This is a genomic window from Micromonospora sp. FIMYZ51 (assembly GCF_038246755.1).
Taxonomy (GTDB): Bacteria; Actinomycetota; Actinomycetes; order Mycobacteriales; family Micromonosporaceae; genus Micromonospora.
Genome location: NZ_CP134706.1, coordinates 1,199,045 through 1,256,715 on the forward strand (window position 1 = coordinate 1,199,045; position 57,671 = coordinate 1,256,715).

Annotated in this window: 47 protein-coding genes and 2 pseudogenes (1 of these 49 cut by a window edge); 21 read left to right on the forward strand and 28 right to left on the reverse strand. The window is 70.2% G+C overall.

The features are described from left to right. Window positions 1-55 precede the first annotated feature (55 nt). Window positions 56-418, reverse strand: coding sequence for a VOC family protein (locus QQG74_RS05695; RefSeq protein ID WP_341719239.1), 363 nt, complete (start codon window positions 416-418; stop codon window positions 56-58). A 138-nt stretch (window positions 419-556) separates the two neighbouring features. On the opposite strand from QQG74_RS05695, the gene QQG74_RS05700 reads away from it, so the two are divergent. Both QQG74_RS05700 and QQG74_RS05705 read left to right on the forward strand, forming a co-directional pair. Next, complete coding sequence (locus QQG74_RS05700) at window positions 557-1,831, forward strand: RNA polymerase sigma factor (protein WP_341719240.1); 1,275 nt, start codon at window positions 557-559, stop codon at window positions 1,829-1,831. A 144-nt stretch (window positions 1,832-1,975) separates the two neighbouring features. Continuing rightward, window positions 1,976-2,350 (forward strand): YciI family protein, encoded by a 375-nt coding sequence (locus QQG74_RS05705; protein WP_341719241.1) that lies wholly within the window; start codon window positions 1,976-1,978, stop codon window positions 2,348-2,350. A gap of 170 nt (window positions 2,351-2,520) precedes the next feature. Here QQG74_RS05705 and QQG74_RS05710 read toward each other — a convergent pair whose 3' ends face one another. Then, a complete protein-coding gene (locus QQG74_RS05710) occupies window positions 2,521-2,964 on the reverse strand; it encodes a MarR family transcriptional regulator (RefSeq protein ID WP_341719242.1) in 444 nt (147 codons plus the stop codon). 52 nt (window positions 2,965-3,016) lie between these two features. Here QQG74_RS05710 and QQG74_RS05715 point away from each other — a divergent pair, with 52 nt between their 5' ends. After that, entirely contained in the window at window positions 3,017-4,243 is a 1,227-nt protein-coding gene (locus QQG74_RS05715; protein ID WP_341719243.1) for a multidrug effflux MFS transporter, read from the forward strand. Between the two features lie 83 nt (window positions 4,244-4,326). Here QQG74_RS05715 and QQG74_RS05720 read toward each other — a convergent pair whose 3' ends face one another. From QQG74_RS05720 to QQG74_RS05730, 3 genes are all read right to left on the reverse strand, one after another. Further along, complete coding sequence (locus QQG74_RS05720) at window positions 4,327-5,280, reverse strand: DivIVA domain-containing protein (RefSeq protein ID WP_341719244.1); 954 nt, start codon at window positions 5,278-5,280, stop codon at window positions 4,327-4,329. Between the two features lie 313 nt (window positions 5,281-5,593). After that, on the reverse strand, window positions 5,594-7,765 hold the full coding sequence (locus QQG74_RS05725) for a choice-of-anchor J domain-containing protein (protein WP_341719245.1): 2,172 nt from the start codon (window positions 7,763-7,765) through the stop codon (window positions 5,594-5,596). Window positions 7,766-8,074: 309 nt separating this feature from the next. Then, window positions 8,075-10,192, reverse strand: a complete 2,118-nt coding sequence (locus QQG74_RS05730; protein ID WP_341719246.1) for an MMPL family transporter — start codon at window positions 10,190-10,192, stop codon at window positions 8,075-8,077. Between the two features lie 90 nt (window positions 10,193-10,282). Between QQG74_RS05730 and QQG74_RS05735 the strand changes: the two genes are divergently transcribed. Together QQG74_RS05735 and QQG74_RS05740 are read left to right on the forward strand one after the other, a co-directional pair. Beyond that, window positions 10,283-11,605 carry a histidine kinase gene (locus QQG74_RS05735; protein WP_341719247.1) on the forward strand — a complete coding sequence of 441 codons (1,323 nt, stop codon included), beginning with the start codon at window positions 10,283-10,285 and terminating at the stop codon, window positions 11,603-11,605. Then, window positions 11,557-12,201 (forward strand): response regulator transcription factor, encoded by a 645-nt coding sequence (locus tag QQG74_RS05740; RefSeq protein WP_341719248.1) that lies wholly within the window; start codon window positions 11,557-11,559, stop codon window positions 12,199-12,201. The genes QQG74_RS05735 and QQG74_RS05740 overlap by 49 nt, the downstream gene beginning before the upstream one ends. Window positions 12,202-12,253: 52 nt before the next feature. Here QQG74_RS05740 and QQG74_RS05745 read toward each other — a convergent pair whose 3' ends face one another. Then, complete coding sequence (locus tag QQG74_RS05745) at window positions 12,254-13,219, reverse strand: MBL fold metallo-hydrolase (RefSeq protein ID WP_341719249.1); 966 nt, start codon at window positions 13,217-13,219, stop codon at window positions 12,254-12,256. Between the two features lie 184 nt (window positions 13,220-13,403). Between QQG74_RS05745 and QQG74_RS05750 the strand changes: the two genes are divergently transcribed. Then, window positions 13,404-14,447, forward strand: a complete 1,044-nt coding sequence (locus QQG74_RS05750) for a DUF5937 family protein (RefSeq protein WP_341719250.1) — start codon at window positions 13,404-13,406, stop codon at window positions 14,445-14,447. 16 nt (window positions 14,448-14,463) lie between these two features. On the opposite strand, the gene QQG74_RS05755 is transcribed toward QQG74_RS05750, so the two are convergent. After that, window positions 14,464-15,042, reverse strand: a complete 579-nt coding sequence (locus QQG74_RS05755; protein WP_341719251.1) for a helix-turn-helix domain-containing protein — start codon at window positions 15,040-15,042, stop codon at window positions 14,464-14,466. Between the two features lie 52 nt (window positions 15,043-15,094). On the opposite strand from QQG74_RS05755, the gene QQG74_RS05760 reads away from it, so the two are divergent. Continuing rightward, window positions 15,095-16,093 carry an alpha/beta hydrolase gene (locus QQG74_RS05760; protein WP_341719252.1) on the forward strand — a complete coding sequence of 333 codons (999 nt, stop codon included), beginning with the start codon at window positions 15,095-15,097 and terminating at the stop codon, window positions 16,091-16,093. Window positions 16,094-16,149: 56 nt separating this feature from the next. Here QQG74_RS05760 and QQG74_RS05765 read toward each other — a convergent pair whose 3' ends face one another. The 3 genes from QQG74_RS05765 to QQG74_RS05775 all read right to left on the reverse strand — a co-directional run bounded on the left by QQG74_RS05765 (window position 16,150) and on the right by QQG74_RS05775 (window position 21,557). Further along, window positions 16,150-19,215 carry a DUF3427 domain-containing protein gene (locus QQG74_RS05765; RefSeq protein ID WP_341719253.1) on the reverse strand — a complete coding sequence of 1,022 codons (3,066 nt, stop codon included), beginning with the start codon at window positions 19,213-19,215 and terminating at the stop codon, window positions 16,150-16,152. Window positions 19,216-19,290: 75 nt separating this feature from the next. Continuing rightward, entirely contained in the window at window positions 19,291-19,908 is a 618-nt protein-coding gene (locus tag QQG74_RS05770) for a hypothetical protein (protein ID WP_341719254.1), read from the reverse strand. A gap of 251 nt (window positions 19,909-20,159) precedes the next feature. Beyond that, a complete protein-coding gene (locus QQG74_RS05775; protein WP_341719255.1) occupies window positions 20,160-21,557 on the reverse strand; it encodes an IS1380 family transposase in 1,398 nt (465 codons plus the stop codon). 505 nt (window positions 21,558-22,062) lie between these two features. On the opposite strand from QQG74_RS05775, the pseudogene QQG74_RS05780 reads away from it, so the two are divergent. Both QQG74_RS05780 and QQG74_RS05785 read left to right on the forward strand, forming a co-directional pair. After that, window positions 22,063-23,102 (forward strand): annotated as a pseudogene (locus QQG74_RS05780) (virulence RhuM family protein). 189 nt (window positions 23,103-23,291) lie between these two features. After that, window positions 23,292-23,549: a helix-turn-helix transcriptional regulator gene (locus QQG74_RS05785; RefSeq protein ID WP_341721146.1), complete on the forward strand. Its 258-nt coding sequence runs from the start codon at window positions 23,292-23,294 to the stop codon at window positions 23,547-23,549. A gap of 11 nt (window positions 23,550-23,560) precedes the next feature. On the opposite strand, the gene QQG74_RS05790 is transcribed toward QQG74_RS05785, so the two are convergent. Together QQG74_RS05790 and QQG74_RS05795 are read right to left on the reverse strand one after the other, a co-directional pair. Then, entirely contained in the window at window positions 23,561-24,055 is a 495-nt protein-coding gene (locus QQG74_RS05790) for a flavoprotein (protein ID WP_341719256.1), read from the reverse strand. After that, window positions 24,052-25,299 (reverse strand): helix-turn-helix transcriptional regulator, encoded by a 1,248-nt coding sequence (locus QQG74_RS05795; RefSeq protein ID WP_341719257.1) that lies wholly within the window; start codon window positions 25,297-25,299, stop codon window positions 24,052-24,054. Before QQG74_RS05795 ends, QQG74_RS05790 begins: the two co-directional genes overlap by 4 nt. A 313-nt stretch (window positions 25,300-25,612) precedes the next feature. Between QQG74_RS05795 and QQG74_RS05800 the strand changes: the two genes are divergently transcribed. The 3 genes from QQG74_RS05800 (at window position 25,613) to QQG74_RS05810 (ending at window position 26,733) form a co-directional block, all read left to right on the forward strand. Continuing rightward, window positions 25,613-25,876 (forward strand): DivIVA domain-containing protein, encoded by a 264-nt coding sequence (locus tag QQG74_RS05800; RefSeq protein ID WP_341719258.1) that lies wholly within the window; start codon window positions 25,613-25,615, stop codon window positions 25,874-25,876. Further along, entirely contained in the window at window positions 25,873-26,139 is a 267-nt protein-coding gene (locus QQG74_RS05805) for a hypothetical protein (RefSeq protein ID WP_341719259.1), read from the forward strand. Before QQG74_RS05800 ends, QQG74_RS05805 begins: the two co-directional genes overlap by 4 nt. Window positions 26,140-26,289: 150 nt before the next feature. Then, a complete protein-coding gene (locus QQG74_RS05810) occupies window positions 26,290-26,733 on the forward strand; it encodes a nitroreductase family deazaflavin-dependent oxidoreductase (RefSeq protein ID WP_341719260.1) in 444 nt (147 codons plus the stop codon). A gap of 189 nt (window positions 26,734-26,922) precedes the next feature. Here the strand turns inward: QQG74_RS05810 and QQG74_RS05815 are convergent, their stop codons facing one another. From QQG74_RS05815 to QQG74_RS05830, 4 genes are all read right to left on the reverse strand, one after another. Continuing rightward, window positions 26,923-27,462: a hypothetical protein gene (locus QQG74_RS05815; protein ID WP_341719261.1), complete on the reverse strand. Its 540-nt coding sequence runs from the start codon at window positions 27,460-27,462 to the stop codon at window positions 26,923-26,925. After that, entirely contained in the window at window positions 27,459-29,543 is a 2,085-nt protein-coding gene (locus tag QQG74_RS05820; RefSeq protein ID WP_341719262.1) for a galactose oxidase early set domain-containing protein, read from the reverse strand. The genes QQG74_RS05815 and QQG74_RS05820 overlap by 4 nt, the downstream gene beginning before the upstream one ends. A 65-nt stretch (window positions 29,544-29,608) precedes the next feature. After that, on the reverse strand, window positions 29,609-31,402 hold the full coding sequence (locus tag QQG74_RS05825) for a phospholipid carrier-dependent glycosyltransferase (protein ID WP_341719263.1): 1,794 nt from the start codon (window positions 31,400-31,402) through the stop codon (window positions 29,609-29,611). After that, entirely contained in the window at window positions 31,399-32,676 is a 1,278-nt protein-coding gene (locus QQG74_RS05830) for a glycosyltransferase (protein ID WP_341719264.1), read from the reverse strand. The genes QQG74_RS05825 and QQG74_RS05830 overlap by 4 nt, the downstream gene beginning before the upstream one ends. 671 nt (window positions 32,677-33,347) lie before the next feature. Here QQG74_RS05830 and QQG74_RS05835 point away from each other — a divergent pair. Continuing rightward, a complete protein-coding gene (locus tag QQG74_RS05835) occupies window positions 33,348-33,818 on the forward strand; it encodes a hypothetical protein (RefSeq protein ID WP_341719265.1) in 471 nt (156 codons plus the stop codon). 15 nt (window positions 33,819-33,833) lie between these two features. Here the strand turns inward: QQG74_RS05835 and QQG74_RS05840 are convergent, their stop codons facing one another. After that, a complete protein-coding gene (locus QQG74_RS05840; RefSeq protein ID WP_341719266.1) occupies window positions 33,834-36,077 on the reverse strand; it encodes a hypothetical protein in 2,244 nt (747 codons plus the stop codon). Window positions 36,078-36,322: 245 nt separating this feature from the next. On the opposite strand from QQG74_RS05840, the gene QQG74_RS05845 reads away from it, so the two are divergent. Beyond that, the gene (locus QQG74_RS05845; RefSeq protein ID WP_341719267.1) at window positions 36,323-37,261 is read left to right on the forward strand and encodes an S-4TM family putative pore-forming effector; all 939 of its coding nucleotides are present in this window, start codon (window positions 36,323-36,325) and stop codon (window positions 37,259-37,261) included. 41 nt (window positions 37,262-37,302) lie between these two features. Here QQG74_RS05845 and QQG74_RS05850 read toward each other — a convergent pair whose 3' ends face one another. Next, complete coding sequence (locus QQG74_RS05850; protein ID WP_341719268.1) at window positions 37,303-38,193, reverse strand: cellulose binding domain-containing protein; 891 nt, start codon at window positions 38,191-38,193, stop codon at window positions 37,303-37,305. Window positions 38,194-38,304: 111 nt separating this feature from the next. Here QQG74_RS05850 and QQG74_RS05855 point away from each other — a divergent pair, with 111 nt between their 5' ends. The 3 genes and pseudogenes from QQG74_RS05855 to QQG74_RS05865 all read left to right on the forward strand — a co-directional run bounded on the left by QQG74_RS05855 (window position 38,305) and on the right by QQG74_RS05865 (window position 43,697). Beyond that, window positions 38,305-39,633, forward strand: a complete 1,329-nt coding sequence (locus tag QQG74_RS05855) for an AAA domain-containing protein (protein ID WP_341719269.1) — start codon at window positions 38,305-38,307, stop codon at window positions 39,631-39,633. A 70-nt stretch (window positions 39,634-39,703) separates the two neighbouring features. Beyond that, complete coding sequence (locus QQG74_RS05860; protein WP_341719270.1) at window positions 39,704-40,408, forward strand: hypothetical protein; 705 nt, start codon at window positions 39,704-39,706, stop codon at window positions 40,406-40,408. Between the two features lie 104 nt (window positions 40,409-40,512). Then, window positions 40,513-43,697: pseudogene (locus tag QQG74_RS05865) on the forward strand (AAA family ATPase). Window positions 43,698-43,755: 58 nt separating this feature from the next. Here QQG74_RS05865 and QQG74_RS05870 read toward each other — a convergent pair. The 6 genes from QQG74_RS05870 to QQG74_RS05895 all read right to left on the reverse strand — a co-directional run bounded on the left by QQG74_RS05870 (window position 43,756) and on the right by QQG74_RS05895 (window position 49,064). Beyond that, on the reverse strand, window positions 43,756-44,613 hold the full coding sequence (locus QQG74_RS05870; protein WP_341719271.1) for an ABC transporter permease: 858 nt from the start codon (window positions 44,611-44,613) through the stop codon (window positions 43,756-43,758). Then, window positions 44,610-45,626: an ATP-binding cassette domain-containing protein gene (locus tag QQG74_RS05875; RefSeq protein WP_341719272.1), complete on the reverse strand. Its 1,017-nt coding sequence runs from the start codon at window positions 45,624-45,626 to the stop codon at window positions 44,610-44,612. Before QQG74_RS05875 ends, QQG74_RS05870 begins: the two co-directional genes overlap by 4 nt. Window positions 45,627-45,902: 276 nt before the next feature. After that, window positions 45,903-46,889, reverse strand: coding sequence for an aldo/keto reductase (locus QQG74_RS05880; protein ID WP_341719273.1), 987 nt, complete (start codon window positions 46,887-46,889; stop codon window positions 45,903-45,905). 90 nt (window positions 46,890-46,979) lie between these two features. Beyond that, window positions 46,980-47,819 carry an aldo/keto reductase gene (locus QQG74_RS05885; RefSeq protein ID WP_341719274.1) on the reverse strand — a complete coding sequence of 280 codons (840 nt, stop codon included), beginning with the start codon at window positions 47,817-47,819 and terminating at the stop codon, window positions 46,980-46,982. Between the two features lie 46 nt (window positions 47,820-47,865). Next, window positions 47,866-48,135 carry an SAP domain-containing protein gene (locus QQG74_RS05890; RefSeq protein WP_341719275.1) on the reverse strand — a complete coding sequence of 90 codons (270 nt, stop codon included), beginning with the start codon at window positions 48,133-48,135 and terminating at the stop codon, window positions 47,866-47,868. After that, complete coding sequence (locus QQG74_RS05895; RefSeq protein WP_341719276.1) at window positions 48,132-49,064, reverse strand: AAA family ATPase; 933 nt, start codon at window positions 49,062-49,064, stop codon at window positions 48,132-48,134. Before QQG74_RS05895 ends, QQG74_RS05890 begins: the two co-directional genes overlap by 4 nt. A 262-nt stretch (window positions 49,065-49,326) precedes the next feature. Here QQG74_RS05895 and QQG74_RS05900 point away from each other — a divergent pair, with 262 nt between their 5' ends. Continuing rightward, a complete protein-coding gene (locus QQG74_RS05900) occupies window positions 49,327-50,952 on the forward strand; it encodes a M28 family peptidase (RefSeq protein ID WP_341719277.1) in 1,626 nt (541 codons plus the stop codon). A gap of 188 nt (window positions 50,953-51,140) precedes the next feature. Here QQG74_RS05900 and QQG74_RS05905 read toward each other — a convergent pair whose 3' ends face one another. The 3 genes from QQG74_RS05905 to QQG74_RS05915 are packed head-to-tail and all read right to left on the reverse strand — an operon-like array spanning window position 51,141 to window position 53,517. Continuing rightward, window positions 51,141-51,842 carry a hypothetical protein gene (locus tag QQG74_RS05905; protein WP_341719278.1) on the reverse strand — a complete coding sequence of 234 codons (702 nt, stop codon included), beginning with the start codon at window positions 51,840-51,842 and terminating at the stop codon, window positions 51,141-51,143. Beyond that, entirely contained in the window at window positions 51,839-52,627 is a 789-nt protein-coding gene (locus tag QQG74_RS05910) for an ABC transporter permease (RefSeq protein WP_341719279.1), read from the reverse strand. Before QQG74_RS05910 ends, QQG74_RS05905 begins: the two co-directional genes overlap by 4 nt. Then, a complete protein-coding gene (locus tag QQG74_RS05915) occupies window positions 52,624-53,517 on the reverse strand; it encodes an ATP-binding cassette domain-containing protein (protein ID WP_341719280.1) in 894 nt (297 codons plus the stop codon). Before QQG74_RS05915 ends, QQG74_RS05910 begins: the two co-directional genes overlap by 4 nt. Window positions 53,518-53,648: 131 nt before the next feature. On the opposite strand from QQG74_RS05915, the gene QQG74_RS05920 reads away from it, so the two are divergent. Both QQG74_RS05920 and QQG74_RS05925 read left to right on the forward strand, forming a co-directional pair. Further along, on the forward strand, window positions 53,649-54,878 hold the full coding sequence (locus QQG74_RS05920) for a histidine kinase (protein WP_341719281.1): 1,230 nt from the start codon (window positions 53,649-53,651) through the stop codon (window positions 54,876-54,878). Continuing rightward, a complete protein-coding gene (locus tag QQG74_RS05925; protein WP_341719282.1) occupies window positions 54,875-55,585 on the forward strand; it encodes a response regulator transcription factor in 711 nt (236 codons plus the stop codon). The genes QQG74_RS05920 and QQG74_RS05925 overlap by 4 nt, the downstream gene beginning before the upstream one ends. A gap of 811 nt (window positions 55,586-56,396) precedes the next feature. On the opposite strand, the gene QQG74_RS05930 is transcribed toward QQG74_RS05925, so the two are convergent. Then, window positions 56,397-57,170, reverse strand: a complete 774-nt coding sequence (locus tag QQG74_RS05930) for a D-Ala-D-Ala carboxypeptidase family metallohydrolase (RefSeq protein ID WP_341719283.1) — start codon at window positions 57,168-57,170, stop codon at window positions 56,397-56,399. 313 nt (window positions 57,171-57,483) lie between these two features. Between QQG74_RS05930 and QQG74_RS05935 the strand changes: the two genes are divergently transcribed. After that, window positions 57,484-57,671 carry the start of a hypothetical protein gene (locus tag QQG74_RS05935; RefSeq protein WP_341719284.1) on the forward strand. Its footprint extends 442 nt past the window's final position, so the window shows 188 of its 630 coding nt (coding positions 1-188); the start codon lies at window positions 57,484-57,486; its stop codon lies beyond the right edge, outside the window.

Sequence of the window (57,671 nt, forward strand, 5' to 3'; positions counted from 1 at the left end):
CCGTTGGTGCGGTCGCCGGACTCACACGGCTGCGGGGCTCACGCGGTGGGCGCGCTCACTCGGGTGCGTGGCAGACCGCCTCGACGTTGTTGCCGTCCGGATCCCGAACGAACGCGCCGAAGTAGCTGGCGTGGTATTCCGGCCAGACCCGTGGTGCGTGCAGCACCTGGGCGCCCGCTGCCACCGCCGCGTCATGGAAGGCCCGCACCGCTGCCCGGTCGGCAGCGGTGAACGCGATGTGGCTCTCCCGCTCGGCCGCGCCGCCCGGGCTGAGCCAGAAGTCGGGTCTGCTGTCGCCGTAACCGACGGCCTCGGGGTATTGCCGCAGCCGTCGGGCGCCAAGCGTGGCGAGGACGGCGTCGTAGAAGGCGAGGCTGGCGTCGAGGTCGCGGACCTGAATGCCGAGATGATCGAGCATCTGGTGGCTCCGTCAAGGGCGGGTGAACGAACCGGTACGGGCCCCGACGCTAGCGCCGGGGTCTGACAGAACCGGCGGTACGCACGTCACCCGGCAGGTCGTTGCCGGGGCCGGTCGGGCCTGGTCTGATGGGCGGTCATGGGAGTCGTCGAGGTCAACCGCACCATCGACGCGGTGTGGCGAATCGAGTCCGGGCGGGTGATCGCCGCCCTGGCCGGGCTGGTACGCGATGTCGGCTGGGCCGAGGAACTGGCGCAGGACGCGCTGGTCGCCGCGCTGGAGCAGTGGCCCCGGGTCGGCGTACCGGCAAACCCGGGTGCCTGGTTGACCACGGTGGGTAAGCGCCGGGCGATCGACGCGCTCCGCCGTCGGCAGGTGCAGCAGCGCAAGGTCGCCGAACTCGGCCGCAACCTGGGTGCGGAGACCTTCACGCCGGACTTCGACGCGGCCTTCGAGGAACGGATCGAGGACGACCTGCTCCGATTGATCTTCACCGCCTGCCATCCGGTGCTGACCCCGCAGGCCCGGGCGGCCCTGACGCTGCGGATGGTCGGTGGGCTGAAGACCGAGGAGATCGCCCGCGCGTTCCTGGTACCGGAAGCCACAATGGCGCAACGGATCACCCGAGCCAAGCGGACGCTCACCGAGGCGAGGGTGCCGTTCGAGGTACCCGACGCGGCCGAGCGAGAGAATCGGCTGGCCAGCGTGCTGGAAGTCAGCTACCTCATCTTCAACGAGGGGTACGCGGCGACCGCCGGGGACGATTGGCTGCGCCCGGCGCTCTGCGAGGACGCGCTGCGGCTGGTCCGGATCCTTCAGGGCCTGATGCCGGACGAAGCCGAGGTGCACGGGTTGGCCGCGCTGCTGGAGATCCAGGCATCCCGGACCGGGGCGCGTGTCGACGCCGACGGTGAGCCGGTGCTGCTGATGGAACAGGACCGGCGGCGCTGGGACCAACTGCTCATCCGCCGGGGCCTGGCCGCGCTGGACCGGGCCCGCGCGGCGGCTGGGCAGGCCGGCCCGTACACCCTCCAGGCGGAGATCGCGGCCTGCCACGCGCGGGCGCACACCCCCGAGGAGACGGACTGGGCGCGGATCGCGGCCAACTACGCGCAGCTGGCCCGGGTCGCGCCGTCGCCGGTGGTGGAGCTGAACCGGGCGGTGGCCGTCTCCTTCGCCGAGGGCCCGGCCGCCGGCCTGACCCTGGCCCGCCCGCTGGCCGACGAGCCGGCGCTGGCCCGTTACCACCTGCTGCCTGCCGTGCTCGGCGACCTGCTGGCCAGGTTGGGCCGCTACGCCGAGGCCGCCGCCGAGTTCACCCGCGCCGCCGAGTTGACCGGCAACCTGCGGGAACGGACGCTGCTGCGGGACCGGGCCGCCGACTGCGCGGCGGGGATGCCGCCGAGCCGCTGAGCAAGCTCGCGGAGAAAAATCCGGCCGCTATGTCGTATCCCGGTCGGGTCGCTCGACGCGTCAGCGAGAGCCGGTGCGACGGGCCGGCCCGACAGACCAGACACCGGCCGGCAGGACGCGGCACGGATTGGGAGAGGACGATCGATGCGCTTCATGATCATGCACAAGCTGGACGAGCACCGCCCCGAGCTGTGGCAGCCCGACCCGGCCTTCATCGCCCGGATGGGCGCCTTCATGGCGGAGGCGAACCAGGCGGGGGTGCTGCTCGCCGGTGAGGGGCTGCGGCCGAGCAGCGTGGACGCCGGCCGGATCACCGTCGCCGGTGGCAGGACCACGGTGACCGACGGACCGTACGCCGAGACCAAGGAACTGATCGCCGGGTTCGCGCTGGTGCAGGTCCGGGACAAGGCGGAGGCGATGCACTGGGCGCAGCGCTTCGTGGACGTCTTCGTCGAGGCCGGCATCGACGTGGAGGTGGACGTCCGTCGGGTCACCGAATGGGAGGACGTGGCCGGTTAGGGCCTGCCGCGACGCCCCGGATGAGCGTCGCCGTGCAGCTGCACGGCGACGCTCATCAGCGTCGGCGGATGGCGGTGCTCATCCGCGTTGGGTGGCGGTGCCTCAGCGTTGGGTGGCGGTGCCTCAGCGTTGGCGGGTGGCGGTGCTCATCCGCGTTGGGTGGCCGCGCCTCAGCGTTGGGTGGCGGCGTGCGCGGCCAGGCGGGAGAGCGCCGGTACGGCGGCGAGCAGCCGCTCCCGGTCCGCGGCGTCCAACTCGGCCAACGCCGTGGCGAGCAGGTCCCGCCGATGCCGCCCGTACGCGGCGATCCGCTCCCGCGCCGCCTCGGTCAGCCCCAGTCGGACGGTACGCCGGTCGGCCGGATCCCGCTCCCGGCTCAGCAGACCGGCCGTGGTCAGCTCGCCGACCAGGGTGCTCACCGTGTTCGCCGCCGTGCCCAGGCGTTCGGCGGCCTCCCGGACGCTGATCCCGGGCTGCCGCTGCACCAGCCGCAGCACCTCCGCTTGGGCGTCCGGCAGAGCGACCCGTCCCGCTCGCTGGCTGGCCGTACGGCGCAGCACCCGGTGCAGGTCGCCCAGGGCGGTGCTGAGTTCGCCGAGCGTCTCATCCGTCACAGTGTGACCCTCTCCGGCTGAATGCCTCTGTAGGCAGAGCTATCGTAACCGGATGCCGCAGACCGCCATGCCCGCCGCCGCCACGCCGGAGCGGGTCACCGCACCCACCGGCCGGGCCGCCCTCGGGTTGCTGGTGCTGCTCGGCAGCCTCACCGCGATCGGGCCGCTGTCGCTGGACACGTACCTGCCGGCGCTGCCCGAGATGACCCGCGACCTGGCCACCAGCCAGGCACAGATCCAGCTTTCCCTGACCACCTGCCTGATCGGCATGGCCCTCGGGCAACTCGTCACCGGCCCGCTCAGCGACCGCTGGGGACGGCGGCGACCGGTCCTGGTCGGCGTCGCCGCGTACACCCTGTTGTCGCTGGTCTGCACGCTTGCGCCGTCCGCCGAGACGTTCGCCGCGGCGCGCTTCTTCCAGGGCTTCGCCGGTGGCATGGGCACCGTCGTGGCCCGCGCCGTCGTCCGTGACCTCTACGCCGGCCGGGCCGCCGCGAAATACTTCTCCCGGCTCGTACTTGTCTTCGGCCTCGCCCCGATGGCCGCCCCCGCCTTCGGCAGCCTGCTGCTCGGATTCGGCAACTGGCGCGGCATCTTCGTCGCCCTCACCGTCATCGGTGCCCTGCTCGCCACCGCCGTCGCCTGGCGGCTGCCGGAGACCCTGCCCGCCGCGCGACGCAACACAGGTGGCCTGGCCGCCACCGCCCGCGCCGGCCGCGCCCTGCTCACCGACCGCGTCTATCTCGGGTACGCGCTGACCCAGGGCCTCGCCTTCGCGGGACTGTTCGGCTACCTCTCCGGCTCCTCGTTCGTCCTCCAGGACGTCTTCGGTCTGTCCGTCGGGGCGTTCAGCCTCGTTTTCGGGGTCAACGCCCTCGCCTTCGTCGCCGTCGGCCAGCTCAACGCCCGGCTGCTCGACCGGCACGACCCCCGCCCGCTGCTCATCGCCGGTCTCGGCATCGGCCTGCTCGCCGCATTCGGCCTGCTCGCCGGGGCGCTGCTGGACGCCCTGCCCCTGGTCATCGGCGCGCTCTTCGTCTTCCTCGGCTCGCTCGGCCTGGTGATGCCGAACGGCACCGCCCTGGCCCTGGACCGGCACGCCGCCCACGCCGGCACCGCAGCGGCGCTGCTCGGCGGCATCCAGGCCGTGGTCGCGGCCGGCGCCGCACCGCTGGTCGGCCTCGGTGGGGAGGGCAGCGCGCTGCCGATGGCCGTGGTGGTGGTCGGCGCGGCGGCCGGGTCGCTGCTCGTCGTGCTCACCCTGGCCCGCCAGCGCTGACTCAGGCCGGCTTCTCGCTGGCCAGTGCTGCTGACAGCGCTGACTCACGTTGGCCTTTCGCTACCTGGCCCGCCAGTGCTGACTCAGGCCGGCTTCTCGCTGGCCAGTGCTGCTGACAGCCGCTCCAGATAGGCGTCGACCTGGGCGCTGTCATATCCGCGCAGAGCTACAGGTAGCGCTGCCCGAGCCGCGTCGATCTCCAACTTGACCGCGCTGCGGCGAGCCGGCGAGCCGGCGGCGAGCGCGTTCTGGCCCAGTTCGACAAGCTGATCCACGTGACGCTTCTCGTAACCGCGCAGTGCGGTGGTGAAGGCCACCTCGAACTCCGCCCCGAGGCGCTGCGGGCCGTGCGTGGACGGCGCACCGCCGTCCTCCTCGCCCAGGGTGGCCGACAGCTCGTCCAGCAGCTTCTTCATTCGCGCCTGCGGATGTCCCGCCGGCAACGTGGCAAGCGTGGCGCGCTCCGCGTCGACCTCTGCCTTGACCACTCGACGCTGGGCTGCCTGGCCCGATTCGAGCGCCCGCTGACCCCGCCGTAGCAGGTCGGCGTACCGGTTCAGGTCCGCCAGGACATCGGTGTGGTCGAAATCCGCCTCGCCGTCGGGGTGTTCCGGCGGCTGCTGCCGGAGATCGACGAAACGGTTGCCCCCGAAGCGGGCCAGGGCGGCTGCCACCTCGTCTGCGGGCTGTCGAACGCGGTCGAGGTCGAGTAGCAGCAGGGCCTCCCGCCCGTCGATCGGGCTGCGGGCGGTGAGCGGCCGGTCGATTGTCGATGCGACAGCCGGCACCAACAACAGGATTGTGGACTGCTGGCTCCGGTCGAGGATGAGGGTGTCGATCTCGGCCCACGGGACCAGCCGGTTGAGCCCCGCGACCCGCAGGGTCAGCCCGTCGGCTCCGATGTGAAACTTGAACGACCTGCGTTGGTACCCGACGAACGCACCGGCCGCCAACAGCCATACGCCGCCGATAATCCACTTCCCGGTCGACGGTGGAACAAGGTAGATCAGGGCAAACGCGCCGACAGCGAAGAACACGACGCCAGGGGACAGGGATCCTCGACCGCTACGCAACTCCATGCCGGTTCCTCGATTCCGATGATCAGCCGTAACTGATCATCGCACGAAGTCCACGCCCCTGGCCCAGCCGCGTTGATCATGAGGTTAGCGGCAGTTTGAAGATCAACTACTGCCGCTAACCTCATGATCAACGCGGCTAATGGGGGGTGGGGGGAGGTTGTGTTTTGGGTTGTACGACTCGACCTGGTCGACCACCCGCAAGAGAGGCACCGCAGACCGGAACTCCCGGCACCGCGGGTGTGCGGTACCGGGAGTCCTGGTCGGGCGTCGGTCAGCTCAGCGGAGCGCCGCCGGGCTGGAGGACGTTGTTGACCTTCAGGGTGTACGGGGCGTACAGCGCCTGCTGCTCGGTCGGCTCGTCGTAGGCGACGATGGCGACCACCTTCGGGAAGGCCAGCAGCGCCAGCGTCGGGGCCGCGCCGAGGGTGAAGCTCGACTTGCCGTCGACCTCGTACTGGTAGGCGATCTTGTTCTTCTCGTCGAGGCCGACGAACCGGACGTTCCAGTTCGCCACCGGGACCGGGGAGATCTCCGACGGCGAGTCGAACGGCGCCAGGCTCGACCCGTCACTTACCAGCGTGCCGCCCGCCGCGATGTCGTCGATCCGCAGACCACCCTCGTTGACGCCACCGTCGCTCACGTACCGGAAGCTGAGCAGGATCTGCTGACCGGCGTACGCGGACAGGTCGAACGAGTGCGGCTCGAAGCCGTTGGTGGTGCCGTTCAACGCCGGGCCGAGCGGACCGGTGACCGTCTTGTCACCGGCGATCGGCGTGTAGCTCTTGCCGCCGTCGGTGGAGACGCTGACGTAGCCGTAGTCGTAGCCGGCCTCGGCGCCGTACTTCGCGAGGAAGGTGAGCGTCGGGTCGCTGGCCGGTACCGTCACCGAGGTGACCGCGGCGGCGTCGGTGCTGCTGGCGTTGCCGGACCAGAGCACCGAGTTGCCCGGACGATCCGGGTCGTTGTTCACCGTCGTCCAGGCCAGCGGGATCGACGGCAGCGTCTTGGCGCCCTGGAACTTGATCGAGCGCAGGTCGCCCCGGCCCAGCGGCTTGCCGTTCGCCTTGCGCAACTGGACGTAGTCGGCGCCGTTCGGGGCCGCGCCCGGGGTCGCGTACGAGGCCGGGTTGTCCAGGTTGACGGTGGCGTTCAGGCTGGCCGTGGTGACCTTGCGCTTGTCCTTGCCGAGCATGATGCCGAGCTTGGAGTTGCCGACGACCCGGTCGACCAGGTTCATCGTCTGGTAGTCGTGGATCACGTCGTACATGTCCTTGACGCCCTCGGCCTTCAGCGCCGCCTCAAGGCTGGCCAACCCCTGGAGGTCGCCGTCGCGGTGCAGCCGGGAGATGAAGTCCAGGCCGTACCGGTCGTAGAGGAAGAGTACGAACGAGTAGACGTTGCCGTAGTCGGCCAGGATGCCGCTGGCATTGCTGCCCTCGTTCCAGAGGTTTATCGAGTTCTCCGGACCACCACAGTCGCGTGGATTGGTGTTGTAGTCCGTCTGCACGGTGCCGAAACCCTGGAAGCAGTAGATGTGGCCGTCCGCGCCGGGCTGGTCGACCCGGGCCCGCGCGTCGACGTAGCCGGCGAGCGTCTGGGCGAAGTCGGAGAGACCTTCGTTCAGCCAGGTGGTCTCGAACGGGTCGGCGTAGTAGTGCGCCAGGTGCTGCCACTCGTGGATGAACGTGCCCTCGTACAGGCTCGGGCGCGCCGGGCGGCTGGTGCACAGGTCGTCGGTCGGCTCGTTCGGCGGGTTCAGTCCGGTGCGGTGCGCCCAGTCGAACGCGTCGATCGTCATGATGTTGCGGTCGAGCATCTCGTTGAAGTACGAGAAGTGGAACCCGGCGATGTAGCTCGGGAACGTCGGGAAGTCGTAGAAGTTGTCGTCGCGTACGTTGTCGACAAGCGTCACCGTGCGGTTGCCGGCGCCGGTGAAGTCACCGGGGAGGATCGCATTGCTGCCGTCCCGGTCCGGCGGGGTGCTGAAGGCGGCCACCGACTTCGGGTACATGTTCGTGTCGAACTCGTGGACCAGATCCGCGACCTGCTGATCGGTGATAGTCGTGGAGTTCGGGATCTGCTGGCGGCAGTCGCCCGCCGGGAACTCGGTGTCGTTGGCGACCCACACCTCGATGTTGTCGCCCACGCCACGCAGCGTGAAATCCTTCAGGTAGACGACGCCCTGGTAGTCGTCGAGCGCCATCCACTGGCGTACGGTCCCGACCGGCGGCGTCTCCGCAGCGGCCTTCGCCTGGGAGCGTGCCTGGGTGCGGGGCTGATACTGGGTGACCGTCTCGATGGGCTTGCCGTTGAAGGTGAAGTCTTTCCGGGTGAGCTCGCGGACATCGTTGGCGAGCCCGGTGGCCGGCGCGGGAGCGGGCTTCGCCGCCGCCGCGCTCGGAGCGGCCGACGCCGTGGCCGGTTGGGCGACGACGGAAAGCAACGGTAGGACAATGGCGCTGGCTGCAATCCCCGCAATGCGGCGACGTGCCATGGAACCTCCTCGTCGATGGAAGACCCGGCCGACCTCCGGGACAAACCGGTGCCGACCGATCTACGCGCGCTGATCGAGCGTCTCCGTATCCTGTGCACGGACACATCGATCAGGCAAGAGGTACGCGCACTCCGAATGCACCCTGCCGCGTGCTTGCACAATTCGAAGGTGATCGAATGTCCTAACCGACGTGACGGGCGCGGGCCGCACCCCCCGAGAAGGTGAGACCCGCGCCCGCTGCGGCGATTGCGACTACCGCTATCCCACCGTCACCCGCTCCGCCGGCGGGGTGACTAACGGCTTGCTGCTCTGCCGCGCCAGGACGCCCGGCCACCAGGTGCGCGGACCGACGTCCAGGGCCAGCGCCGGGACGAGCAGGCTGCGGACCAGGAAGGTGTCGAGCAGGACGCCGACGCTGATGATGATCGCCGTCTGCACCGACGGGACCAGCGGCAGTACGCTCAGCGCGCCGAAGGTGGCGGCCAGCACGATGCCCGCGCTGGTGATCACCCCGCCGGTGGCGCTCAGTGCGTGCAGCACGCCCTGCCGGTGCCCGAGCCGCGCCGCCTCTTCCCGGGCCCGGGTGACGAGGAAGATGGTGTAGTCCACGCCGAGGGCGACCAGGAACAGGAATGTCTGCAACGGAAGCCCGACGAACAGCTTCGGGTAGCCCATCGCGTCGAGGATCAGCCCGGCCGCACCCAACGCGGCCAGGTAGGACAACACCACGCTGGCCAGTAGGAGCAGCGGCGCGACAAGCGCCCGCAGCAGCAGCACCAGGACGAAGAAGACCACCGCCAGCACCAGCGGAGCCACCAGCTTGTTGTCCCGGCTGATCGTCCGGTCCTCGTCGAGCAGGTGCGCGCTGTCCCCACCGACAAGCGCCTGCGCACCGGGCACCGCGTGCACCGCCTCGCGCAGCTTCGCCACGGTGGCCTGCGCCGCGTCACTGTCCGGCGCGTGGGCCATCACCGCCTCGACACGTACCCACCGGCCGTCCGGCGAGGTTTCCGGCGTACCGACCTCGGCCACCCCCGGCACGGTACGCGCGGCGGCGACCACCTGGTCGGCCGAGCCGGCCGCGGCCAGGATCTCGGCGGGCGCGACGGTGCCGCTCGGGTAGTGCGCCTCGATCATCCGCTGGCCGGTGATCGAACCGACCTCGGTGGTGAAGGTCTCGTCGCTGGGCAGGCCGATGCTCAGGTTGCCGATGCCGAAGGTGAGCGCGACAAGCGCGGCTGCCGTGCCCAGCCACACCCCGCGCGGTCGCCGCCCGACGAAGTTGGCGATCCGGTGCCACACCCCGTGCTGGGTGGCCACCTCCGACTCGGCCGCCTCCGGCGAGAACTTCGGCACGAACGGCCAGAACAGCCACCGCCCGAAGATCACAAGCACCGCCGGCAGCAGCGTGGTCATGGCGAGGAACGCCGCGACGATGCCTACCGCACCGACCGGGCCGAGACTCCGGGTGGACGGCAGGTCCGCGGCGAGCAGGCAGAGCAGGCCGAGCGAGACGGTCGCGGCCGAGGCGGCGATCGCACCGTACGAGCGGCGCACCGCGATCGCCATCGCCGCGTGTCGGTCGGCGTGCCGGCGTAGCTCCTCCCGGTACCGGGAGATCAGCAGCAGCGCGTAGTCCACACCGACGCCGAAGACCAGCACGGTCAGGATGCTCTGGCCCTGGAGGTCCACCGCCAGCCCGGCGTGCTTGCCCAACAGGTACACCACCGCGTTGGCGAGCTGGCTGGCGATCGCCACCGTGACCAGCGGGATCAACCAGAGCACCGGGCTGCGGTACGTGATGAGCAGCAGCAGTGCGACGGTGCCCGCGGTCGCCAGCAGCAGCGTGGCGTCCATTCCGTCGAACGCCTCAAGGAGATCGTCGTCGGCGGCGGCCGGCCCGGTCAGCGCGGTCTGCAACCCGTCCGGCGCATCACCGGTCAGCCGCTCCTTGATCTTCACGACCGACTCGGTCCGCTGGTCGGAGTCACCGGCGACCGGGAAGGAGAGCAGCAGGGCCTGCCCGTCCTCGCTGGGCACGGCTGGCGGCACCTGGCCACCGTCCACGTAGCGGCCGAAGACCGCCCGGTCCGCCTCGACCCGGGCGCGGTCGGCGTCGGTCAGCCCATTCTCGCGGGCGTAGACGGCGACGGCCACGGCGAGCGCCCCCTGCGAGTCGGGGAACGCCGCCTCCGCGCGCTGCACCGCCCGAGTGGTCTCGGCGCTTGCCGGCAGCGCTCCGAGAGAGTTGTTGTCCTGTACCTCGGTCACCTTGAGCGCGAGCGGCCCGGCCGCCGAGATCAGGGCGAGCCAGAAGATCAGCACCAGGTACTTGCCCCGGCGGCTGACGAGCCTGCTTTCCACGGTCACGGTCATGCTTTGATCCTTCGCGCCTGGCGCATGCCGGACAGGAGTGTCAGGGCGTGTTCGAGGGTGGTGTTAGCACCACCGATGCCTGGTCCGCCGATGACGCAGAATGATTGCGTGGACGGCTCCGTACCTGCCGTGGTGTGGCGCTGGGCGCGGCCCGGCGTGATCGCCGCCGGGCAGGGCCTGGCGCTGGCGCTGCTCTGCCTACCCATCAACCTGGTGCTCTTCGTGCTGTCGGTGGTGTCGCTCGCGCTGATCCCGGCACTCGGCATCGGGCTGGTCGGCTTCCCGGCGGTGACCGCGCTGGTGCGCCGGGCGCTGACGCTGCAACGCCGGCTGAGCCGGTGGAGCGGGGCAGCGATCCCGTCGCCGTACCGACCTCGCCCGGCCGGCGCCCGGCTGGGCGTCTGGAAGCGGTTCCGCTGGACCGTGACGGACCCGGCCACCTGGCGGGACTTCGCCTGGCTGCTGCCCGGCGCGATCACCGGCGCGCTCTGCCTGCTGGCGCTCGTGCTGCCGTTCTACGGCCTGGAAGGCGTCCTGCTGGTGCCGCTGGTGCTCTACTTCGTCGCCGACTGGTACGGCTACGGCGTCTTCTGGCCGATGGACAGCTTCGTCAAGGCGTACCTCTCCATGCTCCAGGGCTGGCTGATCCTCGGCGGCGGGCTGGCCGCCGCCCCCTGGGTGATCTGGCTGCACCTCCGCTTCGCCGGCCTTTTCCTCGCCCCCACCCGGGCCCAGCAGCTGACGCTCCAGGTCCGCCATCTCGCCGCCACCCGCGCCGACACCATCGACACCCAGGCCGCCGAGCTGCGCCGTATCGAACGCGACCTGCACGACGGCGCGCAGGCCCGGCTGGTCGCGCTGCGGATGAGCATCGGACTCGCCGAGGAACTGCTCACCCGGAACCCGGCCAAGGCGGCGCGGCTGCTCAGCGAGGCCCAGGAAGCCAGCGGCCAGGCACTTGTCGAGCTGCGTGATCTCGTACGCGGAATCTATCCACCGGTGCTCGCCGAACGCGGCCTGGACGGCGCGGTACGGGCCCTCGCCCTCACCATCACCACGCCCGTGGACCTCGACCTGGACCTGCCCGGCAGCCCGCCCGCAGCGGTCGAGTCCGCGGCCTACTTCGCGGTGGCCGAACTGCTCACCAACATGGCCAAGCACAGTGGAGCCGAACGGGCCTGGGTCAACCTCTCCTACCGCGACGGTGCGCTGCGCATGCTTGTCGGTGACGACGGGTGCGGCGGCGCCACACCGGAGGCGGGCAGCGGCCTGGCGGGAGTGCGCCGCCGGCTGGCCGCCTTCGATGGCACGATGACCGTGACGAGTCCGCCGGGCGGACCCACAATCGTGACCATGGAGCTGCCGTGCGAGTTGTCATCGCGGAGGATCTCGCCCTCCTCCGGGACGGCCTGATCCGCATCCTCGACGCGTACGACTACCAAGTGGTCGAGGCGGTCGCGGACGGGCCGAGCGTGCTGCCGGCCCTCACCCGCCACAAGCCCGACGTGGCGGTGCTCGACGTACGCCTGCCGCCCACCTTCACCGACGAGGGCCTGCAAGCCGCGCTCGCCGCCCGGACCGCCCTGCCCGGCCTGCCCATCCTGGTGCTCTCCCAGCACGTCGAGCAGCTGTACGCCCGCGAACTGCTCGCCGACCGCAACGGTGGAGTCGGCTACCTGCTCAAGGACCGGGTGTCGAACGTCGGCCAGTTCATCGACGCGGTGGAACGGGTCGCCGCGGGCGGCATGGTGATGGACCCCGAGGTGGTGTCCCAACTGCTGGCCCGCAACGACGGCGGCGACCGGCTGGGTGGGCTGACGGCACGGGAGCGGGAGGTGCTCGGCCTGATGGCCGAGGGCCGCTCGAACGCGGCGATCGCCGGCCGCCTCTTCGTCACCGAGAAGGCGGTAAGCAAGCACATAAACAACATCTTCAGCAAGCTCGGCATGCCACCATCGGACGACGACAACCGAAGGGTGCTCGCCGTCATCGCCTACCTGAACGGCTGAGCCACCCCGCCGGCCGGCGGGCTTGGCGAGGCGGGGGTAGCCACGGTCCGGCTCAGTCGAGCTCGACGAAGGGGCGGCCGAGGTGCGCGGTGGCCAGCACCGCGTGCTCGCGGCGGGCGGTGCCGAGCAGCGAACGGCGGGTCAGCCGGGCCAGCACCGGGTCCGCCTCGTACCGGTAGCCGACGTCCGGGTTGGCGAGCTGGACGGCGTGCACGAGCACGTCGCCGGTGACCACCACCTGGTCGTGGCGACCGCCCTCCACAAGCACCGACTGGTGCCCCGGGGTGTGGCCGGGCGTGGGCACCACCCGGACGCGGTCACCACGCCGGCCCGCCGGGGTACGTTTGCCGCCTCCCGCCGAGTCGCCGCTGAGCACCACCGCACCGTCCACCGGGTGCAGCTGCCCCGCCGCCCGCAGCGGTCGCACCACGTACCCCAGCAGCTCGCTGCCGCCGGCTTCCAGCGCGTCGAGTTCGCGCTGCTGCACCACGTACCGGGCGTTGGGGAACATCGGCCTGCCCTCGGCGGTGACCGCCCAGCCGGCATGGTCCTCGTGCAGGTGCGTCAGCACCACCGTGTCCACCTGCCGCACGTCGATCCCGTTGCCGGCGAGCACCTGCGGCAGGACGCCCGGCACCGGTGCCCACGCCGAGGCCGGGCTGCCCTCCGGCCCGACACCGGTGTCGACAAGCGTGTACCGGTCGCCGGGACGGCGGATGGCGTAGCAGCGAAACTCCAGGTGCCACGTCCGGTCCGGCCCGAACGCGGCCGGGTCGATGCGCCGCGCCACCGTCCACTCCCAGCCCGACGCCCCGGAGAAGGCGTCGTCATAGTCGAGGAAGAACGGACCGGCGGCGTCGCGCAACGCGAGCACATCGACGCAGCCCACCGAGCGGACGGCCGGCGGTTTCGCGGGTGCGGGGCGGGCCGCGCCACCGGCGGCGAGGACTCCGCCGCCCACGGCCGCCGCGCCCAACAGCAGCGTCCGCCGGCTCACCGATCCTTGCGGGTACGACATGGAGATCTCCTTACCTAGACGGGGTACGCCGGCCTTCGCGGGCCGGTCGGGCCGGCCGGTGTGCGGCTGGCCCGGCCTGGGTACGGCTGGTGTACGGCTGGCCTTTGCGCGGGCTGGCCCAGTCAGGAGATCAGCGGGTCGAGGGCGGATGCCAAGCATTCGACAGGCTTCTAATGTTGAGGTTGTGCTGACCCTGCACGTCGACGCGGACCGGCTCGTCCGGTCCCGGTTCGCGCTGTCGCGGCTGACGGAGGTCACCAACGCCCTGGAGGTGCTCGCCCACCCCGAGCGGGCACCGTACGCGCACAGCTGGGTGACCGACACCCGGCGAGCCCTCGACCCCGGCTCGGTCGACGTGCTGTTCGCGCTTGTCAACGCCGCCACCGCGTACATTCCCGACTTCCTGTCCCCGGTGCCCGGCAGCTACCAGCCGACGCTCGACGAGGAACTCGCCGCCGTGGCGGCGACCACCGCCGAGGAGGTCCACCGGCAGCTGCGGACCGCGTTCCGGATCGGCCCGCCCCCGCCGGACCTGCTGGCGCGCAGCCCGACCGGACGCGACCCCCGGCCACCGCTGCCGGCCACGGTCGCCGAACTCCTCGCCCGGCGTGGCGAGGCGGCGCTGCTCACCCGCGTCGTCGACCAGCTCGCCCGGTTCTGGCGGCTCACCCAGGCCGACCTGTGGCCGACCCTGCACCGGGTGCTCGACGAGGACATCCGCCACCGCGCCACGGTGGCCACCCGGACCGGGCTCGCCGACATCGTCCGCACCCTCGACCCGAGGCTCACCTGGGACGGCAGCCGGGTCACCCTCGACTCGCCCGCCGAGCTCTCCCTCGACGCGGCGCAGGGGCTCATCCTGGCCCCGTCGGCGTTCCTGCCCCGCCCTGCGGTGTACCTGGGCGCACCCGGCCTGATCATGGTCGGCTATCCGGCGCGCGGGCGGGGCCAGGTGTGGTCGCTGCCCCCGCCGGTCGGCGAGGAGACCGGTGTGCTCGGTGCCCGGCGGGCGGCGCTCCTGACCGACCTCGGTACGCCGCTGACCACCACGGAGCTGGCGGCGCGGCACGGGATCAGCCCGGCGACCGTCTCGTACCACCTGGGTCGGCTGCGCCGGGCCGGGCTCGTCGTGTCGCGGCGGGAGGGGCACGAGGTCAGGTACGAGCGGACGCGATCGGCGGTGGAACTGCTACGGGCGCTGCGCGGCGTCAACGGCCGGCGCGACTGACGATCGGCCCTCCAGCTCAGGCCAGGCTCCGGTCGAGCATTTCGATGAGCTGTTCGGCGGCCTGCGCGGTGTCGTACTCCGGGTCGTGCAGCTGTTCGCTGACGATCGCGTCGATGGCCCCGCCGACGATTATCGCCGTGGTGCGCGGGTCGCTGTCGTTGCCACGACTTCGTGCGTCCCGGGCCCTGGCGATGATCTCGGCCAGCGGGCGCCACCGTTCGGCGGGATCGTGGTCGCCACCGTCGTGCACCATCGCTTCGATGATCATGCGGGTGTGCCGGGGGTGCCGGCGTAGATGGCCGACCATCGAGCGGATGTACGCGGCCGGCCCGGCCGCCGCGTCGGCCGCCTCGACCGCTGCGGCGACCTCGCCGACCAGGGCGGAGAGGGCGTGCTCGTGGGCGGCCCGCACCACCGCGGCCTTGGTGGGGAAGTGGTAGAGCACCGCGGCCTTGGTGAGCCCGGCGCGCTCGGCGATGGCGGCCAGCGACGCTCCGGCGTAGCCCCGATCGGCGACCAGCTCGATGGTGACCTCGATCAGTTGGGCCCGGCGGACCCGCTCGATCAGAGTCAGCTCGCCTCGTCTCGTTGTCACACCCAAAATTCTACCGTACGGTAGAAAAATCGACCGCTCGGTTAGGAGAGTCATGCGCGACTCGCTGAGCAACACCCTGAAGCGGTTCCGTCCCAGGTCCCGCTGGCTCCGGATCACCCTTGCCGGAGTAGCGCTGATCGCGTTGGTTGTCGCCTTCGCGCTGCGTACCCCCGCACCGGTCGGCCACTGGGACAGCGCCGACGGGCAGGACCGCTTCCGGCGCGCCTACGCCGCCGCCTTCGCCGAACTGCCGACCCCGACCGAGTCCCGAGACGTACGCACCGACTACGGCATCGTGCGCGTCTACCGCTTCGCCGGCAGCGGCGACACCGACACACCGCTGATGCTGCTGCCCGGACGCGCCTCGGCCTCCCCGGTCTGGGCCGACAACCTGCCCCTGCTGCTGCGAATCGGCGACGTCTACACCATCGACCTGCTCGGTGAGCCGGGCATGAGCGTGCAGGACCGACCCATCGACAGCGACGCCGACCAGGCCGAATGGCTGCACCAGACCCTCCGGGCGCTACCTTCGGAGAAATTCCACCTCGTCGGCCTGTCGATCGGCGGCTGGACCGCCATCAACCTCGGCCTGCACCGGCCCGACCACATCGCCACCATCACCGTCATCGACCCGGTCCAGGTATTCGCCGACATACCGCTCGGCACGGTCGTACGCTCACTTCCCGCCGCGCTGCCCTGGCTGCCACGCTCGTGGCGGGACAGCTTCAACTCCTACACCGCCGGCGGCGCCCCGGTCGAAGACGAGCCGGTCGCCGACATGATCGAAGCCGGCATGCAGCACTATCGGCTGCGCCTGCCGCAACCCGGCCGGATCAGCGAGGAGCAACTCGGCCGGCTCGACCTGCCGGTCCTGGCCATCATCGCCGGCAACTCGGTCATGCACGACTCCCGCAAGGCCGCCGAGACCGCCGAACGTGCCCTGCCGCGCGGCACCGTCCGCACCTACCCGGATGCGTCACACGCCGTCAACGGCGAACACCCCGAACAGCTCGCCAACGACATCACCACCTTCATCACCGCGCATCCGTGACTGGGCTTTATCGCCGGTCGGCTGAGCCTGGCACGAGCGTCATTCGTCAGCCGTCGTCAGGCGGCGATGGCGCGGGCGGCGGCGTACATGTCGGCGGGAAGTGGGTGGTGCAGCCGCCAGACGATGCGCATCGGACGGTCGCCACTGTGCTCCTGGTAGGTCATCGGGCCGGCGTACAGGTAAGCCGGTGCGCCCAGGTCGCGGTCGGGAATTCGGGTCTCCCGGACGAAGAGGTGCACCGTCGAGCCCTGCTCGACGTGGTGGATGTAGCGCTGCCCGGTCGGTGATGCCGACGAGGTGGCGCTCTGCGACTCCCACTGGAACAGCGTCTCGGTGATCGCCCGGTCGGCGTACATGGTGGTGGGGGAGTAGTGCTGTTCCGATTTGACCAGGGTGACGAAGAATATGTCGGCCCGCTCGGACTCCAGCCACTTGACGCCCTCACGTAGCGAGCCCGGCTTCGACATGCCGAAGGCGGCGCACGCCTCGTTGCGGCTGTACCGGGCGTGCACCCGCAGCGGTAGCCCGTCGGCCGGCGCGGTGACCCGGTGGATGCGGTCGCGCAGCACCTCCACCACCTGCTGAAGTTCCCGGCAGCGCGCCGGCTCGGCGAGCAGCCACGCCAGGCGATCTTCCTGTTCGGTGAGCGGCGCGTCCGGGCCCCAGAGGTCGAAGTGCAGCATGTTCCAGAGCCGGCCGGCCTGTGGCCGCTCGCCGGCCGCCACCCGGGCCAGCAGGTCGAGCCGGTCCGGGTCGTCCAGGTGCAGCATCCGCCCGATGGCCCGGCCCAACCCGCGATCGTGCGGACCGGGCACCGAGTCTTCCAGCCCGGCGAGCCGCCGCAGCCCGGTCCACCCGCCGATGCTCGCCGACCGGTAGACGTCCTCGATCTCCACGCCCGCCTCGTGTAGGAACTCACCCAGGCGGACGTCCCCGAGCAGCCGTAGCTCTTTTGTCAGACCCTTTTTCGAGGTCGGCATCGCAGACTTCAGGTTGTCCAGCACGATTTTCTTGGCCACCCGGTCGAGCTGGATGTGGCAGCCGCTGGGCAGGGACGGGAAGTCGTCGCGTACCGCTTCGGTAATCGCGCGGCGGCTGACCCCGGTCAGAGCGCGCCAGCGTAGGTCGAAGCGGAAGTTGGCGTGCTGTCCGCCAATGAAGTCGAGGACGGTCAGGCAGGCTTTGTCGTCGGCCAGGCGCAGGCCACGGCCGAGTTGTTGAAGGAAGATCGTGGCGCTTTCGGTGGGCCGCAGCATCAGGATCGTGTCGACCATCGGCAGGTCGACGCCCTCGTTGAACAGGTCGACGGTGAAAAGTACCCGCAGCGTGCCGTTCTTGAAGTCCCTGAGCGCTGCCTGCCGATCGACGGTACGGCTGGTCACCGCGGCCGACGGCACCCCATGCTTGCTGAACCACTCCGCCATGAACTCGGCGTGCCCGATGCTCACGCAGAATCCGAGCGCCCGCATCCGCTGCACGTCGACCGTGTCGCCTACCGCCCGCAGCACCATCCGCGCCCGAGCATCATTGCCGGTGTAGACGCCGTCCAGCTCGGTCGGGTCGTACCCCTGACCGCGCTTCCACCGCAGCTGCGACAGGTCAACATCGTCGTGCAGGCCGAAATACTGGAACGGCGCCAGCAACTGCCGCTCCAACGCATCCCAGAGGTGCAGCTCAACGGCGGCGCGGCCAGCGAACCACCGCCGCACGTCGCCGCCGTCGCTGCGGTCAGGAGTCGCGGTCAATCCCAGGAGTACGCGGGGCCTCAGCCGGTCGAGCAGTCGGGCGTACGTGGGCGCTTCGGCGTGGTGGAACTCGTCGACAATCACCATGTCGTACGCCTCGGGGTCGATCTCCCGCCGGTGCAGCGACTGGATGCTGGCGAAGACGTGCCGCCAGTGCTGCGGCTCCTGGCCGCCGACAAGCGTCTCGCCGAAGCTACCGTCTCCCATGACCTGCCGGAACGTCGCCAAACTCTGCCGCAGGATCTGTTCCTGGTGCGCGACGAAGAGCAGCGAGTCGACCTGTCCGCGACGGTTCAGCCGGCGGTAGTCCAGCGCCGCCACGATCGTCTTGCCGGTGCCGGTCGCCATCACTACGAGGTTCCGGTGTCGGCCGTGCACCTGCCGCTCGGCGTCCAGGTCGGCCAGGACCTCGGCCTGGTACGGGTACGGCCGCACATCCAGGTTGGCGATCTCGATCGGCGCATCGCCGTCGCGGCGCTCCCCGCGCAGCGCGGATCTGAGCCGATCGGAGTCCCGGGTCGGGTCGTACTCCTCGAACGCCGGATCGTTCCAGTAGTCCTCGAACGTGGCGGCGAACGTGTCGATGACGTACGGCTGCTCCAGGTTGGAGATCCGCACGTTCCACTCCAGGCCGTCGAGCATCGCCGCCTTCGACAGGTTCGACGATCCGACGTAAGCGGTGGTGGTGCCGGTGCGGCGGCGGAACAGCCACGCCTTGGCGTGCAGCCGGGTGGTCCGGGTCTCGTAGGAGACCTTGATCTCGGCGCCCAACGCGGCGAGCCGGTCGAGCGCCCGCTGATCGGTCGCACCGAGGTACGTCGTGGTGATCACCCGCAACCGCCCGCCCCGCTCGATCAGCTCCCGGATGGGTCCCTGCACCTGAAGCAGCCCACCCCACTTGACGAACGCACAGAGCAAATCGACGGAGTCCGCCGACGCCATTTCGTAGGCGACCTCGTGCCCGATCCTGGGCTGGTGCCGACCGTTGACCAGCAGTGCGCCGGTGGAGAGCGGAGTGCTGGGGCGGGGTGGGAAGGCGGGCTGCGCGGGCGGGATAGGCGGGGCGGCAATGGCGTGCAGCAGACGCTCGGCATCGGCAACCTGATCCTGCTCGGTTGCTGCCTGCGGGCTGAGGGTGGCGATTGCTTCCGCGACGCGGTTCGCCAGCTCGATCTGGCGGTGAAGTCGGTCGTCACCGCCTCCGACAGCGCGCAGCGCACGGTGGGCCAGGGTAGCGATATGCCGGGCGAGGGCATCCGGAGCGTCAGCGGAGTCGAGGTTCGTGTGCTGGATCAGCGTGGAGTCGACGCGCTGAAGGCGGTTGGCCAGGTCGTGCGTGACCAGGTGGTCATAGACACCCCGATCGAGATCAGTCACCTAGAAACCCCAACCACTTTTCGTCGTTCCTGCTGATCCTCAGCGCACCGGCGGGCAGGTCGACACCGCAGGCGATCACGCGGGATTCAGCGCAGGTAGTAGGCCGGCGTACTGGAGCCGGTCGTAGGCCAGCTTGATGTGCGGGGGAGTGAACAGCCGTGCCTTGCGGCCACTCCAGCGACGAACCCGCTCCGTCAACTCGGCGAGGTCGCTGGTCGGCGGTTGCAGCGTGGCTGCGTAGTGCACGGTGGCCAGCAACTCAAGGCTGTAGGGGGACTCGAAGCCGTCAACTAGTCGGGAAAGCTGATCCAAGGCGTCCGGCGGCGTCGAGCCCTGAGCCGCCCACCACCTTGCAACCGCTTCGGCGGCGTCGGCGGTGAGCCGGATCGGTTGGAGTTCCTCGACCCGTGCCGACCGGTCACCGAAGCCGGTGAGGTAGTGCCCCTCCAACCGGTCGAGGACGTGGTTGAGGTTTTCGGCGTACGGGCCGTATCGGCCGCGACCGAACTCCAGGCGTAGCGGCTGCCCAAGGACCTGGAGGAAATAGGCGATTTTCTGAATCTCCAGGAGGGTGACACCGTCGCGGGGTTCGAGGGCTTGTGCCCGTTGCAGGTATCCGTCGATGGCCCGCAGTAGGGTGGCTCGCCCCGGAGTCAGCGAGGGCTTCTCGGCGGCTACCGGCTGGAGTCTCACATCTGTCCTAAGGGGTAGTCAGGTGGGAAGCCGTACCCGGTCAGCAAGTCAGGAAGCGGCATCCGCTCGGCAGTCAGCCACACCTCCTGGGATGCAGCACCCGTTAACCTCGGTCTTTCGCTTAAGCGTCGACCCATAGCCATCATTCGATGAATGTGATTCGGGTGTTTGTTGCTGTTTTGGTGGCATGCTAAAGGCCCGGCGCGGGGCCGGGTTCCTCTGTGTTGCTGGTCGGGGCGTGAGTCGCGGGGTCAGCCGGTGGGGCGGGGTAGTGCCGTGAGGTTGGTGAATGCGCTGTTCAGGGCATCGGCCCAAGGCCAGTCGGCGGCGATGGCGAGGCGGGTCCTGCGGGCGGTGCGGGTGATCCGGGCCGCGACGTGCAGCAGCCGGTAGCGAAGCTTCTTGGGTTCGGCTTTGGCGAGGTCGCCGTCCAGGAGAATGGTCTGGGTCCAGGCGAGCAGGTCGATGCCGGTCAGGGCGAGTTGGAGCCAGGCCTGGTTGATCGCGAAGACGCGGGACGGGAACCGGCCGAAGCCGGTGGTCTTGCCGGTGCGGATCTTGTCCTCCACCCTGGCGTGAGCCCGATGCCGGGCTTCCAGGAACTGGATGCTGCCCGTGCCGGGCGGGGTGTCGGTGGCCACGACCTGGTGCCGCCAGCCTTCGATGGTGTCGAACAACGACAGTTGGGCGCCGGGGTGCGGGCGTTCCCGGCGGACCAGGAACCGGGTGCCCTCGGGCCAGCCGGCCGCCTCGAACAGGCCGGTGATCTCGCAGACCTCGGCATGTTCGCGCAGGTCACCGCCGGTGTCGACAGCGGGGACCCAGCCGGTCGCGGCCCGGATCGCTTCCCTGACCGGTTCGGTGATCGCGGCGCCGACACTGAAGCGGATGTCGAGGTGACGTTCGCGCCAGGACCGGATGTGGGCGAGGAAACCGTGACTGGATCCGGCCGAATCCGAGCGCAGCAGGATCGGGGTCCCGTGCCGGTGGATGTCGGGGATCTGGGCGAGAGCCTGGTCCAGGACGGTGATGTGGTCGGTGGTGGTGTTCGAGCCGGCCCGGCCTTCGCGCAGCAGACCGGCGAGGGCCTCGCCGGTGTTGTCCAGAAAGCACAGCAGTGGGTGGAACCCGAAGGTCTTCTTCCAGGTGCGGGTCGCGGACTCCTTCTCGGAATGGCAGATCACGATGGTCGCGTCGATGTCCAGGACCAGGCCGTCCACCCGCTGACCGGCCACCATCGGTTGCGGCAGGTCGCCGCGGACCTCGGCGTGCTGGGCCCAGGCGACCTCGCGGGCGTGTGCCCGGGCGGCCCGCAGTTCGGCCAGCATCGTTTCGTCGAGCTGCGACAACAGTCGCCACGCGGTCGGGTCGGACGCGACCGTTCCGAACAGGGATGGCTGGTTTCGCAGTACTGCCAGGTCAGCGATGGCCTCGCCGCCGTCGGCGAGCATCACGGCGAGATCGACCGCGATCCGGCCCGGGTCGTGCCCGCCCTGCCGCTGCCGCAGTCCTGCCAGTGCCTGGCTGAATGCGCTGGTCAAACCGGTCGTATCCGCGAGATCGGCGAGCAGACGGGCGCCGGCGTGACCGACCACGCCTCGCCCGTCCCCCGTGACCATGATCTTCGGACGTGTTCGGGTAGTCTTCACCCAGCAAGTGCCTTCCGTGACGGGTTAACAGGACTCTCGACAAGCCCTATTTTCCCTGATCAGAAGGCACTTCTTCGTTTCCGGTCCACTCCTTGGACAGCCCTTAACGAAGGGCCGAGGTTAATACTCGGCGATGGAGGCGCTGCTCTGTCGCAAGCCGGACAGTTCCTTCAGCCTTGTCGGAGCTGTTGGGATCAACTACCTAACCGGACAAGCTACCTGCGGCCAACCGGTCGAAATCCTCGTCGAGTGGGTAGTGGTAGCGACCCAGTGGGTTCCCGTTCGCGTGTGACCGAAAGTAGTGCTTTTTCTATCGAACGATCCCAGATGCGGGGGATTGCTGGGAAAAACTGGGACTTGTAGCATGCCCATCGTGGTGGAACCCATCGAAGACCTAGAAGGCCGGACCAGCGAGATGATCCTCTACCGAACCGGTGACGGCCGTACCCAGATCAAACTGCGAGCGGTGGACGGAACGGTCTGGCTGACCCAAGCAGGGATCGCGATGCTCTTCGACACCCAGGTTCCCAATATCAACAAGCACATTTCGGCCGTGCTGGCTGAGGGCGAGCAGGATGAACGGACTATTTCCTCTCAGGAAATAGTTCGCCAGGAAGGCTCTCGCCAGGTGCGGCGGACAGTCCAGGTCTACAACCTCGACATGATCCTGGCCATCGGTTACCGGGTCCGATCGCCGCGTGCCGCCCAGTTCCGCCAGTGGGCGACGACTGTGCTGCGTGAATACCTGGTCAAGGGGTTCGCGCTCAACGACGAGCGGCTCAAGGAGCCCGGGGGCCATGACTATTTCGATGAGCTGCTTGCGCGCATCCGCGACATCCGGGCTTCGGAGAAGCGGTTCTACCAGAAGGTGCGGGACGTGTTTGCCCAAACCAGCGTCGACTACGACGGCAGCAGCGAGATGGCGCGGAGGTTCTTCGCGACCATCCAGAACAAGCTGGTCTACGCGGTCACGGCCGCACCGCAGCCGAGCTGATCGTCATGCGAGCCGACGCGGAAGCGCCGAACATGGGCCTCACCAACTGGGCTGGGTCGCGTCTGCGTAAAAGTGATGTGACCATCTCGAAGAACTATCTGAACGCCGAAGAGATCGACGAGCTGAACCGCCTGACCACCATGTTCCTCGACTACGCGGAGGACCGGACGCGGCGGCGCCAGCAGATCCGGATGGCGGAGTGGGTAGCCCAGACTGACCGGTTTCTCGACTTCAATGAGCGCCAAGTGCTCAACAACGCCGGACGGGTCTCGCAGGCCGACATGCAGCGAATCGCTCACGAACGCTTCGATGCCTTTGACGATCAACGCCGAGCCCGTGAACTCGCTGAGGCAGACCGGGAGGCAGCCGAGGAGTTCGCGGCGTTGGAGGCGGAGGCCCGGCGGCTGCTGGGCTCGGGCGAGTCGGATCACGCGAATCACCGAGCTCACGACGCCGGCGGCGCATGCCCTGCCCGCAGGCTCCTCGGAGGCAGCTCGATGGCAAGCTGCGCGAGCTGCGCTTTTACCTGGACCGCGACGCGGTGCGTATGACGTACTGGATAGCCTCCCGCCGCAGGATCATCCTGTTGACAGTCTTTCGAAGACGCGGATGCGGGAGGACCGAGAGGTCGAGCGGGCTCGCCGGACGCTTGAGCGCTGCGCGGCTGAACGGCATACCGTGATCGAGGGGGCAGAGTAATGAGTGATCGCGTCGATTGGAATGAACTGCGGGAACGCCGGATGGCCGAACCGGGTGCAGCTGAGGCGTACGAGGCGGCACGGCTCGCCTTTGAGCTCGGTCGGGAGGTGCGAGAGCTTCGGGAGCGAAACGGTTGGAGTCAGAGTCAACTCGCACGGGCTGCCGGCATGACTCAGTCTGCGGTTGCCCGCTTCGAAGCTGGGGGCACCGTGCCGACCCTTGCTGTCCTCGAACGGCTAGCGCGAGCCCTTGATCGAAGGCTGGATGTGAAGTTCACGCGGAGGGCGGACGCCGCCTGACCAGGCCGCGTTTACGCCCAGCGGTGCAGCTGATCGGTGACTATGCGCCAGTCCAACTCTGCGGGCAGCGGTGTAACGACTACGTTGGCGGTCTGGAGCATCCGCAGGTGTCGGTCGTAGCTTGGATGGGCGGCCAGTTGCTCCTTGACGTTCGGGAAGGCGTAGACCGGGAGGTCGGTGCCGAGTGCCTCGTTGAGGATGCCCAGCGCGAGGGTGTCGTTGATGCCCTGCGCCCACTTGTTGATGATGTTGAACGTCGCTGGCACCACCGCGACGGCGGTGGCCGGCAGGTGCGGCTCCGGCTCGCCGGGCTTGCGCCACTCCACCCGCACCGGATAGCCGGTCTGCTGTGCGAGTGCGTTTCGATCGATCCAGGTGGCGGCGGTCGGTGTGGCGGTCAGGCAGACCGTCCAACCGTCATCTTGCAGCAGCTTGATCAGCTCTCCGATCCGCAGCACCGGTGGGGCCGCGCAGACGACCAGGGCCAGCACGCCGCGTCGGGTCACGCCAGCAGTCCGGCTCGTTCGGCCAGAGACCGCAGTCCGGGTGTCGCTGCCCGTCGATCCATCGTCAACAGGTCGATCAGCAGCATCCGGGCTTGAGCGTTCGTGTGGACGCATTCGGCGGCGACCCGTTCCGCTTCGAGTAGATGTAACACCGAGGTCGCCCGGTCTCCGGCTGATCGCATCAGCGCCTCCGCCATGTCGATGTGGACCTGGGCCCTTCGGCCGACCAGCACTGTCGGCAGGCGGGACGTGTCGAGCCGTGCTCCGATTTTCAGGGCGCGGTCTGTGTTGCCGGCCCGGACTGCGGCAGAGACCGCGTGAATGGCGACGTTCGTCGGGCCGAAGCCGGTCCAGAGCCGGTTCCGATCCGACCCGAGTGCGCTTGCCAGCGCTTCGGCCCGCGCCAGAAAGTTGGCCGTCTCCTTCGGCTGCCCTTGTCCGGAGGTGATGATCGCAGCCAGGAGCAGCAGGGAACCGTGCGCGGAGAGCAGATCAGGGTCGATTACGGGTCCGGCTGAGGCCAGGCGGTCAGTGCTGGCTCGAACGATCTGTTCGGCTTCGTCTGCCCGTGCCGGCATGCGTATCAACCCGCAGGCCACCTGGTAGGCGGCGACCGCCATCAGCGCTTGGTCGTTCGCGATCCGGGCAGCGGTGGAAGCCCGATCGGCGCTGAGGAGTGCAGTGTCTCCATCGCCGACCTTGGCGGCCAGCTTTGATGCGGCGAGGTAGGCGGCGGCCAACAGCCGGAAGGCCCTCGTACGGTGCATTCCTGTGGCGGCCTCGGCGAAGGCTGATGCCTGACCGAGTACATCTGGCAGCAGCCGCGCGGCGGACGTGTAGCTCGCGCGCTGATAGTGGTTATGGACCTTGCCCACAGCCCGCCGGATCTCGGTGGCTGACAGCGCTGACGGAGCGTATGGGGTCAGGTAGCCGGTCAGGAAGGTCCGGAGGCCGGTGAGTAGTTCGGGTCGGGCGGCGCCGGACGCCCGGTCATCGCGGTCATCTCGCATGGCCTGTCCTCGATACTTAGCCACTGACACGTCGGCGAACATGCCATCGAGTGCTTCGAGGGTAACGCCGAGAGCGGAAGCGATTCGGGTTCGATGCCATGGCTGCGGATCCGTCTCGGCATTTTCCCAGCGCACAACCGTCGATCGCTCCACGCCGAGGAGTTCGGACAGCCGTTCCTGGCTGTAGCCGAGGGCCTTTCGCCGCTGACAGAGTCGGTGCCGTTTGAGCGCCACAATCGACCTCCCTGAGCGCTGGCTGCCACTTTAGTAACGGTCCGTCGATCGAGTGAGTACGCAGATGCGTCATTCCTGCGTCATGGCGGCTCCGTGAACGCTGTGGTCCCTGGTCGGTGCCGCGACGAGGCTTTGGGCGAGGCCCGGGGCGGGTGCTGGGCTCCGGCGGGGCGTCGACCGGTGAGACGTACTGCCGTCCCCGCCCGTCTCGGAGCCGCAAGATCGAGCCAGGGAGGGACATGGACGCGATCGACCAGGCGTGCGGCGAGGTGTCGTTGCCGCCGTACGTGACCGAGCGGGAGGTGCGGCAGCGATGATCTATGTGAGTCGGGAGCATCTTCGTCCGCGGAATGTTCGGGCGGTCGTCTTCGACACCCGTTGGCGCGGGCTCGACCCCGCTCAGGTGCATGGTTACCTGGCTCTGGTCGCGGACGAGTTGGACCGGCTTCAGCGGGAGTTGATCACCGCGAACACCGAGGCCGAGCGGATCCGGCAGGCGTTGCGACAGTGGCAGTCCCGGCAGACCCGCCGTGGTCCTGGCAGGTTTGGCGCACCGAACAATCGGTGGTCGAGATGACGGAGTCGCCGCACTGGGTCATTCACCTGCCCACCACGCTCACCAGTCTCGACGAGGCGATCGAGCTTGCGGTCGCGTTGCGTGACTCGCTCGGCCACGTCACCGCCATCGACTTCGGTGAGACCACGCTCAGCGAGGAGGACAAGCAGTTTCTGCGTACCCGAGTGTGGTGTGACGCCCGGGGCGACGCTGCCGGCCGCTGCCGGCGCCGCGACGACCACGACGGGCCCTGCGCAGCCACCGAGGATCAGCCGCTCGGGTGATCCGTGGACACGAGTTGCGGTATCTCGCGGCATCCCGGTCGTCGGAGCGCACGAGGTGCGGCATCTCGTGCGACGGACCCCCGGCGTGCGGCGACTCCCGCACGCCCGCACGCCCGTGCCATTCGCGGTCAGTCGCGTAGGTTGGGGGGCATGGGATCGAGCGGTGATTATGAACCGAGCGCGTTGGAATGGGTCCGCGAGCAGGTCGAGCGGATCATGCGTACCGGAACGACTGACGGTGTCACGATCAATGATCGGCCCATCGTGCTGATGACCTACCGGGGTGCCAAGACCGGGAAGCTACGCAAGACGCCGGTCATGCGGGTCGAGCACGAGGGGCATTATGCCGCTGTCGCGTCGATGGGCGGCGCGCCGAAGAATCCGCAGTGGTACGCCAGCCTGGTGGCCGAGCCGATCATCGAGCTTCAGGACGGGACGGTGACCGGGAAGTATCAGGCCCGGGAGGTGTTCGGGGACGAGAAGGCCGTCTGGTGGCGCCGGGCGGTCGAGGCGTACCCGGACTACGCCGACTACCAGCGCAAGACCCACCCTCAACGCGCCGATCTTGCACTCTCGGTCGGCGAGATGGCCTGATTGCCACGTTTGTCTCGACGGAAAGTGCATGATCGCCGCAGGTGGGGTGGTGGGGGTTGGAAAGGCACGGCACCTCGCTGGGTGGGGATGTGGCGGTGAGGCTCTGAAGCCGAAGTTCAACCGCGACAGAGCTAGGACGACTGACGGGCAGCTTGACCGGGTGGCCGCGGCCACGGATCTGCTCCGAGATCAGTCGCCGGGGCCGCAGGCGACGCCGTCTTTGTTGCGGTCCAGGTTGTGCCGGTCGCGGGGGTTGTTCACCGGCAGTGGCGGGTAGTCGCGTTCCCGCAGCCAGGCGCAGGCGTCGGTCACCCCCGCCGGCAGGGTCCAGGGTACGCAGACACCCCGTTCGCCGTACCCGTGGTCGCAGCCGTCGAGCCCTTCGGCCATCTTGAGCCGGGCGGTCGGGGAGGGGGCTGCGGTGCGGGTGGCGCCGCTCAACTCGTTGGCGAACGGGTGGATCCGAGGTGCCGGTGTGCCCGTGGCGGAACCGCCCGACGGCGGCTTCGGGCGAGACTCGGCCGACCCCGACGGTGTCGGGTCGGATTCGGTCGGGCCGGAAGCAGCAGCCGGGTCCGGGCCGGGTGATCCAGCCGACCAGCCGGGGGCGGTGTCGTCCCCGCGTAGCTGGGACCAGCCGATCCCGGCACCGGCCAGCAGGATCAGGGCAACCGCCCCGGCGGCGACCAGCAGCCGCCGCCGGGGGATCGCGCGGAGCGCGGCGATCATCCGAGCTTGATCCACTTTGCCACCGACGGTACGCCCTGGGCGTTGTGTACGAAGAGCATGTACCAGCCGGGCGGGGCGATGTTCGGGTTGCTTGTGACGTTCAGCCCGATGGTGTTGCCGTCGACGGTCATCGGCAGCTCCACGAAGCGCTGGTTCGGGTCCGAGGAGTGGGTGACGGCCGCCGGCCGGATCAGCGAGGCCCGGGTCACCTCGGAGTCGACGGTGATCTGCTCCGTCGCGCCGTAGCTCCATTCGGTCTTCGCCACGGTCACGATCTCCGGCCGGACGCCCTGGAACAGGTACGGCGGCGAGTAGACCGAGATTCGCATGTCGAAGGAGCCGTCACCGGGGTTGTCGCCTACCGACATCACCCGACCGTCGGGGAGCAGGAACGACGACGAGTGGTAGCCGCGCGGCACCGGGTCGGTCGCCATTCCCGGGGTGAAGGTGTCCGTCTGCGGGTCGAAGATGGACGCCTCGTACACCGGGTCGGAGCGGTTGTGCATCGCGCCACCGGTCTCGAAGACGGTACCGTCGGGCAGGATCACCGCGGAGACGTACATTTTGCCCTGGTCGCCGGTCTGCGGCACGCCGCCGGTGAGGGTGCCGAGCGGGATGTCCGGGCCGGGCCGGTACCTCGGGTCCGCCTCCTTCAGGTCGATGATGTCGACCAGCCGGTTGGCCTCCGGGTTGGAGTCCACGTTGCCGCCGCCGAGGGTCAGCACCCGCTGGTCCTGGGCCGGCGGCAGCAGCACGCTTGCCGACTGGTCGCGCTCGTCCTTCTTCCGCAGGCCGGGCACGTCGACGATGGTGCCGGCATGGTAGTCGTAGATCGAGGCGCCGGTGCCGGGCAGTCCGTTGCCGAAGGTGTGGCTGCCGGTGTAGAACAGCCGACCGTCCTGCATCAACACCATCGCCGGGTAGAGGCCCCAGAACGACCAGGTCTGGTTGGCTTCCCAGAGTGCCAGCCAGCGCTCCTGGTCGGCGTCCCAGTACTCGGTGGCGACGGTGCCGTGCGAGTCCTCACCGAGCCCGCCGAGGGAGATCACGTCACCGTTGCCGAGGATCGTCGCCGACGGGTACCAGTGCCCGCCGGACATGTCGTTGGTGCGGGTGTAGCTGTTGGTGGCGGGGTCGAACAGGAACGAGTCCCGCAGTCCCTTGTAGCCGACCGTGCCGTCGGCCGTCGGGTAGTCCTTGTTGCCGCCCATCACCAGCACCCGCCCGTCGGCGAGCTGCACGTGACCGGCGCAGAACAGGTCCTCCGGGGTTTCCACGTTGGTGAAGCTGCCGTTGGCCGGGTCGTACACGGCGGTTTTGAAGGTGCCGGCGGCGAACATGTCGGGGTCGTTGCCGGAGCCGGCGATGAGCAGCACCTTGCCGTTGTGCAGCACCACCGAGTGGATGCCGCGCACCGGCGACTCGAACGGCATCACCTCCCACTTGCCCTTGACGCATTCCTCGCCGAAGGTGCACACCGGGTCGGGGGTGGGCACGGTGACGTCGACCATCGAGTAGTCGTCGGTGAGCAGCGTGCCCACGCCGTGGATGCTGACTCCCCAGGTGATCTGGTCGGTGTCGGCCGGCACCGGCGGCGTACGCACGGTGGCCTGGGTGTACGCCCCGGCCACCGGCAGGGTCGCCAGATCGGTCCAGTACTGCCATCCGGCGGTGGTGTCGTGGCGGAACACGGTGACCGCGGTCGACGGGGTGGTGGAGCGGTACCAGACCGACAGGTCGTACTGGTGGCCCGGGGTGACCTGCGGCGCGCACGCCGGGCTCTCCAGCATCATCGCCTTGCGGTCGCCCGCGCCGCTCGTCGACTCGATGGTGATTTCCATGGCGTGACTGCCGGTACGCGCCTGGTTCGACACGTCGAAGGTGTAGTTCTGGTCGCCCCAGCCGGACCGCTCCCAGCAGGTCGGGAAGCCGTTGCTGAGCGTCTCCATGCTGGGGTTGCGAATCAGGTTGGTGGGGGCGGCCTGCGCCGGTGTGGCGATCAGCGCCACGCTGGCCAGCAGGACGAGGAGCGTCCACTGGCTGAGGCGTCGGCGCTCAGGTGTCCATGTGGCGATGTGCACGATTTCTCCGAGGGGGTCGGCGGCAGGGGACGAAGATGGCCCGGTCGATCACGGTCAGGAGTTGGTCATCCGGTCTCCTTGGCGACCTGTCGGATCTCGATGCGATCCGGGCCGTCGCCGAAGGTCATCACCGGCTCGGAGTTGGCCAACAGCAGGTCCACCGTCGGCAGGGTGTTGTCGTCTCCGCGCATCGCCGGCGTCGAGATGATCAGATCCACGTCGCGCCAGCCGTTTTCCAACCGCTTGGCGACCTCGACGTCCAGGTCGAGCTTGTAGAACCAGATCACCCGCTCCGGGCGGTAGCCGGCGTCGACCAGGTCCAGCCAGAGCACGTCGTCGGTGACCACTGTGGTGGCCGCGCGGTCCGGTACCTCGTTGCTGAGCCACTGCATGGCCGCCACGTAGCGGACGTTGTCGTCGGCGGACATCGCCCGGCGGTTGCCGTCGTACCAGCCGGGAACGACCAGGACCAGGGCGACCGTCGCGCAGACCGCGACGACACCAGCCCGCACCACGGTGGCGGGCTGGTGGCGGTCCGCCATCGGGGCCGGGTCCGTCGGACGCGTCGCCATTATCCGCTTGGCGCCGACCTCGATGATCCCGGCGACCGCGACGGCCAGGAAGGGCAGGGCCTGGATGACGTACATCGCCGGCAGGTAGCCGCCGGGCCGCAGCGCCACCACCAGCAGCAGCGCCACCGCGACCGCGACCGGGCGGAGCCGGCGTACCGCGAGGGCGAGCAGCCCGCAGGCGATCCCGGCGTAGATCAGCACCGGGTCGTAGAAGAGCCAGGAGTCGAAGACCTCGCGGGCGCCGGTGCCGGCGGTGAAGACGCTGCCCGAACCGGCCCGGTCCTGGAGTTGGAACTGCATCGCGCCGATCAACGACACGTGTCCGTCGCCGGGGAAGAGTTCGCCCTTGAGCAACGCGTAGAGCGGATAGGTGATCCCGACGAAGACCAACCCGGAGAAGAAGCCGGCGAACGAGAAGGACCGCACCCCGTTGCGCTGGGTGCCGTGCCAGAGCGCCACCACAAGCGCCGGGAGCACCACCAGGATGGTCTCCTTGGAGAGCACCGCGATCCCGGCGGCGGCGCCGGCGGCCACATGGTGCCAGAGGTGGCGGCGCGGCGAGAGCGCCAGGACGAAGGCGGCGAGCATCCAGGTCACCGCGAAGCTGTCCAGGTAGATCTGACGCAGCATCGTCACCGAGAGCGGCGAGAGCCCGTAGGCGAGCACCGCGAGCGCGGCGGCCCACCGGGCCATGCTGAGGCGGCGGCAGAGCACATAGACCAGGACCACCCCGGCCGCGACGATCGGCAGCATCGCCACCCGGCCGGTGACCACCGCGAGTTGGTCCGGCATCAGCAGGGCGGGCAGCCAGGAGAGCGCGGCGAGTTGAATCCAGCCCACCGGCGGGTGGTCGTACCAGTAGGTGTAGTGGGCGAGGCCCACGCCCTCCCGGACCGCCCACGCCTGGGCCAGGTAGGTCCCCTCGTCGTCGGTGAGGTTCGGGAAGCCGCCGATGTTCCACGCCTGCACGGTCGTCACGACCAGCACCAGCAGGCCGACGATGAGAAAGTCCGGCCGCAGCCGGCGCAGTCCACGGTCGGGATTCGCCTGTGCCTTTGGGCCGTGGCCGAGGATCCGGGGAAGCAACTCGGTGGCGTCGCTGTCACCGACCGGTCCGCTGCCCATCTTCGGGATGAGGACGGTCTTCGCGGCGTCCGCGCTGTTGTCGGCCGGTCCGCTGCGCATCTTCGGGATGAAGAGGGTCTTCGCGGCGTCCGCCTGGTCAGGGGCGGGTGCCGGCGATGCGCCGGAGGCGGGGGAGGCCGGACGCCCGGCGACGCTGGTCATGCCTGGCTCCTCGCGGCAGTTGCCGACTCGGCCTGGCCGACGGCCAGGTGCGCGCCGACGTGGCTGGTCAGTTCCCAGTTGTTGCGCTTACGCAGGAAGCGCCAGACCGCCCGGAGCGCGGCGACGGCCAACACCAGCATGTACGGGAACGCGCCGAGGATCAGCCGGGCGTAGTGCACCGGCCCGATCCGCAGCTGGTACTGCCGGCCGAAGTCACGCAGTCCGACGACCTGGAACATCAGGGAGGCGATCATCGGGGCGAGCGGCAGGAAGCTCACCAGGGCGGCGAGGGTGCCGACGTCGAAGAAGAGCGCGATGAAGACGCCCAGCGGCACGGCCACTCCGGAGAAGGCCTGGATGAACGGGCCGATGAGGGTGTAGCGGGCCAGCATCCGTTGCCAGGCCGTCGGCAGGCGGCGCCACTCGCCCTTGAACAGCACCTGGAGGAAGCCCTGGTTCCACCGGGTGCGCTGGCGGATCAGGGCGCCCAGGGTGGCGGGCGTTTCCTCCCGGGTGACCAGGGTCGAGTCGTACGCGACGACGACCTTCGCGCCCCGGCTGGAGAGCCGTACGCCGAGGTCGCAGTCCTCGGCGAGGCAGTCGCCGTCCCAGGCGCCGACGGCGCGCAGCGCGGCGGTACGGACGAAGACGGTGTTGCCACCCAGTGGGATGAAGCCGCGCTGCGCATGCAGGTGCAGCCGGCTGCGGAACCAGAAGTAGTACTCCAGGCAGTTGTGCAGGCTGTACCAGCTGGAGTGGTAATTGATCAGTTGGACGCCGCCCTGGACCACGTCGGCTTTGGTGACCCGGAACGCGTGGTCCACGTGCTCCAGCAGGTGTGGGTGCACCTGGTCCTCGGCGTCGAAGACCCCGACGACCGCGCCCCGGCAGTAGGGCAGCGCGGTGTTGAGCGCGCGGGGCTTGTTCTTGACCGGGTTGGTGTCGGTGACCACTCGGACGTGGTACGGGTGTGTGCTGGCCAGGCGCTCGGCGACTGCGGTCGTCTCCGGGTCGTCGTGCCCGACGATGATGATGATCTCGAATCTGGTGTGGGTGGACTCCATCAGCCGCTGCACGGTGTGCTCAAGCACCTGCTGCTCGTGCCGGGCCGGCAGGAGCAGCGAGAACGAGAGCGAGTGTGTGCCGTCGTGCGCCGAGAAACGGGTGCCGGCGAGAGTCTCCGGTGTCCGCCACGCGTGCATTGTCCACCACAGTGTCACGACCGCGAAGACGAAGAGGACTATCGATATTGCCACGATGATGGTAGCCGCCATTATGTGCCCGGTCCCCTTAGCCGCCCCTGATTCCCCGCAGAATCGAACGACACCAGCGGAGTTTGGTCAACTCGGTCGCGACCCGGGCACTGTCCGTAAGGGGTGGTGGCGGGGTGGTGCGAGCGCCTGGGGTGGGCCCTTTTGTTGGCGCGGACGGTGACGTGAATCTCGCGGCGTCCTGGTTGGTTGTCCGAATTTGGGGTGAATTGGTGCGCTGGCTCGTTTGGCCCTGCCGTCAGGCGTCTGCGGTCCCGGTCGGCCGATCGGTTGGCGCGTGGGCCCGGCCGGACGGCCTTCGGGTGGCCGCCAGGAAGCTGCGGCCGGGCGATTGTTTCGGAAGTTGATCCGAAGGTCCGCGGTGACCGAGCCGCGTCGGATCCACGATCGGGTCCCAGTCGCCGGGGTGCTGGCGGCGCGCTCCAACGGCAACTGAGAAATTGCATTGAGCAATTGCTTGCATGACTGCAATTGAGGCATTTCGAGAATGGTGATTAGCTGTACTTGCGCCAGCGTCTGGTGATCTGAGCTGGGATTTTCCTAGGCTTATTCGGGGTGTCGACGCCCTCGGGCAAGGGAGTCGTCCCCGTCGGGCCGGATTGTGGTCCGGCGTCGAACGCTGTCTTTCGGGGAGTTTCCTGATGTCGGTCGTCCTACATTTTCGTACGCTATTCGTGGCGATTGTCGCCGTGCTGGTTCTGGTCCCGACGGTGCCCGCGACGGCGCAGGCCGCACCGTCCGGGCGGGCGGCGGAGCTGGCGCGATATCTTGCCGCGCATCCCGGTGGGACGGTGCTCAACGACAACGAGATCAGCTACCTCGGGGGTGCCCTGGTCGTCACCCTGGACGCCCCGGTCGGCAGCTATGCCGCAGCGGACTGCCCGTACGGCTGGTTCTGCTTCTACGACCTGCCGAACTTCGGCTACCCGCGCGGCAAGCTCTCCTCCTGTGGCTGGCAGAACCTGGCCAACTGGAGTTGGCAGTTCCGGGTGGAGTCGGCGCACTACAACCTGGACAGCGGATACGTCGCCTTTCACTACCAGCAGAGCCAGGAGCTGTTCCGGGTGAGCACGGTCAACCGGGTACGCAGCGACGCCACCCCCCACCGCAACTGGGCCACCCACGTCTACCGGTACTGCCCGTGATCGGTTTCGGGCGGTTCATCGGCAGCGGGTGTCGGTGGTGTCGGTGCGGGTGTTGCGCAGGTAGAGGTGATAGCTGAGGACGGTGCCCTTGGCATCGAGCAGTTCGTGGCTGAGCAGCCGGCCGTCGTCACCGAAGAGCAGCGTGTCCCGCCATCCCTCCCGGTTCTCGGCCTGGAAGGCGGTGCCCGGCCGGTGCGCCCGGTCGTGGTAACCCTCGCCGTACTCGATCTCGGGGAACTTGGCCAGTTCCTGGAAGAGCGCGGCCCGCTGCTTCGGAGTGAGCGGGTGGTAGCGGTGCAGTTCGGCGACCAGCCGCAGCATCCCGACGGCGTCCTGCAACTCAGGTGGTTGGCTCTCCCACCGCTCCCGTAGCTGGTCGCGCAACTCGCCCGGGTCGTCCGGCGGCAGCGGGAGCACCTCCGCCAGGTCTCCCGCCTGGTACGAGAAGCGTCGGGGTCGCGCCGGCCCGGCCGCGTCCAGGTTCGTGATCTCCCGCAGGCCGGAGAGTCGAGTCGTGAACCAGAGCCGGTACTCAAGGCGGCTGACGTCATCGCTGCCGGTGGTGTCCCGCGCCCAGGTCCGGTAGCAGGTGAAGGAATAGCGCCCCGCCAGCGGCTCCTCCCGCAGTGCCGCCACCTCCTGCGCGAGGTTCTCGAACCGGCGCTCGGGGGACGGGCTGCGCGGTCCGCCGTGCCGGGTGGGGGCGGATGCCTCTTCCCGGGTGGGCGTCACCGTGACGGTCAGCTCGGGTAAGGCACTGGTGTCGCTGAGTCCGTCGCCTGCCGTGGCGTGCAAGGTTGCCGCTCCGATCCCGACCGTTGCGACGACGAGGAATCGCCGGAGGAACCCTTCTCGCCGCCGGGGTGAATCGTCGTGCCTGGTTTCGATGGCGGGCCGGAGGCGGAAGTTCGTGGGCTCACGCGGCGTCGGCAGCTCCCGCCACGGTTGGTAGCGGGGTTGCCGCGAGTTGTCGGGGAACCAGCGCTGGTCGATCCGGGCGCTCTCCGCCGACCTGGGCGCCGGGGCCGGCGACCCGAGGGGCGCCGACGGCGCCAGGCGCGGCGAGGATAGTGCCAGTTCCTGGCGGCACGCCTCCAGTGCCTCCACCGCCAGCCGCAGGCACCACTGCCGGCCGGTGTCGGAGATGTTGTCGAAGGTGAGGCAGACCAGCGCCCGACTGACCAGCGAGAGGAGGTACTGGGCCCGCCACTCCTGTCCCCAGCCTGCCTTCCAAACGTACGAGGTGCCGTTGCGGTATGCGACCTCGACCACCTCTGCGAAGGCGGGTGGCACGCTCTCGGGACGGTCGGCGTCGGGGTTGATGAGGTGGTCGCGCAGCGCGTCGGCCTGGTCCGGCGGTAGCCCGTGGCCGGTGCGACCGGCGGTGACCGGGGGAGCCACCGCGCGCAGCACCGTGTCGAGCACCAGGTCCACCAGGTCCCGGGTAAGCGGGGCGTGGTCCTCGAAACCGTCCAGGTCGACCAGTTGGAATTGCTTCGGGCGGGGCTGATCGGCCGGATCGCAGGGCACGAGCAGGTTTCCCCCGTGTGCGTCGCCGTGCGTGTAGCCGGCGACATAGCGCATCTCGTGCGTGGCCGGCGCCGACTCGGAGTCGAGCAGATGCAGCGGGTTCAGCCGCGGTTTGCCGTCGAAGGGGAACCAGGTGGTGGCGACGTCAGGCAGGCCGAGGCGGCGCGCCGCCCAGCTGACCGACTGGACGCCTGCCGACTTCGCCAGTTCCCGCCGAACGTATTCGCTGATGGTGGTGGTATCGGTCGACACGCCGTTGCCCTCAACCCTGTTCCAGTCGAACAGCAGGGCGTGGGTGATCGTGTCGACGGCGGTCACCAGGTGGCGACCGCGCAGGTCGTGCAGGGTCCGCACCCGGTCGCCGCCGTTTGCCATCTCCTGGAACATCAGGTGCCGGCCGTCGCCGACCGGGAACCGCGGAAACGGCTGCCGCACCATGTGCCGCTCGGCGAAGTCCGCGTTGGACTGCCGGGCCAGCTCATGGCGGGCGGGCTCCCGGGCGACCGGGGGCAACACCTTGAGGAACAGCTTCTGGCTCCTGCTCCGCCCGTTGCCGCCCGGCCGGGTCAACGCGATGCAGAGCAACACCGCGTCGGTGTAGTGCGGGGCGTGCTGGAAGCCCGCCACCAGCTCGATCCGGCCGGCCTGACCAGCTGCGAAATCCTCCAGAGCCTGGGCGAGGCGGGGATCGGGGAGCCCCTGGGTGGTGTCGTCGAATCCGTTGGCCACGTCGGTCGTTTGACCTTTCAGAGGGGGAGCGCGTCGCGGGGGGTGCCCCGTCCACAGGGCGGTACGCATGGCTGCGTGACGACTCAAGGTAGCCGAACTGTCGGGACACTCAGGGTATTTAACGCGAACAGTCGCAAACCCTACTGAACGACAAGATCTCCTGCCGCTTTTGGTGCTCTCGGTGAGGCGGCGGTGACATCTAGCGATCTGGATTTAGAATCGGTTACCGGACCCGGGAGGCCAGCGTGACCGATCCCGCTAAGTCCCTGCTCAGCCGCCAGACCGAGCCCGAGATGATGGCCCTGTTGCGGGCCATGTCGGTCTGCCACTCGCGGGCGCAACGACTCGACAACCTGCGGATGGTCCTCTCCGTCCTGCTCGGCGTGGCCGGCGCGGCGGTGGCGCTCACCGGCGTGTCGTCCACCGTGGTCATCGCCGTCGGGGCGCTCTGGGCGCTGGCCAACGCGGTCGGGTTGGGCACCTGGTCACGCGGCCAGCTCAGCCGGGCGGCGGTGCTCCAGGAGATGTTCGACGTCCGGCTCTTCGGTCTGCCGTGGAACACCGTGGCCGCAGGTGAGGAGGTGGGTGCGGCCGAGGTCAGCCGACTGCACCGGGCGTACCGGGGCGACGAGCGGTACCTGCGCGACTACTACGAGGTGCCGCTGCTGCGGGCACCGTACGACGTGCTCGCCTGCCAGCAGCAGAACCTCGGCTGGGGCGCCCGGGTCCGTCGCCGCTACGCCTACGTGGTGCTCGGCGGGACGGCGGTCTGGGCGGTGCTCGGGGTGGTGTTCGGCGTGACCGCCGAGCTGACCGTCGCGCAGCTGCTGCTCCAGTGGTACGTCCCGTCGCTCGGCGCGCTCCTGCTCGGCCTGGAGATCTATCGCAGCCAGCGGGACGTGGCGGCCGAGCGGGAGCGGGCGCTCGGCGTCATGCAGTCGCGGATCGCTGGCACGCTTCAGCGGCCCGGCGAGGACGCCTCGGCCGAACTGCTCACCCTGGCCCGGCAGATCCAGGATCTGATCTTCCGCAGCCGGCAACGGCAGTCGCGCGTACCCGACTGGTTCTTCCGGCGGTTCCACGCGGCGGACCGGCAGGACTTCCACGCCGCCATGACCACCCTCTCCCAGCTGCTCCAGGACGCCCGGCCGGTCGCGTCCGCCGGGGGATCACTGCCGTCCTGAGCGGCCGGACGGGGAAGCGGCGGCACCGGTGGTGGTGCGGCTCATGCGTTGGTGTCGCCGTACTCGCGGACGCCGTCGACGTCGAGGGTGATCCGGCTGTTCTCGACCCACCCGCCGGTGGCCTGCTGCCAACTGCGGTCGTCGCGCTCGTCGATCGCCGTCCAGTTCGATCGGTGATGGCGTAGCTGGATCGGCCCGGTCGACGCGCCGGGGTCAAGCGTCCCGCTGGCGAAGGTCAGCTCGATCCAGCCGGGGATCGGCGTACCGGGCGGCGGGAAGACCGTCGGCGTCGGAGTCGGGGTCTGCGGCGGGGCCGGCGGTAGGGGCGGCGGGAAGAACTGGAGATGGTGCCGGACCTTGGCGCAACCGATCGCGGCCCAGTCGCAGTGGGTGACAAGCGAGGTGTTTCCGCCCTCGAACGTCACGTGGTAGCGCACCCGCACGTAGGCCAGATCCAGCGGCGTGGTGCCGGTGTTGATGATCTGAAGGACATGTTGGATCTGGTTGTCGGTCGGTGACCAGTTCAGGTTGCGGTAACTCACCCGCGCCTTCCCGTACGCGGTGCGCACCGGGGTCACCGGCGAGTCGAGGGAATATCCGGCGTCGGTGTAGGCCCAGACGGTGAGCCGGTACTCGGTGCCCGGCGCCAGGTCGGTAAGCGTGAGGTCGGTGCCGGTGGTGGTGCCGAGGCTGCGGTAGGTGTTGGTGCCGAGCCACGCCCGGACCTCGTGTCGGATGGGCGTGCCGCCCGGCTCACCGACCCAGGTCGACGGTGCCCAGGTCAGGGTGAGCCGGTGCGGTTCGTTGGCCACCACGACCGGTGCGCCAGGGGCGGTCAGGACCGGATCGTCGGCCGCGTGGGCGACGGCGGCGCCGGAGAGCCCGAGCGCGGTGGCGAGGACGGCGACGAGAGTGACGCGACGCACACGCATGGTGCGCATGCTAGAGCTTCCATGCGCCTCTATCAATGTGTTCGGGTTCGTCCCGGGCGCGGTCTCGGCGCTGAGTAGGGTGCGGGGACCGCGGTGAGGGAGGTGGGCGAGATGCAGACCGAGCTGGACGTGCCGCCGGGCGTTGCGGCGGAGCAGGTGATCACGGCGGTCCTGGCTGACCTGCGCTCCGGTGCGCACCGGGGCGTGGTGGTCGACTCCCCGCCGGGGGCGGGCAAATCCACACTTGTGGTACGGGCCGCCATCGAGCTGGCCGGCACCGGCGAGCCGCTCATGATCATCGGGCAGACCAACGAGCAGGTCGACGACCTGATCGACCGGCTCGCCCGGAAGGCGCCCGAGCTGCGGGTGGGGCGGCTCTCCGCGAGCGACTACCGGCCGTCGTCGCGGGTGCGGGCACACGGGCAGGTGCGGGTCGCCGCGAAGGTCACCGACCTCGCCGCCTCGGCGGTCGTCATCGGTACGGCCGCCAAGTGGGCCACGGTCACCGAAGGGCGCTGGCCGTGGGCGATCGTGGACGAGGCGTACCAGATGCGCTCGGACGCCCTGCTGCGCGTGGCCGGCAGGTTCGACCGGGCGCTCTTCGTGGGTGATCCTGGGCAGCTCGACCCCTTCTCCACAGTGGACGTCGGTCGGTGGGCCGGGCTGAGCTGGGATCCGATGCAGTCGGCGGTGGCCGTGCTGCTGCGGCACAACCCGCAGCTGCCGGTGCACCGGCTGCCGGTCTCCTGGCGGCTGCCCGCCTCGGCGGCACCTGTGGTGTCTCGGGCGTTCTACCCGTTCACCGGCTTCCGCGCCGGCACCGCTCCCGCCGAGCGGGTCCTACGGCTCACCGGGGCGGGTGCGGATGACGCCGTTGACCGGGCGGTGGAGCTGGCGGTGCAGACCGGCTGGGCGCTCTACCAGCTGCCGGCCCGGCACACCCTGCGTACCGACGCCGAGGCCGCCGCCGCGTGCGCCGCGCTCGCGCTGCGGGTGCTGGCGCGCGGCGCGGTCGCGCGCTGCGAGCAGGCACCCGACGGCGCGCCGGTGAGCGCGGACCGGATCGCCGTCGGAGCCGCGCACCGCGACCAGGTCGCGGCCATCCGGGCCCACCTGGGCGCGGCCGGTGCGGACGTCACCGTCGACACCGCCAACCGGCTCCAGGGCCGGGAGTACGACGTGACGATCGTGCTGCACCCGCTCTCCGGCCGACGCGACGCGACCGCGTTCCACCTGGAGTCGGGACGGCTCTGCGTGCTCGCCTCCCGGCACCGGCAGGCCTGCATCGTGGTGGCCCGGGCCGGCATCGGCGAGCTGCTGGACGCGCATCCGTCGACGGAGGCGCCGCAGCTGGACGTGCCGGTGAGGTTTCCCGACGGCTGGGAGGCCAACCAGGCGATCCTCAGCCACCTGGCCGATCGGACGGTCCGCCGACGTTGAGTGGGCAGCCCACTCGCGCACGACCGCCGAGGGACAGCCCGGCCCGGCCGAGTCCACTAGGGTCGGGCCGGTGACGGGATCGACCTTCAGCCGCGTGGGCCGGATCGGCCTGGTGGTTTTTGCCCTGGTCGCCTTCGCGACCTTCACCATGGCCTGGTTCTCCGGCGCCAACGGTCAGGTGATCGTCGGCGTGGACCTGGTCTACGTGAAACCGGAGCTGCCCGGTGCGCCGCACCCACTTATCGAGTACTTCCTGGAGGTGGCGCCGCTGCCGGCGTACCTCGGGGTGCTGCTCGCCTTCACCGTCGCGGTCCGGCGGCGGTGGGCGCGGTTCGTGGCGGTGGCGGTGGTCGTGCTGGCCGCCGCGTTGACCGGTGCGGCGGCGGTCGGGCTGCTGACCAGCGTCGAGGACTACTGGCAGCCGTACGAGGTGCAGCGCTACCGGGGGTACGCCCTGCTGACCGCCGTACTTGCGGTGCTGCTGCTGGCCGCCGCCGGTGCGTTGGCGGCGGGGCTGCGGCACGCGTACCACGGTTTCGTGGTCGTGCTGCTGTTCGCCGCCGCCGCGTTCCAGCTGATCGGCACCGTACTGCTCGCCGGGCAGGGCGTGGGCAGCGCGATGACCGTCGTGCCCTGGCTGACGGCCTGGGCGTACCTGCTGGCGGCCGGCTGCGCGCTGCTCGCGTTGACCAGCTCCGCGCCGCCGGCCGCCGAGACTCCCGGTCCCGATCCGGTGCTGCCCGGCCACACCGGCGACCCGGTGGTGCGCGGGTAGCTGTTCGCACCCAAGCTCCGTCGACCCGTCGGACGTGGTCGCGCCGACGGGGCGGTCGCCGGGGCGGCCCGTGATGTCGGCGGGTTCGGCTACCGTCGGTGGTCATGAAGGCGCGGCCCGGCGAATCGATGATCGGGCGGGAGCATCCCGCCGGCCTGCTGCGGGCCGAGGTCGACCGGGCCGCGGCCAGTCACGGCGGCCTCGTGCTGGTCACCGGCGAGCCCGGCATCGGCAAGACGACCCTGGTCACCGCCGCCGCCGACGAGGCCCGCCAGGCGGGAGCGCTGGTGCTCGGCGCCGCCTGCTGGGATTCGGCCAGCGCCCCCGGCTACTGGCCCTGGGTGCAGGTGCTGCGCGGGCTGCGTCGATCGCCCGACGACTGGGCGGTGGCCCGGGAGTCCGCCGAGCCGGCGCTCGCGTTGCTGCTCGGCGAGGTGACCGCACACTCCCCGGACACCGCCGAGCAGGAGGCGTTCGTCCTCTACGACGCGGTCACCACCGCCCTGGTCGCGGTCTCCCAGCGGCGGCCGGTCGTGGTGGTCCTGGACGACCTGCACTGGGCCGACCCGGCCTCGATGCGGCTGTTGCAGTTCGCCGCCCAGCACACCTGGTTCGAGCGGCTGATCTTCGTCGGCACGTACCGGGACGCGGAGGTCGAGTCGGGTGAGCACCATCCGCTGCGTTCGCTGCTGATGTCGCTGGTGGCCAAGGCCACCACGATCACCCTGACCGGCCTCGGACGTGACGAGGTGGGCGCGCTGATGGCGCGTACCGCCGGCCGGGAACCAACTCCGGACTGCGTCGACGACGTCTACCGCCGCACCGGCGGCAACCCGTTCTTCGTGGAGCAGACCGCCCGGCTGTGGCACAGCGGCGGTGTGGTGAGCGCCATCGCCCCGGGCGTCCGGCAGGTGGTGCGCCAGCGGCTGGACCAGCTTCCCGCTCGGGTGATCGACGTGCTCACGATCGCCTCCGTGCTGGGGCGGGAGTTCCACCGGCAGGTGCTCGCGGCCAGCGCCGGCCTGCCACCGGCCCGGCTCGACCAGGCGCTCGACGTGGCGATGAGCGCGCGGCTGATGCTCGCCCTCGGCGACGGCCGGTACGCCTTCGCCCACGATCTGGTCCGCGAGACGCTCTACGACGGCCTCGCCGACGACGACCGCCGGGAGCACCACCGGGCCGTGGTCCGCGCGGTCGACGAACACGCCCCGCTCGCCGAGTGGCTGATCCCCGCCGACCTGGCCCGGCACGCCTGGCTGGCCGGTGACCGCCTCGACCCGTACCGTGCCGTCGAGCTGCTGTTCGCCGCGGCCCGGGAGGCCAACTGCCGGCTGGCGTTGGAGGAGTCGACCCTGCACCTGCGGCGTGCGCTGATCCTGGTCTCCGACGACGTGCAGCGGGTGAAGGTCATGATGGAGCTGGCCGACCGGCTCTTCCACACGGGCGACCGGGCAACGGCGGCGCAACTGCTCATCGACACCACGGTGGCGGTCCTGGCGATCGACGAGCCGGTTCTGCTGGCGTGCTTCGCGCTCACCGTCCATCGACGCTGCCAGGTCAACCCGCTGATCGCCATCGACAGCGCGACGCTGGTGCGGGAGGCGTACCGGCGGCTCCTCGGCGAGCCCGGGGTCGACACGACGGTCGACACGCTCGAAGCCGGCCTGATCAACGCCACCGAGGCCCTCGCCCGGCAAGGTCAGGACGACGAGGCGCTCAGCTTCAGCCTCTGGGCCCGACACGACGCCACCTGGGGGCTCGGCACGGCGGCCGACCGGGCCGCCCTCACCGTCGAGCTGCGCGACCTGGCCCGCCGCAGCGGCGACCAGGAGGCCGAGTTGTGGTCCACCGCGCTGCGCTGGGTGGCGTTGCTGGAACTCGGCGACCCGCGCTACCTGGACGAACTCACCGCCTTCGTGACCGCCGCGCGGCGGACCGAGCGGTCCCGGCACCGGATGGCCGCCCTCACCGACCACGCCATCGTCAACGCCTTCCGGGGCGACTTCGCCGACGCCGAGACCTGCTTGGCCGAGCTGAGCGGACCGGGCGGCTGGGAGTACGACGAGGACGGCTTCCTCTGGCACCAGATGCGCTGGTCGTTCCTGCTGCTGCGGGGCCGGCTCGCGGAGGCCCAGGCGCTGCTCGACGGGCTCCGCGCGACCGAGCACCCGTACCTGGACCTGCTCCGGGCGATCACCGCCGCCGAACGCGGTGACCAGCACACCGCCGCCCGGCTCACCGCGGAACTGGAGGTCGGCCCCGGATACCGGGGGTGGTCTCGCCGCTGTGGTTGCGGCTGTGCGCCCAGGCCACCCTCGGCGACCCGAGCCGCTGCGCGGCGGCGCGGCAGGCGCTGGCGGCGCATCGCGGTCGCTGGCTGGTCGCCCTCTTCGGCTGCGACATCGGCGGTCCGGTCGACCACTGGCTGGCCGTGATCGACGTCGCCGAGCAACGCTGGGACGAGGCCGTCGCCGGCTTCTCCGCCGCCCGCGACAATGCCGATCGGATGGGTGCCCGCCCCTGGTCGCTGATCGCCCGCGCGGCGCTTGTCGACGCCCTCGCCGCCCGGGGCCGCCCGGGCGACGTGGCGACCGCCGACCGGCTACGCGAAGAGGTGGAACGCGAGGCCCGCGTCCTGGACATGCCGCAGGTACTCGCCCGGCTCACCGCGTCCGAGCCGTCGCCGGCTGTCGCGTCCGGGGCGTGGTCGGCGGGGCAGCGGTCCGCGCCGGGCCGGGAGGTGGCGTACGAGTTCCGCCGGGACGGTGCGGTCTGGCGGCTCACGTACGAGGGACGCACCGTGCACCTGCCGGACGCCAAGGGGCTGCACGACCTGCGGCTGCTGCTCGGTCGCCCGGGAGTCGACGTGCCGGTGGTCGAGTTGCTCGACCCGAGCGCGGGGCCGGAACTCGTCGCCGCCCGGCGGATGGGTGGTGACCAGATGCTCGACGACGAGGCGAAGCACCGCTACCGGCGTCATCTGGCGCGGCTCGACGACGAGATCGACCGGGCAGCCGGGCGCGGCAACCGGGCGAAGCTGGCCGCGCTCGACGCCGAACGTCAGGCACTCATCGCTGAGCTGCGCTCGGCCGCCGGGCTGGCGGGCCGGAGCCGTCGCCTCGGCGACGAGGCGGAACGGGCCCGTAAGACGGTCACCGCCCGCATCCGGGACACCCTGCGTCGCCTCGACAAGCGCCATCCGCCGCTCGGCGCCCACCTGCGGCACACCGTCTCGACCGGCTCCTCCTGCCGATATCTTCCCCCGGCTCCCGTCCCCTGGCAGCTGTGACAGCTGTTGGTGCGGGAGCGCCCCTTGCCGAGGGCGCTCCCGTACCGGGATCGATGGGCTATCGGCGGTTGTAGCGGTGCATGGTGAGGGTGCCGAAGACCACCAGGAAGGAGGCGCTCCAGAGGAACATCCAGGTCATGGCCGTGCCGTCGGTGGTGCCGGCCATCGCGGCGCGTACCGAGGAGACCAGGTGGGAGATCGGGTTGGCCTTGACGAACGCCTGGAGCCAGCCGGGCATGGTGGACGGGTCGACGAAGACGTTGCTGAGGAAGGTCAGCGGGAACAGCACCATCATGCTGACCCCCATCACGGACTTCTCGCTGCGCAGGATGAGCCCGAAGAACGTCCAGACCCAGGAGAACGCGAACGAGAAGACCACAAGCAAGCCGATCCCGGCGAGTACACCGAGCACGCCACCGTCCGGGCGGAAACCGAGCACCAGCCCGACGGCGAGGATCACCAGCGCCGCCAGCACGTAGCGCAGCACGTCACCGACGATCATGCCGACCAGGGCGGCGGGCCGCCACACCGGCAGCGTCCGGAACCGGTCGAAGACGCCCTTCTCGATGTCGCTGTTCAGGCCGACACCCGTGTACATGGTGATCATCGCCACGCTTGTCACCATGATGCCCGGTAGGAAGAACTGAAGGTAGTCACGAGGGCTGTCGGCGAGCGCACCGCCGAACAGGTACGTGAACATCAGCACCATGATGATCGGGAACGCCGTCACGTCGAACAGCTGCTCCGGCACGTGCTTGATCTTCAGCAGGGCCCGCCAGCTGAAGGCGAGCGACGCCGCCAGCGGGCTCGGTCGAGGCGGTCGCTCGCCCGGCGCGAGGATCGTGCCCAACGCCTCGGTCGACGGGACGTAGACGTTCGGCGCGCGGTCGGTCGAGGTGGTGGTGTCACTGCTCATCGGGCTGCCTCCAGCGCCTCGTCCCGCTCGTCCTCGACCGGGACGGCAGGGTGGTCGGTCAGGGCCAGGAAGACCTCGTCCAGGCTCGGCTGGCCGAGCGAGAAGTCGTCCACCACGATCCCGGCACTGGACAGCTCGCCGAGCGCCCGTGCGGCCTGGGCGCTGGCATCCAGGTCGCCGCCGGCTCCGCCGACCCGGGCGGTGATCGCCACCGGGTCTGCCTCCAACTGCACAGGTACGCCCAGCACCGTGCGCAGCAGTCGCTCCGCCTCCGGCCGCGCTGCCGCGTCGCGCAGCCGCAGGTGGACCGTGCCGGAGCCGACCGACGACTTCAACTCGCCCGGGGTGCCCTCCGCGATCACCCGGCCATGGTCGATCACCGCGATCCGGCTGGCCAGCTTGTCGGCCTCGTCGAGGTACTGCGTGGTGAGCAGCACGGTGGTGCCGTGTGCCACCACCGCCCGGATGATCTCCCACACCTGGTTACGGCTGCGCGGATCGAGCCCGGTCGTCGGCTCGTCGAGGAACAACAGGTCGGGTGTGTTGAGGATGCTCGCCGCGATGTCGATGCGCCGCCGCATGCCGCCCGAGTATTTCTTCACCTGCCGGCCGGCCGCCTCGGTCAGGCCGAACGCGGCAAGCAACTGTTCCGCCCGTTGCCGGGCGGCCGGCCGGCCCAGCCCGAGCAGCCGGCCCAGCAGGACCAGGTTCTCCGTGCCGGTCAGGTCCTCGTCCACCGAGGCGTACTGACCGGTCAGGCTGACCCGGGCGCGGACCGCGTCGGCCTCGGTGACCACGTCGTGGCCGAACACCCGGGCCCGTCCGCCGTCCGGACGCAGCAACGTCGCCAGGATCCGTACCGCAGTGGTCTTGCCGGCCCCGTTCGGGCCGAGCACCCCGTACACGGCGCCGGCCGGCACCTGTAGGTCGAGGCCGGCGAGCGCGTGCGTATCGCCGAACGACCGGGTCAAACCCTCGGCCTCGATGGCGAGGCCGGTGGTGCGTCTACTCATGATTCTGATACGTCCTTCCGTGTGGTGGCGCCTGCGGCCCGGAAGGCACCGGGCCACATGCTGCCCCAGCCCACCGCACGCGTACGACACAAATCTCGACACGTGGCCGGCCGCCTGCTTCAACGACGGTGGCCGGCGGTGGTTGTAGCCAGCTTCCCTGACCAGGCGCGAGACAGCGAGCAGCCGCCGCTAGATCCGATCTAGCGGCGGCTGCCGGAAGGCACGCTGGCCCGCACCACCGTCCGACAGTGGCCGGCTGGCCGCTGCCGATCCCCGTTACCAGGCGGTGTCGAGCCGGTGCCGCTGCTCGGGCGTCAGTTCCAGGTCGACGGCGCCGAGACTCTCCTCCAACTGGGCCACGGAAGAGGCCCCGACCAGCGGAATCGTGGGTACCTCCGCATCGATCAGCCAGGCCAGCACCACCTGGTTGACCGTCGCGCCGGTCTGCTTCGCCACCTCCCGCAGCGCGGCCAGCCGGACCGGCGCGCTCGGCAGGTCGTACTCCGGGCCCAGTGGCTTGTCCGGGCGGGTGTACGCACCCCACAACAGCGACCCGTACGACACCAGGGTCAGGTCGGGCTCGGCCCGCAGATAGCTGATCAGGTCGCCGCCGACGGCACCCACGTTGCCGTCCGGGTCGAGGTCGGTCGGCCCGTCCAGCCGGCTCGGCAGGAAACTGCGGTGGTACTGGAGCACCTCGTACCCGGGCAAACCGGCCGCGGCGGCCACCGCGCGGGCCCGCTCCACCCGCCAGGCCCGGTGGTTGCTCGCACCCAGCAGCCCCACCGTGCCCTCGGCGACCAGCTCGGCGAAGCCCTCCACGGTCTCCTGCACCGGCACCCGGTGATCCTCGATGTGGGCGTAGAGCAGGTCCAGCTTCGCCACCCCGAGCCGCTCCCGGCTGCGCTCGGCGGACTCCCGGATCACCTTCGCCGACAGCCCCTCCGGGTTGTCGAGGTAGCTGGTGCCGGGGGCCAGTGGCCGCGCGCCGAGCTTGGTGGCGATGACGATCTCGTCGCCCACCCCTCGGCTGCGCCGCCACCGGCCCAGCAACTCCTCGCTGTCACCGCCCTGGCCACCGGTGATGAAGAACGCGTAGTTGTTCGACGTGTCGATGAAGGTGCCGCCCGCCTCGACGAACCGGTCCAGGATGGCGTACGAGGTGGCCTCGTCGGTCTTGGTGCCGAAGAGCATCGCGCCGAGGCTGAGCACACTTACCTCGCGTCGGGTACGCGGGTCGGTGCCGATGGTGCGGTACCGCATGGGGAACTCCTCTCGTGCGCCGTTGGACGCGGCACCAGCCTGCGTCTTCGAGCGCACTCGAGGTCAAGCGCTTCGACAGATCGCTCTCGGTCAGCCGAAGGTGTCCGGGTGGGGACCGGTGCGACCGTCCTCGCCCCTGTCCAGCAGGGTGATCCGCTCCATCGTCGCCTCGTCCAGCTCGAAGTCGAAGATCTGGAAGTTCTCCTCGATCCGCTTCGGCGTGATCGACTTCGGGAAGACGATGTCGCCGCGCTGCACGTGCCAGCGCAGCACCACCTGGGCCGGCGTACGGCCGAACTGCTCGGCGATGTCGGTGATGGTCGGGTCGTCGAGCACGGCGCCCTGCGCGATCGGCGACCACGCCTCGGTGACGATGCCGTTCTTCGCGCCGTACGCGCGCACCTCGTCGTTCGTGAAGTACGGGTGCGCCTCGATCTGGTTGACCGCGGGCACCACATCCGTCTCGGCGGCCAGCCGCTCCAGATGCGGCACCTGGAAGTTGGACACCCCGATCGAGCGGGCCCGGCCGTCGGCCCTGAACTCCTCAAGCACCTTCCAGGTGGTGACGAAGTCGCCGTCGTAGCGGGTCGGCATCGGCCAGTGGATGAGGAACAGGTCGAGGTAGTCGGTGCGCAGCGCGTCCAGCGACGCCTGGAACGCGGCCCGCGCATCGTCGGGACGATGGGAGTGGTTGGCCAGCTTGCTCGTGATGTAGACGTCCTCGCGGGCCAACCCCGCTGTGCGTACGCCCTGCCCGACCTCGGCCTCGTTGCCGTATCCCTGGGCGGTGTCGATGTGCCGGTAGCCGACGCCAAGCGCGCCGCGTACCGCCTCGGTGGTGTCCGCCGGGTCGATCTGGAACACCCCGAAGCCCAGTTGCGGGATGGTGGTGCCGTCGTTCAACGCAATGTCCGGAATCATGCCTGCCATTCTGGCCGCATACCCGCTGACGAGGGGCTTTTCACGCCCACGTCGGTCAGCGCTGCCGCAGGGCGGTGGAGGCGAGCCGGTAACCGATTGTGTGGTTCACGATCCGGTCGACCAGCTCCGCCTTGCGCAGCCCGCCGACGCCGCGCAGCCCCAGACTCGCCGCCAGTTCCCGCAACTGGCGCACCGACCAGCCCGACAGGTAGGCCGTACCGTCGGCCCGGCTGGTCAGGGCGGCCAGGCGCGCGGCGGCGTCGGCCGGCTCGATGACCGGCCCGGTGGCGGCGGGCGGCTGCCCGGCGTGGTCCGGGCCGGTCACGCGGGCCGTCCCACCGGCTGGAGGTGGTCGAGGAACTCGGTGGTGAGCTGGCGTAGCTCGTCGCGGACGGCGGGCACGGTGACCCGGTCGCGCAGCACCACCGGTACGCCGCGCGGGGTGTTCGTGGCGTAGAGGGTGACGTTCTCCCGCAGCGCGGTCGGAAAGACCGGCAGGCCCAGGTTGCGGACCTGGTCCATGTAGCTCTGATGGGTGGCGATGGGCTGCCGCGACAGCAGCTGGATCATCGTGAAGACCACGCCGGCCACGCCGGGGGCGACCTTCTGGTGCCGGCGTACGGTGGCGAACCGGCGGGCGTCGGCGTTGTACTGGTCGACCAGTTCCCGCACGTTGCCGTGCAGATAGTCGATGCCAAGCGTGGACAGATAGTCGGCCCGCGCCGGAATGACCAGGTGGTCGCTGGCGATGATGGCCGACTGGGTGACCACGTTGAAGTTCGGCGGGCAGTCGATGAGCACCATGTCGTACGGGTCCAGCCCGTCGGCGAGCAGCCCGTCGGCGAGCGAGCCGCGCACCCGGAACAGCTCGGCGTCGTACTCCTCGCCACCTGCGACGCTGCGGGCCAACGCCAGGTCGATGTCGACCAGTTGCAGGTGCGAGGCGATCAGGTCGAGCCGGCCGGCACCGGAGAGCCGGGAGTTCGCCGGACCGGGCGACACCACCAGCTCACCAAGGGTGACCGACGGGTTGCCCTCGCGTAGGCCGTCGTACCAGCGTTTCACGGTCCGGCTGTCCCGCAACCGTTCCCGCCAGTCGTCCGGGTCGTAGAAGCCGAACGTCAGGCTGGCCTGCGGGTCGAGGTCGATGAGCAGCACTTTCATCCCCCGGTTGGCCAGCTCGGCACCGAGGTTGGCGGTCACCGTGGTCTTGCCGACCCCGCCCTTGTAATTGATCACTGACACGACGTACATCGACATACCTCCCCAGACCGGGAACGGTAGCCGACTGCAAGGAAGGGCCCCTTGTTAACGCCTCGTGTAGGTGAAGGGCCCCTTCTTAACACTGCTGAGCCGCGACTCAGCTACCACCGGCAGCCTTTAGCAGGTCAGAGGCAGAGCGTCCTCAGACGAACAGACCCTTTGCTTTGGCTCCGATGTGGATGAGGATGGCACGAACATCCGGCACACGGGGGTAGGGGAGCCGGATACCCGCAGAGGAAGGACGTGGCACATCGTGGTGCCTTTCTCCGGTAGAAGGGTGCTCGCCGGTATCGCGGCTGGCACGCTTCTGGGCACGGTGGCGTTGGTAAGCCCGGCGTCGGCGAGCCCGAACAACAACACCGTTAAGAAGCTGACCAAGGCGGTGACCGTCGAGGGAGTCTTCAAGCACCTCGACAAGTTCCAGGCCATCGCCAACGCCAACGACGGTACGCGCGCCTCCGGCACGCCCGGCTACGACGCCAGCGTCGACTACGTGGCCGGACTGCTCAAGAAGGCCGGCTACCAGGTGACCAGGCAGCAGTTTGACTTCGCTTACTACGAGGAGTTCGGCTCCTCGTTCGCGCAGGTGGGACCGAGCCCGACCACGTACGCCGCCGGTGTCGACTACGCGCTGATGTCCTATTCGGGCGCCGGGGTGGCCGAAGGTACCGTGGTGCCGATCGACCTCGCCCTCACGCCGCCACGCGACTCGACGTCCGGCTGCGAGGCCAGTGACTTCGCCGGCGTGGACGTGACCGGCAAGATCGCCCTGATGCAGCGTGGCACCTGCGGCTTCGGGGAGAAGGTGGCAAACGCCGAGGCCGCCGGCGCGGCGGGCGCGATCATCATGAACCAGGGCAACGGCACTCCGGAAGCCAACCCGGACCGCTACGATCTGTTCGCCGGCACGCTGAGCGCGCCGGTCGGCATTCCGACGGTGGCCGTGTCGTACGACACCGGGACGCAGTTCGCTGCCACGTCGGGTCTGACGCTCCGGATCGAGGCCGACACCACCTCGGAGATCCGCAGCACCGAGAACCTCTTCGCGCAGACCAAGCAGGGCCGCACCGACAACGTGGTGGTGGCCGGGGCGCACCTGGACTCGGACCCGGCCGGGCCGGGCTACAACGACAACGGCACCGGCAGCGCCGCGCTGCTTGAGGTCGCACTTCAGATGGCCAAGGTGAAGCCGTACAACGCGGTGCGCTTCGCCTGGTGGGGTGCGGAGGAGGCCGGCCTGATCGGCAGCCAGTACTACATGGACTCGCTCACCGAGAAGCAGGTCGCCGACATCGCCCTCTACCTGAACTTCGACATGATCGGCTCGCCGAACTACGTGTTCGGGGTCTACGACGGCGACGACTCCGCGCAGGAGGGTGCCGGCCCGGGGCCGGCGGGCTCGGCGCAGATCGAGCAGGTGTTCGAGAAGTTCTTCGCCTCCCGGAAGCTGCCCACCGTGCCGTCGGACTTCACCGCACGCTCGGACTACAAGGCGTTCATCGACGTCGGCATTCCGGCCGGTGGCCTCTTCACCGGAGCCGAGGGCCTCAAGACGGCCGAGGAGGCGGCCCTCTTCGGCGGCCTGGCGGGCGAGGCGTACGACCCCTGCTACCACCAGGCCTGTGACAGCCGTACGCCGGTCGCCGACGGTGCCGACGCCGAGCTGTACCGGGCGCTGGGGAAGAAGTACAAGCTCAAGGGCAACGTCAACGTCTTCGCGCTCGATGTCAACGCCGACGCCGTCGCCACCGCGGTGCTCACGTTCGCGTACGACACCTCGGCCGTGAACGGCGTACCGGGCAAGGCGCCCGGCAAGGGCAAGGGCAAAGGCAAGGGCAAGCCGCACGGCCACAAGCACGGCCACAAGCACTGGAGGTGATCCAGGCGCCGCGCTGAACCGGGCCGGGCCCCACCTCGGGGCCCGGCCCGCCGGCTCAGCTGAGCAAAAAGGCCGAGCGGGCCAGCTGGGCGGGGAGGGTCGAGCGGGCCAGCCAGGCGGGGAGGGTCGAGCGGTTCAGCCAGGCGGGAAGGGCCGAGCGGTTCAGCCAGGCGGGAAGGCCGAGCGGGTCAGCCGGGCGGGAAGGCCGAGCGGGTCAGCCGCCAGTACTGGCGTTCGCCGTCGTCGCGCAGCACCACGCCGTAGCGGCCCAGTTCGGTACGCAACTCGCGGGCCTCGTCGTCCCGGTCCTTCTCCAGCGCCTCCTGCCGGGCCCGCAACAGCGCGTCCGCGCCGTCCGGCAGGCCGGGCAGCCCCGGCACCCAGCGTCGGTACGCGTCCCGGTGCGGGTCCGCCTCCGCCCACGGCCAGCCGTGGTCCCGGAACGCCCTGGACAGCCGGTCGGTCGGCAGGTCGGAGGGCTGCCGGACCAGCTCGCCGTCGTCCGCGTCGAGCAGCACCAGGTCCTTGCCGTCGACGAAGACCACCCGGGTCGCCGACCGGCCGACCTCCCGCTCGGTGCTGCCGCAGCGCAGCCGCAGCCGAGTGCCGTCCACGGTGACCCGCACCCGCTCGGCGGTGCCGATCGCGCCGATCACCAGCCCGGCCAGCAGGCCGACCGCCGCCCCGCCGCCAAGCGCGTACGGGTCGGGCAGCCCGTCGACCCAGCGGAACAGCCCCTGCGCCGGTGCCCAGGGCAGGCCGGCCACCCAGCCGGCACCGGCCGCCAGCAGCCCACCCGCCAGGCCACCGGCGAACGGGATACCGGCCCAGAGCACCAGCAGCTCGCCGGCCCCGCCGCTGACCACGCTCGGCGTACCGTACGCCGTCACGCCACCTCCCGACGCATCGTCCGGACCAGCCCCGCGAGCAGCGGCACGACCAGCCACACCAGCAGCGACACCCCGAGCCGCCCCCACTGCCCGGCGGTCATCTCGGCGGTGAACAGTGGCTCCATTGTGCGTCCGGCGTCCAGCCACTCGGCCGCCCGGCGCAGGGGCCGGACCAACTCGCCGACGATCGCCCAGGCGTTCGGCAGCACCAGGTAGGTCACGATCGCCAGCGGGGTGTGCAGCAGGAGCAGGCCGAACCCGGCACCCAGCAACACGTTGGCCACCTGGAACACGGCCGTGTGCAGCAGGAGCATGCCCTCGATCCGCCAGGTACCCGCGCCGCCGGTCGCCCCGGCGATCAGCGTGCCGACGGCGGCGACGGCGAGGCTCGCCAGCAGCGCCGCGAGTGCCGCCGCGACCAGCGCGATGAGTTTGGCGGCGATCACCCGCTCCCGCCGGGGCACCAGCGCGAAGGTGGCCAAGGCGGTGCGCTGCGACCACTCGCTGGTGATCGAGAGGATGCCCAGCACCGGCAGCAGCAGCCCGACCGGGAGCAGCGACGGCAGGTAGAAGTTGACGAAGGTCTGCTCGGCGTCGGGCGCGTACGCCAGTTGGAGCGCGACGACGGCGGCGGTGACCAGCCCGATGGTGATCAGCAGCCAGCGGCCGGCCCGGGTGTCGACGAGCTTGCGCGCCTCCACGACGGTCAGCCGGGCCAGCGACGGCCGGTGCTCCGCCGCCCGGCTGACCTCGGGCGTGCTGGTGCTGGTGGTGATGGTCGTCATCGAACGGGCTCCTCGGTCGGCTCGGCGGTCAGGGTGAGGAAGAGTTGTTCCAGGCCACCGGCGCCGGCCGGCCGCAGCTCGGTCAGGGCGACCCCGGCCGCTGTGGCGGCCAACCCGACCGCCTCGCTGTCGGCGCGGACCAGCAGCCCCTCGGTGCCCTCGCTCACCGGCAGGCCGGCGCGCTCCAGCGCGGCGCGCAGTGCCGCCCGGTCCCGGGCCCGCACCAGCGTGCCGCCGTTGGCCAGCAACTCGTCCTTGTCGCCCTGGGCCACGATCCGGCCGCCCCCGATGACCACCAGCCGGTCCGCGACCGCCTCCACCTCGCGCAGCAGGTGGGAGGAGAGCAGCACGGTGCCACCCCGGTCGGCGAAGTTGCGCAGCAGGCCGCGCATCCAGAAGATGCCCTCCGGGTCCAGGCCGTTCGCCGGCTCGTCCAGGATCAGCACCCGGGGGTCGCCGAGCAGCGCGTGCGCCAGGCCGAGCCGCTGACGCATCCCCAGCGAGTACGCCCGGACCCGGCGCTTCGCCGCGACCGCGTTCAGCCCGACCTGGTCCAGCGCCTCACCCACCACCCGGCGGTCCACGCCCATGGTCGCGGCGGCCACGGTAAGTACCTCCCGGCCGGTGCGCCCGGCGTGTTGGGCGGCGGCGTCCAGCAACACTCCGACCATCCGGCCCGGGTTGGGCAGTTGCCGGTAGGGCCGTCCGGCGACGGTGGCGGTGCCGGCGGTCGGTGGGGTGAGTCCGCAGATCATCCGCATGGTGGTGGACTTGCCGGCACCGTTGGGGCCGAGGAAACCGGTGACCGTGCCCGGTTCGCAGCGGAACGACACGTCCTCGACGGCGGTGTGCCGCCCGTACCGTTTGGTGAGTTGAGCTACCTCGATCATGCTGCGAGGCTGCTGGAGCCACCCGGCTGCGCACAGCGGCCGACGGTCGTGCGCCGGTAGACCAAGGTCGACGTCCAGGTCTCGACTTTGGTAGCTGGTCCGGCCTCCGCGGGCTGCCTACCATTGCGGCTGTGAGCAGCGCCGTCGTCGAACATCCGGGACTGCTGCCCGGCTCGCTCGGCCCGGCCCGCAGTCGCCGGACCACGCGCGACTGGCTGGTCGACAGCCTCTGCTTCCTGGTCTCGGTCGGGTGGGTGCTGGTGGCCACGCTCGACGCCGCCTCGCCGAATCCGTCGTTCGCCGAACGGCTGCCGTACCACTGGATGATCGTCGCGGACGCGCTGTTCGGCCTGGCCTGCTCGGCGGTGCTCTGGGTACGCCGTCGCTGGCCGCTCGGGCTGGCGCTGGTCACGCTCCCGGTCGCGGCGTTCTCGATGGCCGCCGCGATCCCGCTGCTGATCATCTTCTTCACGCTCGTGGTGCACCGACGCACGGCGGTGGTGCTCGCGGTCACCGCGGCCGGCCTGTTCACCAACACCCTCCTCGCCATCCTGCGACCGGATCCGCACCTCACCCACTGGGCGACCGCCGCCTGGGGCGTGGTCATCACCCTGCTGGTGCTGGCCTGGGGGATGTTCGTGCGGGCCCGCCGGCAGTTGGTGCTGTCGCTGCGTGAGCGGGCCGAGCGGGCCGAGTCCGAGCAGCAGTTGCGGGTGGCCCAGGCCCGGCAGTTGGAGCGCACCCGGATCGCCCGGGAGATGCACGACGTGCTGGCCCACCGGATCTCGCTGCTCAGCCTGCACGCCGGGGCGCTGGAGTTCCGCCCCGACGCGGCCCCGCAGGAGGTGGCGCGGGCGGCCGGAGTGATCCGGGGCAGCGCCCACGCCGCCCTTCAGGACCTGCGCGAGGTGATCGGGGTGCTGCGGGCCGAGGGCTCCCTCACCGAGGAGCCGGAGCCGCCGCAGCCCACCATCGCGGATCTGCCCGCGCTGGTCGCCGAGTCCCGGGCCGCCGGGGTCCGGGTCGACCTGCGCGACGAGGTGTCCGGCGCCGATCGGCTGCCCCCCGCGCTCGGCCGGACCGTCTACCGCATCGTGCAGGAGGGGTTGACCAACGCCCGCAAGCACGCCACCGGTGCCGCGGTCACGGTCGGGCTCCGTGGGGCGCCGTCGGACGGGCTGAGTGTGGAGATCCGTAACCGGTGGCCGGTGGGTGAGGTGACCGAACAGATCCCCGGCACCGGTACCGGCCTGGTCGGTGTGGCCGAGCGGGTGCACCTCGCCGGTGGCCGGTTGGCTCATGGTCGTGACGGCACCGGCGACTTCCGGCTGGCCGCCTGGCTGCCCTGGCCGGCGTCGTGACCGGCCCCACCTCGGCGGCCGGGACCGGGAGCCCGGCGGCGGACGCTGGGCGGCCGGTGCGGATCCTGATCGTGGACGACGACGCGCTGGTTCGGGCCGGGCTGTCGATGATCCTCGGCGGCGCACCCGACCTGCACGTGGTCGGCGAGGCGGCGGACGGCAGCGAGGTCGCAGGCGCGGTCGCCGCGTGCCGGCCGGACGTGGTGCTGATGGACATCCGGATGCCCCGGGTCGACGGGCTGGCCGCGACGGAGGCGCTGCGCGCGTCGCCCCGGCCGCCCGAGGTGCTCGTGCTGACCACCTTCGACGCCGACGAGTACGTGTTGCGCGCGTTGCGGGCCGGGGCCAGCGGTTTCCTGCTCAAGGACACCCCGCCGGCCGAGATCGTGCGGGCGGTGCGCCGGGTGGCGGCCGGCGAGGCGACGCTCTCCCCGACGGTGGTCCGGACCCTCATCGAGCACGTCACCGTGCCGACGGTGGCGGACCCGCGCCGGGAGCGGGCCCTCGGGCTGTTGGCCGGGCTCGCCGAGCGGGAACGCGCGGTCGCGGTCGCCGTCGGTCGGGGCCGCACCAACGCCGAGATCGCCGGTGAGCTGTTCATGAGCGTGGCGACCGTCAAGGCGTACGTGTCGCGACTGCTGACCCGGCTCGGGCTGAACAACCGGGTGCAGATCGCGCTGCTCGTGCACGATGCCGGGCTGGTCTGACCGGATCGCCGAACAGGCGCAAAAACCCCGTTGAACTATCCCGCCCCGCCAGCCGTACCAATGCGCGAGGTGCGGTGCTCAAGCGCACCGCTACCGGAGCTTCGGGAGGCCTGCCGTGCGAGTTGATGAGCAGTCGACGGATCCCATCGATCAAATTCTGGGCGAGTTGCCGGTCCCGACATCGCTGACCCCCGAGGACGTCCGGCTGGCGGTCCGGGCGGTGGTCGTGCATGCGGCCGAGGAATGGCCCACGGGGGCGCTGTGCCGCAACGACGGTGCCCGGTTCCCCTGCCGGTTGCACCGGTGGGGCCGGCGAATCCTGCTGGCCCACGGGTTGAACGAGCGACAGCTCGACGCCCTCATCCGGCACGGCAACCCGTTCGTGCACGTGCCGTTCCCGTTCCTGGTGAACGGGCCGAACCCGGGTCGTGCCCCGGGTGCCCGCCCGCAGGGCACCGCCGGCTATCCGGCCCGGGGCGACCGGACGCCCGGCTACCCGCCGCGGGGCGATCGCGCCGCAGGTTATCCGGCGCGGCCGGAGCGTACGCCTGGTTATCCGGCGCGACCGGACCGTGCCGCCGGCTATCCGGCGCGGGGCCCGGTCCCGCGGGTGGCGGCTCCTGCGGCGCGGACCGGCGCCCGCACTCCCGGCACCGGCCGGCCGGTGGCACCCCCGCCACTGCGCCGCGCTGGCCGCGGGCGAGCTGAGAGGGACTCGCCCGCTGGCGGTACGACGCCGGTCCGGAGCGCGCGTTCGGTCCCCCCGCCCGCGCCCGGACCGGCGTCGCGACCTCGCGTGCGACCGTCCCGCTCAGATTCCGCAATCGGGTGCGGACCAGTACGTGCGGTTGGTGATGCCGTCCCGGTTGTTCTCCCGCCGGGAGTCGACGTGCACATGGTTGTTGTGCCCGCTCACGCCGGGACCGACGATCCCGCTGAAGCCGTGATCGCGGGCCCGGCGGGCGATCTGGCACAGCGATCGGTGGTTCGAGATGATGTCGGCGGCGTTGCCGTAGAGGTGCTGGCTGTTGGTCGCGCCGCCCACCCGGCTGTTGCAGCTGCGGTCGCGGTAGCCGCTGGTGACGATCAGCGGCTGGTCGCCGAGGCTGCGGCGCAGCGCCTCCAGCTTCCACATGGTGCGCAGGGCGTTGCTGCGGGTCTGGTCGGCCGTCAGCGGGCCGCCCGTCCAGCCGCCCCGGCCGCAGCCGTTGTCCAGCTCCGGATAGATGAAGTGCCGGGGCGTGCAGTCGTTGTCCTGGAGTTGGTACAGCTTCGCGAAGGTCTGCGGCCCGGCGATCCCGTCGACGCCGAGCCCGTACGCGGCCTGGAACCGGCGGATCGCGGCGGCGGTCTTCGGGCCGTACCTGCCGTCCAGTTCCACGATGTCGCGGCGGCCGGCCCAACCGGCCACCCGCAGTTGCAGTTCGCGCACGTCGCCGCCGGAGGCACCCTGGTAGAGGGTGCGTTTCCAGGTGTAACAGCCGTCGGCGTGGGCGGCTGGCGCGGCGACCACCGAGGCGATCGCGGCGCCCGGAAGCGCCAGCGCGAGGGCCACGACGGCCCGCTTCAAGGTGTGTACGCGCACAGGTAGTCCTCCCGATAGGAGAGCGAATGGGGTGACCTCCGGGACTTCGACCGAGCCGTCCCGTGAATCCACCCTCGCACCGGGCAAGCCGATTCGCGGCGATTAACAAGAATTGTCCTCGCAATTGGCCATGCCTGAGTGTTGGCTGAGAAATGCCGGCATTTGTGAATCGGACATTCGTCGCCGTGTGGTCGCAGCGGGCACTGACGCGACAATTACTGTGCGGAAAGTCGTATCCGGTCGTACCGAGGGTGATGTTGCCCGATCAGCGTGGCCCGGTAACGTCAGCCCGGGCGACGACGGGGAGGCGGGCGTGGCGCGCGGTGGAATTTTCTGCGTCGAGGGCCAGTGGCACCGGGATCTGAACGAGCGAGGGTCGGTGCTGCCCACCCTCGAACTGCTTGAACGACTGAACCGGGTCCGGTTCATCCACAAGGACGCGGCCACCCGCGACGAGCTGTTCTACTTCATCGACCGCTGGCTGCTCAAGCAGTACGCGGA

Excerpts from the sequence above, each read along its gene's own strand:
- QQG74_RS05700 (WP_341719240.1), top strand. The coding sequence starts at position 557 with ATGGGAGTCGTCGAGGTCAACCGCACCATCGACGCGGTGTGGCGAATC.
- QQG74_RS05850 (WP_341719268.1), bottom strand. The coding sequence starts at position 38,193 with ATGCGTGTGCGTCGCGTCACTCTCGTCGCCGTCCTCGCCACCGCGCTC.
- QQG74_RS05715 (WP_341719243.1), top strand. The coding sequence starts at position 3,017 with ATGCCGCAGACCGCCATGCCCGCCGCCGCCACGCCGGAGCGGGTCACC.
- QQG74_RS05880 (WP_341719273.1), bottom strand. The coding sequence starts at position 46,889 with ATGCGGTACCGCACCATCGGCACCGACCCGCGTACCCGACGCGAGGTA.
- QQG74_RS05705 (WP_341719241.1), top strand. The coding sequence starts at position 1,976 with ATGCGCTTCATGATCATGCACAAGCTGGACGAGCACCGCCCCGAGCTG.
- QQG74_RS05830 (WP_341719264.1), bottom strand. The coding sequence starts at position 32,676 with ATGGCGGCTACCATCATCGTGGCAATATCGATAGTCCTCTTCGTCTTC.
- QQG74_RS05695 (WP_341719239.1), bottom strand. The coding sequence starts at position 418 with ATGCTCGATCATCTCGGCATTCAGGTCCGCGACCTCGACGCCAGCCTC.
- QQG74_RS05730 (WP_341719246.1), bottom strand. The coding sequence starts at position 10,192 with ATGACCGTGACCGTGGAAAGCAGGCTCGTCAGCCGCCGGGGCAAGTAC.
- QQG74_RS05800 (WP_341719258.1), top strand. The coding sequence starts at position 25,613 with ATGATCTATGTGAGTCGGGAGCATCTTCGTCCGCGGAATGTTCGGGCG.
- QQG74_RS05870 (WP_341719271.1), bottom strand. The coding sequence starts at position 44,613 with ATGAGCAGTGACACCACCACCTCGACCGACCGCGCGCCGAACGTCTAC.
- QQG74_RS05910 (WP_341719279.1), bottom strand. The coding sequence starts at position 52,627 with ATGACGACCATCACCACCAGCACCAGCACGCCCGAGGTCAGCCGGGCG.
- QQG74_RS05735 (WP_341719247.1), top strand. The coding sequence starts at position 10,283 with ATGACGCAGAATGATTGCGTGGACGGCTCCGTACCTGCCGTGGTGTGG.
- QQG74_RS05825 (WP_341719263.1), bottom strand. The coding sequence starts at position 31,402 with ATGACCAGCGTCGCCGGGCGTCCGGCCTCCCCCGCCTCCGGCGCATCG.
- QQG74_RS05810 (WP_341719260.1), top strand. The coding sequence starts at position 26,290 with ATGGGATCGAGCGGTGATTATGAACCGAGCGCGTTGGAATGGGTCCGC.
- QQG74_RS05895 (WP_341719276.1), bottom strand. The coding sequence starts at position 49,064 with ATGTACGTCGTGTCAGTGATCAATTACAAGGGCGGGGTCGGCAAGACC.
- QQG74_RS05805 (WP_341719259.1), top strand. The coding sequence starts at position 25,873 with ATGACGGAGTCGCCGCACTGGGTCATTCACCTGCCCACCACGCTCACC.
- QQG74_RS05855 (WP_341719269.1), top strand. The coding sequence starts at position 38,305 with ATGCAGACCGAGCTGGACGTGCCGCCGGGCGTTGCGGCGGAGCAGGTG.
- QQG74_RS05745 (WP_341719249.1), bottom strand. The coding sequence starts at position 13,219 with ATGTCGTACCCGCAAGGATCGGTGAGCCGGCGGACGCTGCTGTTGGGC.
- QQG74_RS05785 (WP_341721146.1), top strand. The coding sequence starts at position 23,292 with ATGGCCGAACCGGGTGCAGCTGAGGCGTACGAGGCGGCACGGCTCGCC.
- QQG74_RS05815 (WP_341719261.1), bottom strand. The coding sequence starts at position 27,462 with ATGATCGCCGCGCTCCGCGCGATCCCCCGGCGGCGGCTGCTGGTCGCC.
- QQG74_RS05915 (WP_341719280.1), bottom strand. The coding sequence starts at position 53,517 with ATGATCGAGGTAGCTCAACTCACCAAACGGTACGGGCGGCACACCGCC.
- QQG74_RS05885 (WP_341719274.1), bottom strand. The coding sequence starts at position 47,819 with ATGGCAGGCATGATTCCGGACATTGCGTTGAACGACGGCACCACCATC.
- QQG74_RS05875 (WP_341719272.1), bottom strand. The coding sequence starts at position 45,626 with ATGAGTAGACGCACCACCGGCCTCGCCATCGAGGCCGAGGGTTTGACC.
- QQG74_RS05760 (WP_341719252.1), top strand. The coding sequence starts at position 15,095 with ATGCGCGACTCGCTGAGCAACACCCTGAAGCGGTTCCGTCCCAGGTCC.